Origin of the sequence: Pseudochryseolinea flava, assembly GCF_003286915.1 — a bacterium.
Taxonomy (GTDB): Bacteria; Bacteroidota; Bacteroidia; order Cytophagales; family Cyclobacteriaceae; genus Ohtaekwangia; species Ohtaekwangia flava.
The window spans coordinates 173,015-230,685 of sequence record NZ_QMFY01000003.1 but is presented as its reverse complement, the minus strand read 5'-3'; the positions used below and the strand labels follow the sequence as shown (position 1 = coordinate 230,685).

General features: G+C 43.5%; 55 protein-coding genes (2 of these 55 running past the window's edge). 30 read left to right on the top strand and 25 right to left on the bottom strand.

Annotation, left to right across the window (positions count from 1 at the left end; genetic code table 11):
* A protein-coding gene (locus tag DQQ10_RS08605) for a M48 family metallopeptidase (protein WP_112746445.1) crosses the window boundary here: on the top strand, positions 1-509 show its end. 724 nt of this gene lie to the left of the window's left edge; 509 of the gene's 1,233 nt are visible here — the last part of the coding sequence; the start codon falls outside the window, past its left edge; the stop codon is at positions 507-509.
* A gap of 4 nt (positions 510-513) precedes the next feature.
* Positions 514-2,436, top strand: a complete 1,923-nt coding sequence (locus tag DQQ10_RS08600; RefSeq protein WP_112746444.1) for a rhomboid family intramembrane serine protease — start codon at positions 514-516, stop codon at positions 2,434-2,436.
* A gap of 172 nt (positions 2,437-2,608) precedes the next feature.
* Here the strand turns inward: DQQ10_RS08600 and DQQ10_RS08595 are convergent, their stop codons facing one another.
* Positions 2,609-3,589, bottom strand: a complete 981-nt coding sequence (locus DQQ10_RS08595) for a pyruvate dehydrogenase complex E1 component subunit beta (protein ID WP_112746443.1) — start codon at positions 3,587-3,589, stop codon at positions 2,609-2,611.
* A gap of 304 nt (positions 3,590-3,893) precedes the next feature.
* Positions 3,894-5,669 carry a tetratricopeptide repeat protein gene (locus DQQ10_RS08590; protein ID WP_112746442.1) on the bottom strand — a complete coding sequence of 592 codons (1,776 nt, stop codon included), beginning with the start codon at positions 5,667-5,669 and terminating at the stop codon, positions 3,894-3,896.
* A gap of 192 nt (positions 5,670-5,861) precedes the next feature.
* Between DQQ10_RS08590 and DQQ10_RS08585 the strand changes: the two genes are divergently transcribed.
* Positions 5,862-6,089 carry a PspC domain-containing protein gene (locus DQQ10_RS08585; protein ID WP_112746441.1) on the top strand — a complete coding sequence of 76 codons (228 nt, stop codon included), beginning with the start codon at positions 5,862-5,864 and terminating at the stop codon, positions 6,087-6,089.
* Between the two features lie 7 nt (positions 6,090-6,096).
* Here the strand turns inward: DQQ10_RS08585 and DQQ10_RS08580 are convergent, their stop codons facing one another.
* The 5 genes from DQQ10_RS08580 to hisS all read right to left on the bottom strand — a co-directional run bounded on the left by DQQ10_RS08580 (position 6,097) and on the right by hisS (position 12,369).
* Entirely contained in the window at positions 6,097-7,122 is a 1,026-nt protein-coding gene (locus DQQ10_RS08580) for a glycosyltransferase family 2 protein (protein ID WP_112746440.1), read from the bottom strand.
* Positions 7,119-7,454 (bottom strand): YbaB/EbfC family nucleoid-associated protein, encoded by a 336-nt coding sequence (locus DQQ10_RS08575; protein WP_112746439.1) that lies wholly within the window; start codon positions 7,452-7,454, stop codon positions 7,119-7,121. The genes DQQ10_RS08580 and DQQ10_RS08575 overlap by 4 nt, the downstream gene beginning before the upstream one ends.
* A gap of 130 nt (positions 7,455-7,584) precedes the next feature.
* Positions 7,585-9,477, bottom strand: coding sequence for a T9SS type B sorting domain-containing protein (locus tag DQQ10_RS08570; protein WP_112746438.1), 1,893 nt, complete (start codon positions 9,475-9,477; stop codon positions 7,585-7,587).
* Positions 9,478-10,977 (bottom strand): histidine ammonia-lyase, encoded by a 1,500-nt coding sequence (gene hutH / locus DQQ10_RS08565; protein ID WP_112746437.1) that lies wholly within the window; start codon positions 10,975-10,977, stop codon positions 9,478-9,480.
* Positions 10,978-11,001: 24 nt separating this feature from the next.
* Positions 11,002-12,369, bottom strand: a complete 1,368-nt coding sequence (gene hisS, locus DQQ10_RS08560) for a histidine--tRNA ligase (RefSeq protein WP_112746436.1) — start codon at positions 12,367-12,369, stop codon at positions 11,002-11,004.
* Between the two features lie 213 nt (positions 12,370-12,582).
* Between hisS and DQQ10_RS27900 the strand changes: the two genes are divergently transcribed.
* Together DQQ10_RS27900 and DQQ10_RS08555 are read left to right on the top strand one after the other, a co-directional pair.
* A complete protein-coding gene (locus DQQ10_RS27900) occupies positions 12,583-12,744 on the top strand; it encodes a hypothetical protein (RefSeq protein ID WP_165823859.1) in 162 nt (53 codons plus the stop codon).
* A gap of 138 nt (positions 12,745-12,882) precedes the next feature.
* The gene (locus DQQ10_RS08555; protein ID WP_245970330.1) at positions 12,883-13,659 is read left to right on the top strand and encodes an exodeoxyribonuclease III; all 777 of its coding nucleotides are present in this window, start codon (positions 12,883-12,885) and stop codon (positions 13,657-13,659) included.
* A gap of 97 nt (positions 13,660-13,756) precedes the next feature.
* Here DQQ10_RS08555 and DQQ10_RS08550 read toward each other — a convergent pair whose 3' ends face one another.
* The 4 genes from DQQ10_RS08550 to DQQ10_RS08535 all read right to left on the bottom strand — a co-directional run bounded on the left by DQQ10_RS08550 (position 13,757) and on the right by DQQ10_RS08535 (position 19,063).
* The gene (locus DQQ10_RS08550) at positions 13,757-14,365 is read right to left on the bottom strand and encodes a hypothetical protein (RefSeq protein WP_112746435.1); all 609 of its coding nucleotides are present in this window, start codon (positions 14,363-14,365) and stop codon (positions 13,757-13,759) included.
* A gap of 199 nt (positions 14,366-14,564) precedes the next feature.
* A complete protein-coding gene (murA, locus tag DQQ10_RS08545) occupies positions 14,565-15,872 on the bottom strand; it encodes a UDP-N-acetylglucosamine 1-carboxyvinyltransferase (RefSeq protein WP_112746434.1) in 1,308 nt (435 codons plus the stop codon).
* 60 nt (positions 15,873-15,932) lie between these two features.
* A complete protein-coding gene (locus tag DQQ10_RS08540) occupies positions 15,933-16,625 on the bottom strand; it encodes a DUF4290 domain-containing protein (RefSeq protein ID WP_112746433.1) in 693 nt (230 codons plus the stop codon).
* Between the two features lie 176 nt (positions 16,626-16,801).
* Entirely contained in the window at positions 16,802-19,063 is a 2,262-nt protein-coding gene (locus DQQ10_RS08535) for an ATP-dependent helicase (RefSeq protein WP_112746432.1), read from the bottom strand.
* A 98-nt stretch (positions 19,064-19,161) separates the two neighbouring features.
* Here DQQ10_RS08535 and tcmP point away from each other — a divergent pair, with 98 nt between their 5' ends.
* From tcmP to DQQ10_RS08520, 3 genes are all read left to right on the top strand, one after another.
* Positions 19,162-19,989 (top strand): three-Cys-motif partner protein TcmP, encoded by an 828-nt coding sequence (gene tcmP, locus DQQ10_RS08530; protein ID WP_112746431.1) that lies wholly within the window; start codon positions 19,162-19,164, stop codon positions 19,987-19,989.
* Positions 19,990-20,015: 26 nt separating this feature from the next.
* Positions 20,016-20,606, top strand: coding sequence for a DUF3109 family protein (locus tag DQQ10_RS08525; protein ID WP_112746430.1), 591 nt, complete (start codon positions 20,016-20,018; stop codon positions 20,604-20,606).
* A gap of 117 nt (positions 20,607-20,723) precedes the next feature.
* Entirely contained in the window at positions 20,724-21,077 is a 354-nt protein-coding gene (locus DQQ10_RS08520; protein WP_112746429.1) for a four helix bundle protein, read from the top strand.
* Between the two features lie 56 nt (positions 21,078-21,133).
* Here the strand turns inward: DQQ10_RS08520 and accC are convergent, their stop codons facing one another.
* From accC to pdxA, 9 genes are all read right to left on the bottom strand, one after another.
* The gene (accC, locus tag DQQ10_RS08515; protein ID WP_112746428.1) at positions 21,134-22,483 is read right to left on the bottom strand and encodes an acetyl-CoA carboxylase biotin carboxylase subunit; all 1,350 of its coding nucleotides are present in this window, start codon (positions 22,481-22,483) and stop codon (positions 21,134-21,136) included.
* A gap of 82 nt (positions 22,484-22,565) precedes the next feature.
* Positions 22,566-23,054 carry an acetyl-CoA carboxylase biotin carboxyl carrier protein gene (gene accB, locus DQQ10_RS08510; RefSeq protein WP_112746638.1) on the bottom strand — a complete coding sequence of 163 codons (489 nt, stop codon included), beginning with the start codon at positions 23,052-23,054 and terminating at the stop codon, positions 22,566-22,568.
* A 101-nt stretch (positions 23,055-23,155) separates the two neighbouring features.
* Positions 23,156-23,722: an elongation factor P gene (gene efp / locus DQQ10_RS08505; RefSeq protein ID WP_112746427.1), complete on the bottom strand. Its 567-nt coding sequence runs from the start codon at positions 23,720-23,722 to the stop codon at positions 23,156-23,158.
* 132 nt (positions 23,723-23,854) lie between these two features.
* Positions 23,855-24,853: a beta-ketoacyl-ACP synthase III gene (locus DQQ10_RS08500; RefSeq protein WP_112746426.1), complete on the bottom strand. Its 999-nt coding sequence runs from the start codon at positions 24,851-24,853 to the stop codon at positions 23,855-23,857.
* The gene (locus DQQ10_RS08495; RefSeq protein WP_112746425.1) at positions 24,850-25,044 is read right to left on the bottom strand and encodes a hypothetical protein; all 195 of its coding nucleotides are present in this window, start codon (positions 25,042-25,044) and stop codon (positions 24,850-24,852) included. Before DQQ10_RS08495 ends, DQQ10_RS08500 begins: the two co-directional genes overlap by 4 nt.
* A 4-nt stretch (positions 25,045-25,048) precedes the next feature.
* Entirely contained in the window at positions 25,049-25,240 is a 192-nt protein-coding gene (gene rpmF / locus DQQ10_RS08490; RefSeq protein WP_112746424.1) for a 50S ribosomal protein L32, read from the bottom strand.
* Positions 25,241-25,253: 13 nt separating this feature from the next.
* Positions 25,254-25,778 carry a YceD family protein gene (locus tag DQQ10_RS08485; protein ID WP_245970329.1) on the bottom strand — a complete coding sequence of 175 codons (525 nt, stop codon included), beginning with the start codon at positions 25,776-25,778 and terminating at the stop codon, positions 25,254-25,256.
* 151 nt (positions 25,779-25,929) lie between these two features.
* Complete coding sequence (locus tag DQQ10_RS08480; RefSeq protein WP_133259582.1) at positions 25,930-26,352, bottom strand: TerB family tellurite resistance protein; 423 nt, start codon at positions 26,350-26,352, stop codon at positions 25,930-25,932.
* Positions 26,353-26,421: 69 nt separating this feature from the next.
* A complete protein-coding gene (gene pdxA / locus DQQ10_RS08475) occupies positions 26,422-27,441 on the bottom strand; it encodes a 4-hydroxythreonine-4-phosphate dehydrogenase PdxA (RefSeq protein ID WP_112746421.1) in 1,020 nt (339 codons plus the stop codon).
* Positions 27,442-27,598: 157 nt separating this feature from the next.
* Between pdxA and rsmA the strand changes: the two genes are divergently transcribed.
* From rsmA to DQQ10_RS08440, 7 genes are all read left to right on the top strand, one after another.
* Complete coding sequence (rsmA, locus tag DQQ10_RS08470; protein WP_112746420.1) at positions 27,599-28,405, top strand: 16S rRNA (adenine(1518)-N(6)/adenine(1519)-N(6))-dimethyltransferase RsmA; 807 nt, start codon at positions 27,599-27,601, stop codon at positions 28,403-28,405.
* The gene (gene mgtE / locus DQQ10_RS08465) at positions 28,389-29,744 is read left to right on the top strand and encodes a magnesium transporter (protein ID WP_112746419.1); all 1,356 of its coding nucleotides are present in this window, start codon (positions 28,389-28,391) and stop codon (positions 29,742-29,744) included. Before rsmA ends, mgtE begins: the two co-directional genes overlap by 17 nt.
* A 4-nt stretch (positions 29,745-29,748) precedes the next feature.
* Positions 29,749-30,684 carry an NAD(P)-dependent oxidoreductase gene (locus DQQ10_RS08460; protein WP_112746418.1) on the top strand — a complete coding sequence of 312 codons (936 nt, stop codon included), beginning with the start codon at positions 29,749-29,751 and terminating at the stop codon, positions 30,682-30,684.
* Between the two features lie 49 nt (positions 30,685-30,733).
* The gene (locus DQQ10_RS08455) at positions 30,734-31,579 is read left to right on the top strand and encodes a pentapeptide repeat-containing protein (protein ID WP_112746417.1); all 846 of its coding nucleotides are present in this window, start codon (positions 30,734-30,736) and stop codon (positions 31,577-31,579) included.
* 133 nt (positions 31,580-31,712) lie between these two features.
* A complete protein-coding gene (greA, locus tag DQQ10_RS08450; RefSeq protein ID WP_112746637.1) occupies positions 31,713-32,189 on the top strand; it encodes a transcription elongation factor GreA in 477 nt (158 codons plus the stop codon).
* A 21-nt stretch (positions 32,190-32,210) separates the two neighbouring features.
* Positions 32,211-32,609: an HIT family protein gene (locus DQQ10_RS08445; RefSeq protein WP_112746416.1), complete on the top strand. Its 399-nt coding sequence runs from the start codon at positions 32,211-32,213 to the stop codon at positions 32,607-32,609.
* A gap of 42 nt (positions 32,610-32,651) precedes the next feature.
* Positions 32,652-32,993, top strand: coding sequence for a hypothetical protein (locus tag DQQ10_RS08440; protein WP_112746415.1), 342 nt, complete (start codon positions 32,652-32,654; stop codon positions 32,991-32,993).
* Between the two features lie 45 nt (positions 32,994-33,038).
* Here DQQ10_RS08440 and DQQ10_RS08435 read toward each other — a convergent pair whose 3' ends face one another.
* From DQQ10_RS08435 to DQQ10_RS08425, 3 genes are all read right to left on the bottom strand, one after another.
* Entirely contained in the window at positions 33,039-34,097 is a 1,059-nt protein-coding gene (locus tag DQQ10_RS08435; protein ID WP_112746414.1) for an NAD(P)H-dependent glycerol-3-phosphate dehydrogenase, read from the bottom strand.
* On the bottom strand, positions 34,075-35,769 hold the full coding sequence (locus DQQ10_RS08430; protein WP_112746413.1) for a 1-acyl-sn-glycerol-3-phosphate acyltransferase: 1,695 nt from the start codon (positions 35,767-35,769) through the stop codon (positions 34,075-34,077). Before DQQ10_RS08430 ends, DQQ10_RS08435 begins: the two co-directional genes overlap by 23 nt.
* A gap of 72 nt (positions 35,770-35,841) precedes the next feature.
* Positions 35,842-36,081: a hypothetical protein gene (locus DQQ10_RS08425; protein ID WP_112746412.1), complete on the bottom strand. Its 240-nt coding sequence runs from the start codon at positions 36,079-36,081 to the stop codon at positions 35,842-35,844.
* 518 nt (positions 36,082-36,599) lie between these two features.
* Here DQQ10_RS08425 and DQQ10_RS08415 point away from each other — a divergent pair.
* Genes DQQ10_RS08415 through fabD form a run of 3 tightly spaced genes read left to right on the top strand, consistent with a single transcriptional unit; the run spans position 36,600 to position 40,877 of the window.
* The gene (locus DQQ10_RS08415; protein ID WP_165823858.1) at positions 36,600-39,557 is read left to right on the top strand and encodes a T9SS type B sorting domain-containing protein; all 2,958 of its coding nucleotides are present in this window, start codon (positions 36,600-36,602) and stop codon (positions 39,555-39,557) included.
* Entirely contained in the window at positions 39,547-39,954 is a 408-nt protein-coding gene (locus DQQ10_RS08410) for a thiol-disulfide oxidoreductase DCC family protein (RefSeq protein WP_112746409.1), read from the top strand. The genes DQQ10_RS08415 and DQQ10_RS08410 overlap by 11 nt, the downstream gene beginning before the upstream one ends.
* A 50-nt stretch (positions 39,955-40,004) precedes the next feature.
* Complete coding sequence (fabD, locus tag DQQ10_RS08405) at positions 40,005-40,877, top strand: ACP S-malonyltransferase (protein ID WP_112746408.1); 873 nt, start codon at positions 40,005-40,007, stop codon at positions 40,875-40,877.
* On the opposite strand, the gene folK is transcribed toward fabD, so the two are convergent.
* A complete protein-coding gene (gene folK, locus DQQ10_RS08400; protein ID WP_221409699.1) occupies positions 40,874-41,377 on the bottom strand; it encodes a 2-amino-4-hydroxy-6-hydroxymethyldihydropteridine diphosphokinase in 504 nt (167 codons plus the stop codon). The two genes, fabD and folK, sit on opposite strands and share 4 nt — an antisense overlap.
* Before the next feature lie 63 nt (positions 41,378-41,440).
* Between folK and sppA the strand changes: the two genes are divergently transcribed.
* The 6 genes from sppA to DQQ10_RS08370 all read left to right on the top strand — a co-directional run bounded on the left by sppA (position 41,441) and on the right by DQQ10_RS08370 (position 47,545).
* The gene (gene sppA / locus DQQ10_RS08395) at positions 41,441-43,198 is read left to right on the top strand and encodes a signal peptide peptidase SppA (RefSeq protein WP_112746407.1); all 1,758 of its coding nucleotides are present in this window, start codon (positions 41,441-41,443) and stop codon (positions 43,196-43,198) included.
* Between the two features lie 20 nt (positions 43,199-43,218).
* The gene (bioB, locus tag DQQ10_RS08390; RefSeq protein WP_112746406.1) at positions 43,219-44,205 is read left to right on the top strand and encodes a biotin synthase BioB; all 987 of its coding nucleotides are present in this window, start codon (positions 43,219-43,221) and stop codon (positions 44,203-44,205) included.
* A 108-nt stretch (positions 44,206-44,313) separates the two neighbouring features.
* Positions 44,314-44,841: a DUF3267 domain-containing protein gene (locus DQQ10_RS08385; protein ID WP_133259581.1), complete on the top strand. Its 528-nt coding sequence runs from the start codon at positions 44,314-44,316 to the stop codon at positions 44,839-44,841.
* 153 nt (positions 44,842-44,994) lie between these two features.
* On the top strand, positions 44,995-45,771 hold the full coding sequence (locus DQQ10_RS08380) for a toxin-antitoxin system YwqK family antitoxin (protein ID WP_165823857.1): 777 nt from the start codon (positions 44,995-44,997) through the stop codon (positions 45,769-45,771).
* A gap of 26 nt (positions 45,772-45,797) precedes the next feature.
* Positions 45,798-46,277: a hypothetical protein gene (locus DQQ10_RS08375; RefSeq protein WP_133259580.1), complete on the top strand. Its 480-nt coding sequence runs from the start codon at positions 45,798-45,800 to the stop codon at positions 46,275-46,277.
* Positions 46,278-46,912: 635 nt separating this feature from the next.
* The gene (locus DQQ10_RS08370; protein ID WP_165823856.1) at positions 46,913-47,545 is read left to right on the top strand and encodes a response regulator transcription factor; all 633 of its coding nucleotides are present in this window, start codon (positions 46,913-46,915) and stop codon (positions 47,543-47,545) included.
* On the opposite strand, the gene DQQ10_RS08365 is transcribed toward DQQ10_RS08370, so the two are convergent.
* Positions 47,542-48,219, bottom strand: coding sequence for a sensor histidine kinase (locus DQQ10_RS08365; protein ID WP_112746401.1), 678 nt, complete (start codon positions 48,217-48,219; stop codon positions 47,542-47,544). The two genes, DQQ10_RS08370 and DQQ10_RS08365, sit on opposite strands and share 4 nt — an antisense overlap.
* Before the next feature lie 220 nt (positions 48,220-48,439).
* Between DQQ10_RS08365 and DQQ10_RS08360 the strand changes: the two genes are divergently transcribed.
* The 6 genes from DQQ10_RS08360 to DQQ10_RS08335 all read left to right on the top strand — a co-directional run.
* Positions 48,440-49,945 carry a tetratricopeptide repeat protein gene (locus tag DQQ10_RS08360; RefSeq protein WP_112746400.1) on the top strand — a complete coding sequence of 502 codons (1,506 nt, stop codon included), beginning with the start codon at positions 48,440-48,442 and terminating at the stop codon, positions 49,943-49,945.
* Between the two features lie 6 nt (positions 49,946-49,951).
* The gene (locus DQQ10_RS08355) at positions 49,952-51,508 is read left to right on the top strand and encodes a tetratricopeptide repeat protein (RefSeq protein WP_112746399.1); all 1,557 of its coding nucleotides are present in this window, start codon (positions 49,952-49,954) and stop codon (positions 51,506-51,508) included.
* 94 nt (positions 51,509-51,602) lie between these two features.
* On the top strand, positions 51,603-53,168 hold the full coding sequence (locus DQQ10_RS08350; protein ID WP_112746398.1) for a tetratricopeptide repeat protein: 1,566 nt from the start codon (positions 51,603-51,605) through the stop codon (positions 53,166-53,168).
* A gap of 111 nt (positions 53,169-53,279) precedes the next feature.
* Positions 53,280-54,836: a tetratricopeptide repeat protein gene (locus DQQ10_RS08345; protein WP_112746397.1), complete on the top strand. Its 1,557-nt coding sequence runs from the start codon at positions 53,280-53,282 to the stop codon at positions 54,834-54,836.
* 69 nt (positions 54,837-54,905) lie between these two features.
* The gene (locus tag DQQ10_RS08340; RefSeq protein ID WP_112746396.1) at positions 54,906-56,414 is read left to right on the top strand and encodes a tetratricopeptide repeat protein; all 1,509 of its coding nucleotides are present in this window, start codon (positions 54,906-54,908) and stop codon (positions 56,412-56,414) included.
* Between the two features lie 113 nt (positions 56,415-56,527).
* On the top strand, positions 56,528-57,671 hold the 5' portion of the coding sequence (locus DQQ10_RS08335; RefSeq protein WP_165823855.1) for a tetratricopeptide repeat protein. It continues 386 nt past the right edge of the window; the window shows 1,144 of its 1,530 coding nt (coding positions 1-1,144); the start codon lies at positions 56,528-56,530; the stop codon falls past the right edge of the window.

Here is a 57,671-nt window from a genome sequence, read left to right as displayed (position 1 = left end):
CAAATGCTTACTTCTCTGGTATCGGCAGAAAAAAGAAAATTGTCTTATACGATACGCTAATCAATAATCATACGACTGAAGAACTCGTGGCTGTATTAGCACACGAAGTCGGTCACTTCAGGAAAAAACATATAGTCTGGACCTTTCTGTTGTCGATTATTCAAATCGTGTTTACGTTATTCATTCTGTCGTTGATGATTTTTAATCAAGATGTGTCACTTGCCCTTGGCGGAGAACAATTGTCGATTCCGTTGAACCTCATCGCATTTGCGGTTTTGTTTTCACCAATCTCAGGCATAACAAGTCTACTCATGAATATTTTTAGTAGAAAGAATGAGTATGAAGCTGACGCCTACGCCAAGGAGAATTATGCAGCCGCACCGCTAGTGCATGCGTTAAAGAAGTTGTCGGTTGATAACCTGAGTGATCTTTATCCGCACCCGCTGTATGTGTTTTTTCACTATTCACATCCGCCATTGTTGAAACGACTTCAAGCGATGGAAGCGTGAGGTTATGATGAATCGTTCACCTTTTGTTACCTGGTTATTAATCACCATTAATGTGATCGTCTTCTGCATTCTTGCATGGATGCAGCAAACGGTGATGTTTGATCGGGCGGCTGACCAGATTGCACTTCTGCATGCGGGCGCAAATTTCAATCCCTTTGTTGTTGATGGTGAGCCTTGGAGACTTGTCACATCAATGTTTCTTCATGGTAACATCTTTCATATCGCGATGAATATGGTCGCCCTTTTTATGATTGGACGATCGTTAGAAATGGATGACGGGCACGTCAATTTTATTTTGATTTACTTCATCACCGGTATTGCCGCGGGACTGGCTAGTGTCGAATTCAATTTATTCGCGAGAAGTGTAGGTGCGTCGGGCGCAATATTCGGTGTATTTGGTTATAGCGTAGTACGCGAGATTTTCTTACGTTACCGCGATCGTGATGCCCTCATTTCACTGACCATAAATTTCGTGGCGTTCGTCGCGCTGAATTATATCGTCGCTATTTTCTTCTCAAGCGGTCCCATGCAAATGATTCTCGATACCGCTGGACACATTGGTGGTTTAGCAAGTGGCGCGTTGGTTGCTTCCATTGTGTCGATTGTCAGGCTGCGTCGTTTCTCGCTGCTACTGACATTAATCTGTGTATCCGGCATTGTATTGATTCTGCCGAAGCATCAGCTAAACTACTACAATGTATTTCAAGCTGTCGTTGCCGCTGAAGATCGTCAAAATAAATTAGTCGGCGTGCGACTAACCGATGAACAGTACGCTGACAGTTTACGTCTGCTCATTGGCGATTGGCATGATGTTCAATCGGCGTTACAAGCACTATACTTTGTTGATGATGACCTTCAGCATGATACAACGATCGTGTCGCGCTATGCAAAACTCCGGGAGGATTTGGCGACATACCAAGTGCTTGAGATTGACAAAGAGTCCTATGTATATGAAGATAGTATCGAAATCGCGCGTCAGCATTTGGATAGCATTCCACCACTGCATTATTATTTGAGCTTTCAGTTGTCAAAGATTGAGCAACCTGTTATTGAGCAAGATTCATCATCAGCAATATCTCCGACCCATCCTGTTATTGTGTATTACGATAGTAACTGGCGTGAGACAGAGCCTTACAACGCCGTCTATTACCGACATGGGCAGCACGATGATCAAAATCGTTGGCAGGGGAAAGTACGTGATTACTACGGTGATGGGAGGATACAAATGAAGGGCGCATACATGAACAGTTTAGATCACGGCATCTTCATTTATTATTCTCACGATCAAAAGTATGAATCCGCAGGACGCTATGATCGCGATGAACTTGTTGGTAAATGGGAATACTACCATCCCAATGGAAAACTGCATCGCGAAATTGTGTACGCCAATCGGGTATTCATCAGAAACGTATATGACACAGCAGGAAACGTTCAAGTGAAAAATGGTTTTGGACGAGAGATCAGTTATTATCCAAACGGACAAATTGAAGAGGAGGGGGAGATTGCTGATGGGTGGAGGCAAGGCTTATGGAAAGGATATTATGCAGATGGACAACCTTTCTTTGAAGAGTATTATCGTGACAATAAATTAATGCAAGGGAAGTCCGTGGATAGAAAGGGCAATCGGTATGTGTATGATCACACGAGCTTTTTTCCTTATCCCGTCGAGGGTGTAGAACAATACAAACATTATTTGAGGAGTAATCTACGGAGGCCAACGTTGCGCCTGAAGGAGGGTGTGGTTCGCGTAAATTTTACGGTGAACTATGACGGGACGCTGAAAGATTTTGTGATCTCCAAAAGCCTTTGTGAGGAGTGCGATAAGGAAGCACTGCGTTTAGTGAGAGAAGGCCCGAAGTGGCGTCCCGCGTTGAACAGAGGATCGCAGAAGGTAACTTCGAAGACGTCGGTTGAGGTGGAGTTTTGAGAGGAAGAAGTAAGGAGTTCAGAAATCAGGATTCAGAAGTCAGAAATGAGGAGTAAGTAGTAAGAATTAAGGCAAATCTTGTGAATGAAAAAAGCCTCAAGGGTATTGAGGCTTTTGTATTTACAGTGAGAGAATTTACTTCTTACTTCTTACTTCTTGATTCTTACTCCCTTTAATCGCGATACATTACAGCTTTCACTGCCTTCACGGTTTTCTCAACGTTAGGTAAGATTGCTTGGATCAATGTAGGTGCGTACGGTAGTGGCACGTCGAAGCTGTTGACGCGGTATACAGGGGCATCAAGGTAATCGAATGCGTGACGCTGCACGTGGTAAGTGATTTCCGTTGCGATAGACGACAATGGCCAAGCTTCTTCAACAACCACAAGTCTGTTCGTCTTCTTTACAGATTCAACAACTGTTGCGTAGTCAATAGGTCTTACAGAGCGTAAGTCAACTACTTCAACAGAGATTCCTTCCTTCGCTAATTCTTCTGCCGCGGCCAATGCCACTTTCATAATCTTACCGAAAGAGACTATCGTCACATCCGTTCCTTGTCGTTTAACGTCAGCGACACCGATCGGAATAAGATATTCTTCAACAGGAACTTCGCCTTTATCGCCATACATCAACTCCGATTCCATGAAGATTACCGGGTCGTTATCGCGGATAGAAGTTTTTAACAGACCTTTTGCGTCGTATGGGTTAGAAGGTACCACGACTTTCAAACCAGGTGTATTAGCATACCAATTCTCAAAGTTTTGAGAGTGCTGCGCGCCTAATTGTCCGGCGTTACCAGTAGGACCGCGGAATACGATAGGGTTGCTGTATTGTCCGCCAGACATAGAAAGAATCTTTGCGGAAGCGTTGATTACCTGGTCGATAGCAACCAAGGAAAAGTTAAAAGTCATGAATTCAATGATCGGGCGGAGGCCGTTCATAGCAGCACCGACGCCGACACCTGCAAATCCAAGTTCTGCAATAGGAGTATCCAGGACGCGATCCGGGCCAAATTCATCGAGCATACCTTGGCTTACTTTGTAAGCACCGTTGTATTGAGCTACTTCTTCGCCCATCAGGATAATGCTCTGATCCCGTCTCATTTCTTCATTCATGGCCTCACGGAGGGCCTCTCTAAACTGGATTTCTCTCATAGTTATATTTGGAAAGCGCGTAAAAATAGCATCCAACAGGGGATTGGCCAAAAAAAACACACACATGTTTGGGAGGAATGGCTGGCTTGTGGGCCTTGGGTTTTGGGACTTGGGGCTTGGAGCTTGGGGCTTGGGACTTGGGACTTGGGGCTGGGGCCGTGGGGCTTGGGACTTGGGGCTTGGGACGTGGGGCTTGGGGCTTGGGGCTTGGGACTTCTAGCTACCGATAACCAATAACTAAAAAAGCCCATCCGGACAGGATGGGCTTTTTATTAGCTGTTAAAATCAATGAGAATAAAAAATATTATTTCAATGCATTTCTGAAAGGTTCAGTCGCTGCGTATTTCTCGAACTCGAGGTCGCTAAGCGCTGCTTCTTTCAATGATGGATCAACTTTAACTGCGTTGATGAGGTTTGAAACCACACCCTCAGCGTTGCTTTGACGAGCAGATGCAACCGCAGCACCGTAGTGCGCTACAGCGAGGTTAGCATTTTTGCTTATCGCATCGTTGAATGATGTCAATGCATTTGCGTAATCTTTGCTTAACAATTGTGCAAGACCTTTGTTGAACAAGTTATCAGCATTGTCAGTTGCGTTTGACTCAGAGCTAACCGCAGAAGCGTAGTCAGCTTTAACGATCTCAGCATATCCTTTCACACCGTTTGCACCAGCAGCATTGTCGCCAGTAAGACCAGCGCCAAGAGCTTTGCTCGCGTGGCTGTAAGCAGCGTATGCATTTCCTTTGATCGCTTGAACAGAAGCCAAGTTAGCGTGAACTTCTGGAGCTTCGTTCAATTTCACTGCGATGTCAAGTTGTGCTTGAGCTTTGTCAGCAAGTGCTGCAGCGTTTGATGCGTTTTCAATAGCTTGAGCGATGTAAACCGCGCCAAGGTTATTGTGCGCTACCCAGCTTGTACCTTTTTTAGTAGCAGCTTCGTAGATAGCAGCTTTCTCTTCTAATGAAGGTGTAAGCGTAGCAGCGTACAACAATTCTTCTGTAGAAAGTGTGTCAGCGCTAACAGAGTTCTGTGTGATTTGCTTTGCAAGTACTGCGATCTCTGCATCAGTTTTCTTGTCTTTTACAGTGAGGATCTCAGTCTTAGCAGTTCTCAACTTAGGATATACATCTTTGAAAACTTTCTTGTAAGTCTTAAGTTTCTTGAATTGTTTTTCAACATCTTCAAATGAACCACCAGCATTGATGATGTTCAAGTACTCAGCTTTCTCTTCAGAAGAAATACCTTCGTAAGCAGAAAGAGCGTTTTTGAATTCATTCCAGTCTTGGATTACAGGCTTCAAGATGAACTGAATAGAATCAGCTTTGCCTTTGTAATCGTACTTCTTCATTTGTGCGCGGTAGAACTTCTCGATAGCAGCAGCACGATCTGGAGAAAGTTTGCTGTTGATACGCTCAGCACCTTCAGGTGAGTGAGTACCAGTGATCGTTACCGTACGGGTAGCATTCTTAGAGGCGATGAAAGCGTCAAGTTGTTTACCTTTAGGGCTCTTGATTTCAGTTGTTCTGAGTACTGATCTTCCTTGTTCGAAGATGAAATCAGGGATAACTACCGGAACAAGTTCTTCTTGGTTGTTATAACCGTGGCCAGCATAAGCGGCGAAGTATACAGGTTTAACAAGTTTAGAAGTAGTGATTACTCCTTTAGCAATTGGCATTCTTGGAGAAGCCTTGCTTTTGCTGCCTTTAGACGCTACGCCTTCAACTTCTACGGTACCAGTTTTGTGAGCTGGTTGGTAAGGGAAGAAGAAGCTTTTTGTAACGCGAGGCTGTTCAGTGCTGGCATTTGGATAATCTTCTGCCTTGAACGTAATAGGCTCGAGGGCCAATTCGTTCTCTCCGTACTTGTAGAAAGTGTTCACCGTGTAAACGGTTCCCTTTTTCAACATTTTTACGGGGAGGGAGGCAGCTAGATCAAACGCTACCGTGTCTTTGTGAACTTCCAGCGGATTTGGTGTAACTGTAAGCTGTTGTTCTTTTGCCATTTTCACCATCTTGGGCAACGTACAGCCCGCGAGGGTCAATGCACCGAAGATCAAAAATGAGTAAACTACTTTTCTCATTGGATTTTGGTTTATTTGTTGAGTTTAACAGGTTGCAAAACTATACTTATGTGTATTTTTTTGCAATTATAGTCAAAAAATTAAGATCAGCATGGCTCCTTATAAAGGTCGTCGCACCTTATATTTGTAAGCCGGATTTTTGCTCGACAAATCAACTTTTTGACAAGTTGAAAGTTATAACGTGAAGACAGTATGAACCATTTGACCGATAAAATCCTGCAATTTTTTGAAAGCTACGCTTTTGGCGTGTGTACACACCTCGGCGAAAAGCTAGGTATTGCTACCTCTAGCATACGCCTCTTCTTCATCTATGCGTCGTTTTTGACGGTGGGATCCCCGGTAATCATTTACCTGTCCATCGCATTCGTCATGAACATGCGCAAGCATCTGAGGAAAAGAAAGCCCGTGTGGGACTACTAATTCGCGCTTAAAAATTGCCTGGCTCAAGTTGTGTAAAAGTCTTTTTCGCCCCCAGGTGATAAGTCTTTATCAGTAATCCTTTATAAATCGTTCGCCGGTCATAGCGCGGATATTTGTCACGGAGCGCCTTACGTTTTTCGAGGTTGACTGCCAAATGGCTCAAAAAGTAGCCCTGGGCCTCGATGATCGCCCATCCATTTTTGTGTTTACCTTTCAAGACAAACACCATGGCGGCAAGCCAATCCAACAAAAAACGCATCGGCAACTTCCAAATGATTTCTCCAGGATTCAAGTGCTTTAGCAGTAAGGCTAAGTTGTTTCTAAAGTTTAGGTAAGTCTTTCGCGGGCTGTCATACCCTAACGTGCCTGCACCAACGTGATACACGGTACTGGCGCCAACATAAAAGATCTTTTTTCCTGTACGGTGAATCTTCCAGCAAAGATCAATCTCTTCCATGTGAGCGAAAAAGTCTTCGTCTAATCCACCGAATTCATGGTAAACCTCAGCCCGAATCACCATACAAGCTCCGGTTGCCCAAAAAATACTACGGCTGTCATTGTATTGACCGTGATCTTCCTCCACGGTATCGAAGATTCGTCCTCTGCAAAAGGGGTATCCAAAAGCATCGATGAAACCACCGCCCGCGCCAGCATACTCAAAAAGATTTTGGTTATGGTAGGAGAGTATTTTGGGTTGCACTGCGGCGACGTTCGGGTCTGCATCCAATAGGTCAATCATTGGTTGAAGCCATCCCGGTGTTACTGCTACGTCAGAGTTCAGGAGGACATAGTAATCGGCGTCAACTTGCTTAAGAGACGCATTGTAGCCGCCACAGAAGCCGTAGTTTTTCGGTAAACAAATTGTTCTAACCTGGGGGAATTCTTGCTGAAGCATAGCCAACGATCCGTCCGTTGAGCCATTGTCAGCAACGATCACTTCTGCATTCGATGAGTATTGTGTAACGGAGGGAAGAAACTGTCGCATCAGCTTCTCACCATTGTAGTTCAAGATTACAACGGCGGTGCGACTCATCCCATGAAGTTGCTTAGGTCCATCCCGGGAATATTCGGGATCAGTCCGTCGGTGCTTTTACGAAGTTCTTCTTTGGCTACAATTTCGGCTTCCTCACTTGCTTTGTTCACGGCAGCAACGATCAAATCTTGTAAGATGATTTTATCTTCAACCTTCATTAACGTTGGGTCGATCTCTACCGAAATCAACTGCTTTTTACCGTTCACGGTAGCTTTAACCATTCCAGCTCCCGACTCCCCATGTGCTTTTACATTGACGAGGTTGTCTTGCGCTTCTTTTATGCGGGCCTGAACTTCCTTCATCTTGCCCATCATCTTCATCATGTCAAACATAGTGGTAGTATTTTTCTAATATCAAAGGTAGTGGTTCTGTAGAAAGTTTAAAGTTTAAAGTAGAAAGTAGAAAGTTTAAAGCTGGAATCACAGATATACTTACTTCTTACTCCTGACTCCTGTCTCCTGACTACCGATTTTTCCTCAGCAACACAATTGTTCCTGATCGCTCGAATGTACGCCCTGCGAAGTCCGTTAACTTGGCGGTGAAAACGTATGTTCCCTCCGGCATCATGTTCCCCTTGTAGGTGCCGTCCCATCCCGCTGAACTAAGCTCTGTCGTGTAGTACATTAACTCTCCCCAGCGATTGAAAATCTTGAATTCAAGGTGCTGGATGAATTGTCCGAAAACTTTAAAGGCTTTGTTCTCAGCAATTGGACTTTCTGGAACGAAGGCCGTTGGATAAAAAAGATTCGGAGCTTTAATCGTCTCCAGTAAGTTCGAAGATGAGACGATAACCGGGGGAACTGTGATCTCTCGGGGAATCGCGACGATTTCATAGACGTGAACTTGTTGTACCGCGTCATTCGGAACGGTGTGGGTAGTGCCCGATGTTGTTGTCAACAATGTTCCATCTTGATAAACTTCATACACGTCGACGCCTTGTGCCCACCCAACATAGTTTGTCCAATTCAAATCGATCGTATTATCAGCACGCAAAACATGCGACAGCACGATAGGACAAGCCGGATCACTTATGATACTGGTGTTGCCACAGAAGTCTTTGTATTGAATCGTGTAACAAGCCTCAGGTACATATGCATTGTCTGTAAAAGTGAGGGCCGCGACATTGGCGATGGGGCCAGTGTTTTGACCGACTGTTTTTCGAATGGTATAAGCGCTTGCGGTATAGCCAGAGGGTTGCTGCCAGTCTAGCGTTACTTGTGTTCCCTCGACGGCAGTTGAAATATTGGCGACCTTATCGGGTATGTTCGTTGAGGTCGCACGGATCGTTTTGGTAAGCGACGTACTGGTAGCTGCACCAAAATTGGCGGTGAGTTGATAGATATACGGCGTGTTGCAAACAACACTGTTGTCCATGTATGGTGATGAAGCCACAGGTATTGGGGTGTTGTCTTTATGTAACGTCAAACCGGTGGTTGATGCGCCGGTTGTCCAAGTCAATTCATTCACATTGTTAAGCGCAGTAGCATCGAAGTTGATGCTACACACCACATTCGAATTGCCCATCACAGCATTGTTGCACGGACTTATGATGTCGAGTCTTAAACAATAGTAATGATTGTCGGGTGATAGCGATCCGAGTGTTTCAATATTGGTTGGCGGGTCGTAAATTGTTTTATCGGGCGTAAACGTGGTTTCATTATCGGTTGCAATCATCAAGCGATATTGTATGGCCGGGTTTGCGTCGTGCGTAAGCTCAACGATGTTGGCGTCTGGAACTGAAACTGAGCGGATGGCAATAGGAGGGATTGTCGCGATCGGAACAGTTTTAGAGCTTTCATCGCAATTGTCGGCCATGTTATCATCAACACCACGTACGCGGATTACGGCGTCGGCAGGGTACGGCATCGGGAAATTATACACGAAAGGCGGATCGCCTTGATCGCGTGTTACCTCGGGGCCTGCGCCGGCAATTTTATAATGATCAAATTGCGCATCTGTAATATCCACTTGTACGCTTCCATTTTGACAAGCATATACGTTAAATGTGGGCGTTACGTTCGGGATGACCTCCATTAACAAATCGTCGTTGGTCGTGCTCGATGCCGTGACGATTTGAAGAATGAATCCTCCAGCATCAGCGCGCGTGAGCAAGTCGCCGTCGAAGAAGGGCTGCTTCGTGCCCAGTACGATCGATGGGTTGGTTGGATCCAAAAATAGCGCTGTACAATTTCCAGCGCCACAGGCAGGATGCTTTACTGTGAATTCAAAAGGTGCACATCCTTTGATTTGATCGACCTCCATCAGGTTGTTATTACCCATGTACGGTTGCGCATACGCTGCCGTCAGGAAGAAGCAATTTAAAAGGATGAGGATGATATGAAACCTTCGACGCATTTAATCGATACTCACGTTCTTCAGAAATGATTCGGCTTTTTTGATGTCTTCATGAAGCATCCTGTCTTCTTCTATAAACGACACATGTGTTCTGAAATTATGTACCCAATGTTCCAAAGCCGGCGATGTTTTCAGCGGACGCCTAAAAGTAAGTGCCTGGGCAGCCGTAAGTAACTCAATCGCTAATATTGAATAAAGATTATTCACGATACGATATGTTTTTGTCGCCGCATTCGCGCCCATGCTCACATGATCCTCTTGTCCATTCGAGGAAACTATAGAATCAACCGATGCAGGAGTGCAAAGTTGTTTATTTTGACTTACCAGCGATGCTGCTGTATACTGTGGAATCATTAATCCTGAATTAATACCCGGATTAGCGACAAGGTAATTGGGTAAATCGCGAGCGCCTGAAATAAGCTGATAGGTCCTTCTTTCGCTTATATTGCCAAGTTCAGCCAAAGCAATGGAAAGAAAATCCAAGCCTAAAGCGAGTGGTTGTCCATGAAAGTTTCCCGCAGAAATGATCATGTCTTCATCCGGAAATACATTGGGATTGTCGGTGACACTATTAACCTCGGTGAGGAATATTTTCGTCACGTATTCAATCGTGTCTGCACTCGCGCCATGCACTTGCGGAATACAGCGGAACGAGTAGGGATCTTGAACATGCTTCTTCTCTTGCGCGATCAACTCACTACCTGTCAAAAGAGATTTTACGGCGGCAGCAATATTTGTTTGTCCTGTGTGCGGACGAATCGCATGCACTTCAGGAAGAAACGGTTCTATTCTACCATCAAAGGCATCAAGCGAGAGCGCACTGATCATGGTAGACAATTTCAACAGTCGATGCGCGTGTACGATACTCCAAACACCGTAAGCACTCATGAACTGTGTGCCGTTCAAAAGTGCAAGTCCTTCTTTCGCAGCTAAATGAATTGGCTGCCACGAAAACTTTTCATTGATTGCATGCGCCGAAAAAGATGCACCGTCGTGAAAAACTTCACCAAGTCCGATAAGGGGTAAGCAAAGATGGGCGAGGGGTGCTAGATCTCCTGAAGCACCAAGCGATCCCATTTCAAAAATCTGTGGAAGCACATTATGATTGAACATCTGCGCGAGTCGCGTTACCGTATCGACTTGTACACCTGAATAGCCGTAGGCGAGTGATTGCACTTTTAGGAAAAGCATCCAACGTACAATTTCATGCGGTACTTCTGGGCCTGTTCCACATGCGTGTGACTTCACTAAATTCTCTTGCAGCTTTTCGAGTTGGTCGTGTGAAATATAGCGATTATACAATGAGCCAAATCCGGTGTTGATACCGTAAATAGGTTGCCGCGTAGTCGAAATTTTTTGATCGAGATAGGTTCTGCAGCGCGCGATTTTATCGAGCGTAGACGGCGGAAGCTCGATCGTGATGGCATCCGTTTGAATGCGAATTAAATCTTGCAGCGTTAGCGGGACATCGGCGATATAATGAACGGCGTGATGGCTCATGTATGGGTTAATGAGCGTTAAAGATCAATTTAATTTTTCAATTATCTGATCGATCGTAAGTTTTTCCTGTTCGCCCTTGTTCATGTCTTTGAAGGTGAGTTGCCCACTCTTCACCTCGTCTGATCCTAGCACAAGTGTAAATGGAACCATCTTCTTGTTCGCGTAGTCCAACTGTTTTTTAAGTTTGGTATGATCAGGATAAATTTCACACGCAATACCTGCGCCACGCAATTGATTCAGTATGCCCAAACCATAACGGAAACTTTCATCGTCGAAATGACAGATTAATATTTTCGAGGAGACTTGCGCGTTTTTTGGAAATAGGTTCAATTCTTCCATCGCGTCGAAAATGCGATCAACGCCAAAGGAGAATCCTACGCCTGATAATTTTTCTTTATCACCAAAAGCTTGTGTGAGGTTGTCGTAGCGACCACCACCGCTTACACTACCAATGGATACATTGTTGATTTTTACTTCGAAAATACATCCTGTGTAGTAGCTAAGGCCGCGAGCAAGCGCAACGTCAAATTCTACGTTGGTGTCATCGGAGCCATAACTTTCGAGGAGAATGAATACTTCTTTGAGGTCCATCAATCCTTTTTTTCCAGCGTCACTACTTTCGAACTTCGTAGTGAGTAACGCAGATTGACTTGCATTGGAGCGTTTTACATTGAGGATCGCAAATAGCTTATCGAGACTGCTATTGCTGAATCCTTTTTCAACGAGTTCCTTACGAACGCCTTCTTCACCGATCTTATCGAGCTTGTCGATGGCAACGAACAAAGATGTCTCTTTTCCTTGTGCTTCAATCAATTCGGCAAGACCTGCGAGTACACCTCGGTGATTGATTTTGATGGTATAGTCAGTGATGGCAAGACGTTGAAAAACATCTTTGATCATGAGGATGATTTCGGCTTCGCAGATGAGTGAGTCGGTGCCTACTACATCGGCATCGCATTGGTAAAACTCGCGATAGCGGGCCTTAGCAGGACGGTCACCGCGCCACACGGGCTGAATTTGATAGCGCTTAAACGGAAATGCAATCTCATGACGGTTCATTACAACGTATCGTGCAAAAGGTACCGTTAGATCGTAGCGTAGCCCTTTTTCGCAGATCTGGAAAGAAAGTTGCTTGGCGTTTGTAGACGTGAGTTTGTCTTTTGGAACATCTTTCAGAAAGTCGCCGGAATTAAGGATTTTAAACAATAACTGATCACCCTCCTCGCCATACTTTCCTGTTAGCGTAGACAGGTTCTCCATTGAGGGTGTTTCTAGCGGCATAAAGCCATACGTCTGAAATACCTTTCGTATCGTATCAAAAATGAACTGTCGCTTTGCCATCACGGCAGGACCAAAGTCGCGGGTACCTTTCGGTAGAGTAGGTTTTTCCATAATTCGCCGCAAAAGTAATTAAAAACGGTTACCGGATGCCGGTTTCCAGTCGCCAGTTTATTGATGAAAAAAGTATTCGATAATTAAATCAAATGACCGGAATCTGGCAACCGGAGTTGTATTTGAACCGCGAATCTCCCAAGAATTTCCAGCTTCTCTTTGTTTAATCCATTTTCAGGCTTATTTTTGCACTCCTTTTAAAAGAATTGAGCCATGGCAGTAACCAGACTTAAAAGAAAAAACCGCAAGGATAAGGCGGTAGCAGCGGTAAGACGTCAAACGCTTAAGATCCAGAATTTTAAGCCTGTCGTGAAAAACGTTGACATCGAAGCGATTAAAGAAGAATTCAAAGCTAAGGCTTCGAAGAAAGCTTAATCTCTAAAACTTCATATAAAAGCCCTATGATGATCACATAGGGCTTTTTTATTGCCTTTTTTGTACGCCTATCCCGTATCACTTTTTTGTTTCAACGTTTCCTGCTAATTCGCAAAGGTTAAATCAAACTCTGTTTCAATGTCAGCACTGCATTTTGTAAACTGGAACGTCAACGGTATTCGTGCCATTATTAAGAAAGAATTCATTGAGAATGTCCGTCAGATGAACCCGGATATCCTTTGTTTACAAGAAACAAAAGGTGGCTATGAAGAAGTACGTTCTGCATTGGAGCTTCTTCCCGAATATAAAACTCAGGTGAACTGCTCGAAAGCAAGAAAAGGATATTCTGGAACAGCGATACTCTCGAAAATTGAGCCGTTGAATATCACGTGCGATATGGGCTTCGAGGAACACGATCAGGAAGGTCGCGTGATGACGGCTGAATTTCCTACGTACTTCCTCGTTACTGTATACACGCCAAACTCTGGTGAAGGACTCGCACGCCTCGACTATCGTGAACGATGGGATAAAGAATTTACAGAATATCTCACCTGGTTGAATCGAAGAAAGCCTGTGATCGTATGTGGCGATTTAAACGTAGCGCATCAACCGATCGATATCGCGAATCCTAAATCGAACTACAACAAATCAGCCGGTTACACGCAACGGGAGATCGATGGATTTACCAGATTGTTGGAAGCTGGTTATGTCGATACCTTCAGACATTTTTATCCGCAAGAGGTGAAGTATAGTTATTGGAATTACGTAACCAATGCCCGCGCAAAGAATGTGGGATGGCGTATCGATTATTTCTTAGTGTCGCAGTCGCTACTACCGAAAGTGAAAGATGCCATGATCTACAATGAGTATCATGGTTCCGATCATTGTCCGGTGGGCTTATCAATCGAGATCTAATTACTTAAAAAGAGTGCATTGGCCTCAAGTCACAAGCTGCAAGCCTCTATTTTTGAACTTCTTGAAACTTGAGGCCTGTAGCTTGAGGCGTTTAGCATTAAAGTCCTATCCCGATCTTCACGCCGATCTTAGGCATAATGCCTTCATACCGTGGATTGAATATGCTCACGTCTTGGTGTTGGTCGATCTCACCATAAGGGTATTCATTTTCAGCAAATCGTACAGCGCCACCAACATAGATGTCGAGTACCAATGCTTCCCAAAGCGTTCGCTGCCACCCGAGTGTAAAGGCAGGCGCGATGGACGTTGTCTTCTGTTCGCGATAGTAATCGTTGGCATCTATTTCTTTTCCCTTGAAGTACTGCGCACGAACGCTTAGACTATAATAAATTCCGCGATAGAAACTGCGATCGCCTTTTTGGTGAAACTTCATAAAAGGAGCATAGCGCCGGAATCCCAGTTCAACATTGTATCCACGGGCTTCATCAAAATCTTCATCGCCGCTTTTAAAGCCTACGTCAAGGTTCAAACTTCGCTTGTAACTTTTGTCGAAGAGTTCAACACCCAATTCAAAATTCCGCTCGAAAAATTTCATTGGGGCCATTTTAACAGTAGCGCGGGGCATTGAAAAGGTAGGCTCAATTTGTTCTTGCGCCGCGACGAGGGTCGTCATAAGCAAGCCCATGATGATAATCGTATATTTCATTCGTATCATTTTAGAATAAAACACAGAAAATTAGATAGAAGTTGTATCTACAGCTACAACGTTTATGCCACGAATGGCAACATTTACGTGTTACCCGAGTGAGTTGCTGCCATAAATTTAGTTAGACCGCTGAAACGTTCGAGGTCACCACCTGTAGGCAATGACCTCGATTCAGATTTTACTATAACAAAACCGGTGTTTATCCTACACGCTCAATATCTGCACCGACAGCCTTCAAGCGCGCTTCAATGTTTTGGTAGCCACGATCGATCTGTTCGATGTTTGAAATCTCACTCGTTCCTTTAGCGGATAAGGCTGCGATTAGCAACGACACACCAGCTCTGATATCGGGTGATGACATTTTGATACCGCGAAGTGATTGCTTACGTTCAAGACCAATCACGGTAGCCCGATGTGGATCACAAAGAATAATCTGTGCGCCCATGTCGATTAGTTTATCAACGAAGAACAAACGGCTCTCGAACATTTTTTGATGGATGAGAACGGTCCCTTTCGCCTGTGTTGCCACGACGAGCACAATACTCAGCAAGTCTGGTGTGAATCCAGGCCAGGGGGCATCGGCAATTGTGAGAATAGATCCGTCGATAAACGTTTCAATCTCATAACGCTCTTGTGATGGGATATGAATATCGTCGCCACGAAACTCAAGTTTAATACCGAGTCGTTTGAAGATTTCAGGAATGATTCCCAACATATCGATGCGACAATTCTTAATCGTGATTTCCGATTGCGTCATTGCTGCGAGACCGATAAAACTTCCGATCTCGATCATGTCGGGTAACAAGGTGTGTTCCGTGCCACCAAGTTTTTCAACGCCTTCGATGGTGATCAGGTTGGAGCCAACACCGGTGATCTTAGCACCCATACGGTTCAACATCATACAAAGCTGCTGGAGATAAGGTTCGCAGGCCGCATTGTAGATGGTAGTCTTTCCTTTTGCCAAGACAGCAGCCATGATGATGTTTGCTGTTCCTGTAACCGATGCCTCATCGAGAAGCATGTAGCATCCGGTGAGCGATGTTGCATCGATGTGAAAAAGATGTTCGCTAGCATCGAAGTTAAACTTTGCGCCAAGCTTTTGAAAGCCCAAGAAGTGCGTGTCAAGTCGTCGACGTCCGATCTTATCACCGCCTGGTTTAGGCAAACTCGCCTTGCCAAAACGTGCAAGGATTGGCCCGAGTAGCATCACAGAGCCACGTAAAGCGGCCGCTTTTTTGCGATATTCTTCAGACTCGAGAAAAGCCATATTGATATTCGATGCCGTGAATCGATAAGACTCAGGACCAAGTTTTTCAACTTTACAACCAAGATCGCCAACCAATTCGATCAGTTTATTAACATCAACGATGTTGGGAAGATTGTGAATGGTAATGGGTTCTGATGAGAGCAGTACTGCACTAACAATTTGCAATGCCTCATTCTTTGCACCTTGCGGAATAATTTCGCCTTTCAGCTTCTTTCCGCCTTTAATCTTGAAAACGCTCATTTAAAAAATTGACGGTTGACAAATAACTGGAACAAAAACTCATGCCTTCAAACAACGCGATTATCCATCGCGACGACGACGGAAATTGTTTCCTTTGTTCTTGTTGAACGGACGGTGACCACCGCCTCCTCCTTGCTGACGACGCTGATGATTGTCGCCATTGCCTTGCGGGCGAGCCTTCTTACGCTCTTTGTATAATTTTTCGAATAGATTATCCTCTCGAACTTTGTCGATGGTCATCTTCAATGCGCCACCTGACATCAATTGGATATCTTTTAAGATCACAGAATCATCCAGCGTTTCTTTGTTCCAATTCCCGTAGAAAGTCTTCATCAACTTTCCGAGATAAATGATCGCCTCTTGACGCTCTTGTGGGTCTTCAAGCTTTAAGGCTTCCTTCACAAGCTTCTCGATGTTTTTTCCGTAGTGCTTGAAGCGTACATCGCTCTGTGGATATTCCATGCGATCAGGTTTCTTAAACAAGATGTCGCGCTCTGGAACTGGGAAAGGGTTGTTAACATCTAAATTAAAATCAGCAATGATGTAAAGATCGTCCCACAAACGTTGTGGATCGTCTCCTTGCTCTTTAATGGTGGGTGTTAACTGCTTGATAAGTTCAATCAAGGTATACGAAAGTTCAGTACGCTTCTCCTTGCTAGGCACGTTTCTGATGTATTCAATCAATTTCTGAACGTTACGTCCGTATTCTTTCAAAATGATGTGCGGACGGTCGGTGTTGTATTCTCCGATCATAGAGTAGTGAAATTAGCCATTAGAGTTTGAATCGCAGTTGAAGTTGATCTTTGGGATTGGGCTTTCAAGAAAAAGTGCTTCTTACCAATAAACTGACCAGTGATCAATGATTCTTAGTACGTTAATAGGCAAATCTAATCAAAAGACAACACCAAACAAAGCGGGATCGTGCGCCGTTACTGCACGATCCGAAGCTTAGCAAAACTTAAAAGGAGTGTCTTTTCGCCTGCCTCTTTAAATTCAATTTTAGCCTTACGGTCGGCGCCGCTGAAGTCCATCTTTACCACGGTTCCAAAACCAAATTTTGGATGCTCTACCTGCATGCCTTCCTGTAGACCAGACGTATCACTTGGCTTGAAGTCGGCCGGAGCCTTGTACGCAGTTGATGCCGCTGGTTTTTTTATCGGTGTAGAAGCCACTGTCTTTTTGATACCCGACACGAGTTTCTTCGCATAGTCCGTTGGCGGCGGCGAGGACTCCAGTCCCGAAAACTTCGAACTTACTTTCATGAAGCTCTGATCGATGTCGTCGATGAAGCGGCTCGGCTCACAATTTTTAAGGCGGCCAAAACGATATCGTGTCAGCGCGTAGGAGAGGAAGAGGCGTTTTTTAGCCCGCGTGATCGCCACGTAGAACAAACGACGTTCTTCTTCAAGATCCGCCCGACTACTCAACATCATCTGCGATGGGAAAAGATCTTCTTCCATCCCGACCATGTACACATATTGGAACTCCAATCCCTTTGCCATGTGAATGGTCATCAACGTTACCTTATCGGGATCCTTGTCCTTGTCTTCATCTTGACCGCCTACCAATGCCGCTTCTTGTAAGAACGCGTTTAAGGTCTTGTCTTCACGCTCAGGATCATCGACAAATTCTTTGATGGCGTTCAATAATTCCTGAACGTTCTCGTAACGACTCAATCCCTCGACCGTTTTGTCTTCGTACAGTTCTTTAAGAAGACCGGAGCCTTTTGCGATTTCGAACGATGCTTCATACGCATCTTTATTCTGGATCTCAACGGAAAACCGTTTGATCATTGATACAAAATCATCAATAGGACCTGCAGAACGGCCACCAACAAACGGCGTGGAGTTTTGCAAAATCTCCCAAATGGAAGTTCCGTGATCGTTTGCTGCGACTACAATTTTATCTACTGTAGAATCACCGATACCACGCTTCGGCAAGTTGATAATTCTCCGGAACGAAGCTTCATCTTGTTGATTGAGCGTGAATCGCAGGTAAGCCAAAAGATCTTTAATCTCTTTTCGCTGATAGAAGGAGAGACCTCCGATGATTTTATACTTGATATTGTTACGACGAAGCGACTCTTCAATGGCACGCGACTGACTGTTGGTTCGATATAATACAACGAAGTCACTGAACTTCAATTGGTGTTGCATCTTCTCTTGAAAGATAGATGTCGCCACGAGTCTTCCTTCTTCATTATCGGATACCGCTTTGATCAGTTCAATCAAACCACCATCTTCATTTGACGTCCAAACGTTTTTCGGTATCTGCGCTTTATTTCTCTTGATGACCGAGTTAGCGGCCTGTACAATGTTTTGTGTAGAGCGATAGTTCTGTTCCAGCTTGATTACCTTCAACTCGGGGTAGTCGCGCTCGAAGTTTAGAATGTTACTGATGTCTGCTCCACGGAACGCATAAATACTCTGTGCATCATCGCCCACTACGCAAATGTTTCGTGTCACGGAAACGAGCTTGCGAATGATGTAATATTGACAAAGGTTAGTATCCTGAAACTCATCTACCAATACATAACGAATTCGATGTTGATATTTGTTGAGCACTTCAAGATGCTCTTTGAAAAGTTTGTCGGTGTTGAAGAGTAGGTCGTCGAAGTCCATGGCGCCCGACTTAAAGCAACGTTGCGCATACACTTTGTAGATGCGTGCCATCTCAGGGCGAAGGTTTGCAGCGTCATCGGCCATCAGTTCCGGGTTACGCGCATAGTCTTCCCAGCTGATCAATCTGTTCTTTGCAGCTGAGATTCTGTTGTAGACTACGTTTTGTTTGTAAACGGTGTCATCCAATCCCATTTCTTTAACGATGGTTCTGATGAGCGATTTGGCATCATCCGTATCGTAGATCGTAAAGTTGTTGGGATAACCCAAGTGTTGGGCTTCTACACGGAGAATTTTGGAGAAAACCGAGTGAAAGGTACCCATCCATAAGTTTCGTGCATCATGACCGACAACGTGTTCGATCCGTTCACGCATTTCTTTGGATGCTTTATTGGTAAACGTCAAAGCCATGATGCTGAAAGGGTCCACGCCTTTGCGCATCAATTCGGCAATTCTGAACGTGAGTACGCGTGTCTTGCCCGACCCAGCGCCGGCAATCAACATACAAGGTCCATCGGTATTTACTACGCCTTCGCGTTGAGGCTCATTTAAGGTGTCTAAGTAGTCGCTCATATCAGGGCGCAAATTAACATTAAGGCGTATATCCTTTCAAAGGAATTTTACCTTGATTACTTTTGAAAAATTATCTCCTACTGAACCCGTAATAAGCCTTGCAAGTTCAATATAATTTCTCCGATGAGTTGACAGTCACAGCGTCTGAACCTTGGTTTAAAGTAAAGGTTCAAGCGAACACGCGTTACCTTGAGGCGTTTGTCGGTCAGGTCGCCGGCCGTGCTGATGAAATTATTTTTATCGACCTTTTCTCCGGAAACGGATTATATACTGTGGGCCACCAGAAAGAGATCTTTCCAGGCTCATCTTTTCAAGCGTTGCTGTCGGGATTGCCGATTACGCGTTACATTTTTTGCGAGCACGATCAGGAGCAAGTAAAGGCGCTAAAGGCTCGGGTCAGCAAGTTTTTTCCGCGTCACCCCGTCACCGTATTTGATCAACCGATTGAAACGCTTCCCGCGAAATTTACAGATATAGTTCCGCAGGGAAAACCGCGCAGAAAAGCAGCTGTGTTTTGCTTGATTGATCCATGTTCAATTGATATTCCATTTTCGACAATCGAGAAGTTCGGTCGTGCGGGATGGAATCTATTGATGCCGTTCACTTTTCCACTCAATGTTCGTATGAATCATGCTTTCTATCAGACGGAAGGTCGCGATAAGTTGCAAAGGTATGTGGGCGTATCTGGGGCGAACAAACTGTCATCCGTAGAAAACAACGGAAATTTTTATCAGCAGCTGGTTCAGATATATGAAAATAACATGTTGGTAATGGGCATGAACAGCGCCATTTCTGCCCAAAAAATAAAATCGCAGTGGATGGAGCTACCTGCGTACAGCATGGGATTCTTCTCTGCGCAAATTTCTGCGAAGGCAGTACAGCAAGAAGTGCAGGGAAGCGAATTCGCGCAGTTTGAGCTTTTTTAATCGTACCTTTGAAAAAATAATAATCCATGATCAAAGTAGGAGAGGTTCTTGTCTCTGACGACATCAAAGACAAAGAGTTTGTTTGCAACCTTGAGAAATGTAAGGGTGCTTGCTGTGTAGAAGGCGACTTTGGCGCGCCCCTCGAAGAAAGCGAACTCGCCATCTTGGAAGAAATCTATCCTACTGTCAAACCGTATCTCACGAAAGAAGGTATTGCCGCCATTGAAAAACAAGGCAAGCATACTACCGACGATGATGGAGAACTTTGTACGCCAATTATAGATGGTCGTGAGTGTGCGTATGCGATTTACGACAAACAAAACGTTTTGAAGTGTGGGATCGAACAAGCATACCTCGATGGAAAGATTTCCTGGAAGAAGCCGATCTCATGTCATTTGTATCCAATTCGGGTTACATCGAAGAAAAATTTTGAAGCACTCAATTACCACAAGTGGCACATTTGTTCACCAGCCTGTGCGTTGGGTAAAGAACTTCAAGTGCCTGTTTATAAATTCCTAAAGGATCCGCTGATCAGAAAATATGGCGAAGCGTGGTACGGCGAATTGGTGAGTACGATTGAGTCGATGCCGCCGAAGGAGAAGAAGACGAAACGTTGAGTTTGTTCACGGTTCACGGTTTGACGGTTCACGGATGACGGATGAAAAATTGTGGGGTGTTAGCGCCCTGTTGTGTATATCAAAAACGTTGTGTTAAAGTTTAAACCAATTTGTTTTATGGCATTCAATTTCGAAAGACTTGAAGTCTGGAAGCTTTCGGTTAATAATTCCGGAAGTATTTACGATTTAACAAAGGGATTTCCCAAGGAAGAAATTTATGGATTAACCTCGCAGATCAGGCGAGCAAGCGATTCAGTTAGTTTGAATATCGCAGAAGGTTCTACAGGCCAAACCAAAGTTGAATTCGGGAGATTTTTGGGGTATGCTGTAAGGTCTGGAATTGAAGTGATTGGATGTCTTTACCTGGCGCGGACGAAGGGTTTCATAGACGAAAATGTATTCAGTCTCTTTTATCAGCAGGTGGAAACAATGATTATCAAGATTCAATCACTGAGGAAAAGCTTGAGATAGGTTCACGATACACCATCCGCACTTTTGCTGTGAACGGTGAACCGTGAACCGTGAACTTATTTCAACTGCGAAAAATCAAATGATGTCTCGAGGAATTTCGTCGTGAATTTTCCAGAGCGGAAGATGGCGTTGTCCATCAACTTCAAGTGGAAAGGAATTGTGGTCTTCACACCTTCGATTACAAACTCACTTAAAGCACGTTTCATCCGCGTAATAACTTCTTCGCGAGATTGACCGCTCACAATAAGCTTAGCGATCATTGAATCGTAGTTTGGTGGAATTGTATAACCTGCATAGACGTGGCTGTCGACACGTACGCCGTGACCACCTGGTAAATGAAGGTTGAGGATTTTTCCTGGTGAAGGACGGAAGCCGTTCGCAGGATCCTCGGCGTTAATACGACACTCCATCGCGTAGAGATTTGGGAAATAGTTTGTTCCAGAAATCGGTACACCGGCAGCAACTTTGATTTGTTCTTTGATCAAATCGTAGTCTGTTACTTCTTCCGTGATAGGGTGCTCTACTTGGATACGCGTATTCATTTCCATGAAATAGAACTTGCCGTGTTTATCGACAAGGAACTCGATCGTTCCTGCACCTTCGTAGTTGATTGCCTTAGCACCTTTGATAGCAGCTTCACCCATTTTCTCTCGAAGCTCTTGGCTTACGATCGGAGATGGTGTTTCTTCTACCAACTTCTGGTGGCGACGTTGTACTGAGCAATCACGTTCGGAAAGATGGCATACTTTGCCGTATTGATCACCCATCACTTGTATTTCAATGTGACGTGGCTCTTCTACAAATTTCTCAAGATACAATCCGTCGTTTCCGAAAGATGCACCAGCTTCGCGTTTAGCATCATCCCAAGCTTTTTTGAATTCGCCTTCTTCGTTGATGATGCGCATACCTTTTCCACCACCACCGGCAGTAGCTTTCACAATTACAGGGTAACCAATCTCTCTGGCGAGCTCTAATCCTTGCTCAATAGAGTCGAGCAAACCATCAGAACCGGGAATGGTCGGTACACCCGCTTTTTTCATGGTATCCTTTGCTGTGGACTTATCGCCCATAGCGTTGATCATGGCAGGTGTAGGGCCGATGAATTTAATACCGTATTCGTGACAGATAGCAGAAAATTCAGCGCGTTCAGAAAGGAAGCCATAGCCAGGATGGATGGCATCCGCGTTTGTGATTTCTGCTGCTGAAATAATGCGCGGAATATTGAGATAAGAATCTTTGCTAGGGGCATCGCCAATACATACTGCTTCGTCAGCGAAACGTACGTGAAGACTTTCGCGATCGGCTGTCGAGTATACCGCGACAGTTTTGATATCCATCTCTTTGCAGGTACGGATAACACGCAAGGCGATTTCACCGCGGTTAGCAATCAATATTTTTTTAAACATAGTATTCGTTTAAATCAGAAAAACTGAACCTTCCGATGTGAGCGTATGCTGTAGTCGGAAGGTTTATGAAGATTAAAAAGTCTTAGTCAAGTTCTACCACGAAGAGCACTTGATCGTACTCCACAGGCGTTGCATTTTCAACTGGTGCTTTTACGATTGTTCCAGAGAATTCTGATTCGATCTCGTTGAACAACTTCATCGCTTCGATGATACACACAGTTTGTCCTTTAGAAATTTTATCGCCAACAGATACGAACGGAGGCGTATCCGGATTAGAAGAGCGGTAGAACGTTCCGATCATTGGTGACTTAATTTCTACAGTCTTTTTACCTGAAGAAACTTCAGCGGCAGCTTTTTCAACTTTAGCAGCTGGTGCATTTTGGGTAGCGGCTACAGGTTGTGCGGCAATCGCTTGCGTTGCTACCGGTGCAACTACGGGTGTTGATTTAAATACTTTCTGATCCGGTTCACGCTTCACGGAAAGTTTAAGCTCTTTTGTTTCGATGTTTACCTCATTCAGTCCAGACTTCGAGATAAAATCGATAAGGTCTCTGATTTCTGATGTTTTCATTTCAGATGGGTTAGTTGATCCGGAATCATTAAACTCCTTTGAAGGTTTTGCTTCCTTCTTCACTACAGATTTGGATGGGCGTGTTTTACTCATGATTCAGTTTATTCTTTTGCACGTTCGATGTATTCACCTGTACGTGCATCGATTTTAATTTTGTCACCAGTGTTTACGAAAAGTGGAACACGAACTTCAGCACCATTCTCAAGTGTTGCTGGTTTTAATGTACGTGTAGCAGTATCGCCTGCTAAGCCGGGCTCAGTATACTGAACTTCCATCACTACGTTGTTCGGAGGATCGGCAGTGATAGGATTATTACCATTTTCGAAAGCGATCAATAACGTTACACCTTCTTTGATGTAGTTAACAGACTCTCCCAAGAGTTTTTTGTCAACATAGACTTGATCGAAAGTCTCATTATCCATTACCACTAGACTGTCGCCATCAGAATACAGGTACTGGTATTCTTTTGTCTCAACACGAAGGATCTCGATTTCTTCACCTGGACGGAAACGGTTCTCGGCTACTTTACCATTGCGTACGTTACGCATTTTGATTTGGTAAAATGCACGAAGGTTACCCGGTGTCCGGTGCTGAATTTCTTCTACCTGCGCTATCTCTCCGTTGTAGCGAACGTAGTTTCCTTTACTGAGATCAGATACTGTTGCCATATAAAATCAAGTCATTAAGTTACAAATCAATATTTTAAATGCAAGTCTGCCGAGGTTCACTGTTTGACTGTTCACGGATGACGGTAAAAGCATTTACTGTGAACTGTGATCTGCTCAACCGTGAACTCAACGCTACTTGCTGTCGTATGCCCATTTGATGTACATCGCTCCCCAGGTGAAACCGCCACCGAAAGCGGCAAGTAAAAGGTTGTCGCCTTTCTTGAGTTGCTTTTCGTAATCCCAGAGTAGGAGGGGAATTGTGCCGGCCGTAGTATTTCCATAACGCTCGATATTCATCATCACTTTGTTTTCAGTGATACCAACACGTTGCGCAGTAGCATCGATGATGCGCTTATTCGCTTGGTGCGGTACGAGCCATGAAATGTTATCGGCGTTGAGGTTGTTTCGCTGTGCAATTTGTCCTGCAACATCGGCCATATTTGTAACGGCAAACTTGAATACTGCAGAACCCTCTTGGTACACAAAGTGCATGCGCTTGTCAATCGATTCATGAGATGCAGGGAAACGACTTCCGCCTGCTTTCATGTGTAGATACTGCTCACCCGCGCCATCACTTTTCAACACCGAGTCAATCACGCCAACATTTTCAGTTGTTGGTTCAAGGAGCACGCATCCGGCACCATCACCAAAAATGATGCAGGTGGTTCTGTCGGTGTAGTCCATGATAGCAGACATTTTATCGCCACCGATTACGACCACTTTTTTATACATACCCGATTGTACGAAGCTCGCGCCTGTTGCAAGGGCATAAATAAAACCTGAACATGCTGCGGCCATGTCGAAGCTAAAAGCATTGGTAGCGCCCACTGCTGTGGCTACGATGTTGGCAGTAGCCGGAAACGTCATGTCGGCTGTTACCGTAGCGAAGATCAAAAGATCAATTTCTTTAGGATCTGTTTTAGTTTTTGCCAGCATGTCTTTTACGGCAGCAATACCGAGAACAGACACGCCTTGATTTTCGCCTTTCAGAATTCGTCTTTCTTTGATACCGGTTCGCGAGGTAATCCACTCATCGCTGGTTTCGACCATGGTCTCCAATTCTTGATTGGTGAGAACATAGTCCGGAACATATCCGCCAACGCCGGTAATAGCTGCTCTAATTTGCGTCATACAAGATTATAGGGTTGAACCTTTTTTACGGCTACCTTTAAAAAGAAAAAGCCCGACTTAACATCGAGCATTGATTGAAAATTCATTCCTCCGTTACAGAGGCGTGCTTTCTTTGGTGCTATCATTCTGGTCATGGCTGCGAAAGTCATGTTCAGTGCGAACTGAAAATATCCAGGAATGATGTTTAGCATGCAATTAAGCCAGAACTTCTTTTTCCATCACAACTTTACCATTGAAGTAAAGTTTGCCTTCGTGCCAGAAAGCGCGGTGTGGCAAGTGATGTTCTCCGGTTGTTGGACACACAGTTAATTGTTTGGCAGAAGCCTTATAGTGTGTTCTTCTTTTATCTCTCCGGGTTTTCGAGGTTTTTCGCTTCGGATTTGGCATAGTCTAAAACAGTTTATTTTAATTTTTTCAAAATATTCCAACGAGGATCTATTTCTTCTTCTTTCTTTTCTTGATTCGGATCTTCCGAGGTGTAAACAATCTTGCCTTCCTCGTGCTCATCCTCATCTTCACTTTCCTGTTGAAATTTTGGATGTAATCTCTTCATGGGCAGCGCCAGCACAATAAATTCATACATGTATTGTCCTAACTCCAACACCGCCGTATCGCGATTGATCATGACAATCTCGTCGCTTAACTCTTGGTCTACATCTCCAAACTTAAAAACCACCTTATGGCGATCTTCAACCGGATGCTCGAATTCTTCCAAACTGCGGTCGCACGTTAAATGTGCGGTGCCCTTAATATCAAAATCAGCTTCAATGAACGTTTCATGCTTGTCGAGTATAACATTGGCCACAAAGCTTCCTTTCGAAAGTACTTCAGACCCAAACTGACGAAAAAACTTCTCTTCCAATTCGAATTCGAACTGATGTTCTTTGTTCGCCAGTGCGATGATATTTACACCGTAAGCCCCCACAATATCAAAATGCCCCGAATCGAGGCGTTTTAAAATTAGTCGGCAAATTTATGATAATTAATGAGATTTTGCACCTGATCAGCGCAGAATTTGCCCGTGAGAACACTATCATCTGTTAGGTTAGTCGATTGAAATAAGGCTCTAATGCCCTTTAAACAAACTCTTTGAGGACAATTTCACGGATTTCGGCGCGGGATTTTTTCTCGTAATTTTCTATGAAATAGTCAATTACGCTCTTCTTAAAGCCCAACTTGATCGCAATGTTCTTGCTAAAGATGATTTCACTCTCGAATACATTTTGGTCGATAAACACCAATTCCATGGTTGACATCAAGTAGTCAAATTTCTGGTCTGCCGACAATGCACCCAACGAGTCGATTGGCTCTGGGTTTCGGATTAACTCCATCACATCAGCTTCTGGAAATTTCCGTTCGCGCGCAATTTTGAAAATGAGCTCTCTCTCGATCTTGGCAAAGTGCTTATCTGCCTCCGCTAACTGTATAAGTATATTCAGTTGTTTCTTCGTAACAATATCCATTGCAACCGTTGCTTGAAAAAGGGAAAAGAATGGCAAATATAATGATTAAACATTTTCTCAGCCAGAACTCGGGTTGAACGGCAGAATTGACCTCCTTAACGAAGGTTATTTTTCTGTAGACTGTTCGGTCCGGTAGCGGAAAATCTCCATTGCCCTGTAAACGGCCTCCCGTGTCGAGGTCTCGTCAGCCTGATTTTTCCCAGCTAAGCCATAGCCAGTGCCATGATCCGGTGATGTTCTAACGATCGGAAGACCAGCTGTAAAATTAACGCCGTTTTCGAAAGCAATTGCTTTGAACGGTACGAGCCCCTGATCGTGATACATGGCGAGCACGCCATCGTATTTTGCATAACTACCTGTACCAAAAAATCCATCTGCCGGAAAAGGACCATAAACGAGCTTGCCTTTGTTTTTCTGCTCGGCAATCAAAGGCTTAATGATCTGTTCCTCCTCGGTGCCGAGTAATCCGTTGTCGCCAGCATGCGGATTTAATCCAAGAATAGCGATGCGTGGTTTAACAACGCCAAAGTCTTTCCGAAGCGAATGCTCCATCAACTTTAACTTCGATTCTATCTTCTCTTTCGTGATCGTACCGGCGATATCTTTTACGGCAATATGTTCTGTCACTAGCGCAACGCGAAGTTTGTCGCTAACCATAAACATCAAGCTGTCTTTTTCACCAAAGAAATCAGTTAAGAACTCAGTGTGTCCTTTGAAAGGGAACTCGTCACTATGGATAGTTTGCTTATCGATCGGTGCTGTTACCAGTGCGTCGAGCAATCCTTCTTTTAAATCTGTACTGGCTTGTTTGAGTGCAATAAGGGCAGCTTTTCCGGCGTCGCGTGACGCTTTACCCGGCGTGATCTCCATATTTTCCTCCCAGCAATTCACGACGTTCACACTCTTTGCCGCCAGTTGCCCCTTGGTGCGTACCTGCGTGTAATTGAATTCTTCGATGTTAAGCTGCTTCTTGTAGAATGAAATCGCTTTCGCTGATCCATAGATCACAGGCGTGATCAAGTTCAATATACGATTGTCGGCAAGCGTTTTAATAACGACTTCAGGACCTACTCCGTTTGGATCTCCTAGGGTAATGCCTATCCTTGGTTTATTCGGATGATTCATGCTTCATGGTTACAATACTCTGCGAGTTAACGAACACGGAAGTAAGATGCAAGCACTCTCCACGGATTGACTGAAAGTCCAAAGTGAGGCAGCCTTTTGAACGTCTTTCGTATTGTTCGATTTTCGGACTCCGGACTTTCAGACTACTTTTGCATTTATGCGCGTAGAAAAATCGGATAAAGTAAGGCCTAAGAAGTTCCTCGGACAACACTTTTTGCACGATCAGAGTATTGCAAAAAAAATTGTTGACGGACTACAATTGGCGGAGGGGAGTAATGAAGTCTTAGAAATAGGTCCAGGGATGGGGGTACTCACGAAATTTTTGGCGGAGGCGAATGATGTTGATTTGAAGTTGATTGAAATTGACCGTGAATCGGTAGTCTATTTAAAGCAACATTATCCTTTACTGCGCGAACGTATTATCGAGGGCGATTTTTTGAAGCTCGACCTCACCACCGTATTTGGTGGTCATTTTTCGGTGATCGGAAATTTTCCCTACAATATTTCTTCGCAGATTTTCTTTCGCGTACTCGATCATCGTCATCAGGTAGATCAAGTTGTATGCATGCTGCAGAAAGAAGTAGCAGACCGTATCGCAGCGAAGCATGGCAATAAAACGTATGGCATTTTAAGCGTGCTTCTCCAGGCATACTATCACATCGACATGCTTTTCAAAGTATCGCCAGGGGTATTTACGCCACCACCAAAAGTAATGTCGGCGGTGATACGATTGAGAAGAAATAACGTACAGTCACTTCCTTGCGATGAAATACTTTTTGTTCAGGTAGTGAAGCAAGGGTTCAATAACCGTCGCAAGACCTTGCGCAACGCACTAAAAAATCTAAATTTGGCTACCGTAGTCACATCGCTGCCGCTACTGGATAAACGTGCGGAGCAACTCAGCGTTGATGACTTCATTTTCCTTACCCAAAAAATAGAAGACAGTCGTGGAGCAATTGGTTGAATTTGAGTTGACGAAAGAATTCCGCGATCGCTTCCAGCAAGCCCTGGATGAACGTGACCAGAATTTCATTCAGCAGTCGCTCATCGATGTAAAGCCTGCGGATATCACGAGTCTCTTATATGAGTTCAACGCAGTAGAATCGAAGTATGTCATGGACTTGCTTCCCATTGAAGTGCAATCTGAAGTAATTCGAGATCTTGATCCTGATACGCGCAAGCGGAATATCAAAATATATCAATTGCCGGAGGTTGTGCAGTTGCTCAATCAACTTGCATCTGATGATGCGGCAGACATTTTACACGAGCTTCCCGTAAAAGATCGCGAGATCGTACTGGGCGGACTCGAGCAAGAATTACGCATTCAAGTAACCGAACTTTTACGTTACGAAGAGAATGTTGCAGGTGGGTTGATGGCGAAGGAATTGATTAAAGCGAGAATCAATTGGACTGTCGTTGAATGTGTGGAGGAAATTAGAAAGCAGGCCGAGAATGTGTCGAAGTTTTACCAAGTATACGTAGTTGATGCGACAGACATGCTTCTGGGTAAAGTTGCGTTACAAGATCTCATTATTTCAGATGCGAAGAAAATTGTAGCCGATATTTACGAGAAAGATATCGTCAGTGTTGAAACGTACATGGAAGATTGGGAGGTAGCCGAGGTGATGAAAAAATACGATCTCGAATCTGTTCCCGTCGTGAATGTACATGGACAACTTGTGGGGCGCATTACCATCGATGACGTTGTTGATGTGATCACGGAACAAGCCGATGAAGAACGTCAGATGATGGCGGGTATTACAGAGAACGTAGAAGAAGACGATAGCGTTTGGCGAAATACACGTGCGCGTCTTCCGTGGTTGTTGATCGGTATTGCGGGCGGGCTTATGAATGCAAAGTTCATGGGGCTTTTTGAAAATGAATTAGCACGTGTCACAGCGATTGCATTTTTTACACCGCTCATTCAAGCAACAGGCGGAAATGTAGGAATACAATCGTCGTCATTGATCGTACAGAGCTTAGCAAATCCCGACTTCGTCGATGATGGATTATGGAAGCGTTTGGTAAAAGTTTTTTTTGTAGCCATTCTTAATGGATTATTCCTCTCCGTGTTGGTTTTTGTGGCCAATGTATTTTTGTTCAAAGAGTATGAGCTTTCAACGGTGGTATCATTAGCGCTGTTCAGTGTTGTCGTGTTCGCTTCATTTATTGGCACGATCACGCCTTTGGTATTGAACCGTTATGGATTTAATCCCGCGTTAGCCGCAGGTCCATTCATTACAACCATAAACGACCTATTGGGATTAACCCTATATTTCTTCACCATTCATTTGATGCTTTAATGTCATGCGCTGTCTGATTGTCGATACAATGCACGAGAGTATATTCTCGCTACTACAAGAAATTCAATGGGAGTATGATTATCAACCAACAATAACGCGAGACGAGATAAAAACGATACACCGTGGCTACGATGGTTTGATCATTCGAAGTAAGACCCATGTTGATCGTGATCTTCTTGGTGAGAATCCAACGTTTAAGTTTATCGCCAGGGCAGGCGCTGGTATTGACAATCTTGATGTTTCTTATCTCCAAGAAAAACGAATTGCCATCCTGCATGCATCAGAAGGCAACCGTGATGCTGTAGCTGAGTATGCATTAGGCGCACTGCTTAGTGTGATGCGGCACATACCGCGTGCGAATGCCGAAGTGAGGGAGAAAGTTTGGCTGCGCGAAGAAAATAGGGGTGAGGAGATTATGGGAAAGACTGTGGGCATCATTGGTTATGGGAACATGGGCTCATCGTTTGCGCGGAGACTGTCAGGATTTGGATGTAATGTTTTGGCTTACGATAAGTACAAAACCGATTACGCAGATGCATTTTGCAAGGCCGCGTCGATGGACGATCTCTTTCGTGAAAGTGATGTTTTGAGTCTCCATATCCCGCTTACCGCTGAGACACGTGGGATGGTTAACACTTCATTTTTGAACCGATTTCAGAAATCTATCATATTGATCAACACAGCACGGGGTGAAATTTTACCGTTACATGAAATTGCATCGGCAGTAGAATCCAAGAAGGTGCGCGCAGCCGTGTTGGATGTGCTCGAAAATGAAAAACTACATACACTATCGGAACAACAGGCGCAAGCTTTTTATGTTCTCAAACAAAAATCTAATGTAATATTAACCCCACACATTGCTGGGTGGACGTTTGAGTCGCACGTAAAAATTAATGTAGCTTTGGTGGATAAAATCAAAGCTCTTTCGCTGGCGCTTTAATTTGAAAATGCTAATTTAAAGTAGTTTGTAGTTAACTGGATTTCACCTCATGGGCTTTTTCGACAAGCGTGCTAAAAAAATTGGAGAGGTTTTTAATTCTATTATAGAAAAACCTTTGCTCACATCGACGCTTGTGCTCATGCTTGTTACGGTCCTTGTGTTGGGACTAAGTTTCAAATATTACCTCCGCGATTTCGATACGTTTATTCAGCAAATTCTCGCGGAAGCTCACGGTATGATCTTCGATATTGCTGTGATTGGTATTCTTATATTCTGGCTTAATAAAAACGGAGAGACCCGTCAGCGCATTCGGACCTATAAAGATGAGATCGACGACTTTAGATTATGGGAATCAGAAGAAGCGGCCTTTCGTACGGTGGGTAATATTAAGCGTCTCAACCGACATAAAATTCATGAGATCAATTTGGTGAATTGTTATCTCCCAAGAACAAACTTGAACTATGTGAACTTAGCGGCGTCGAATATGAATTCTGCTAATATTTCACAATCGTCGTTGATCGAGTCAAACCTTGAGAACGCGCGACTTAATCAAACCAACTTTGAAAATTCTAATTTGAATCAAGCAAACTTGCAAAGTGCGTATGCGAGTGGTGCGAATTTTAAAGATGCATTCTTGATCAAAGCACAATTTGAGAATGCCTTTTTGATCAAAGCGAATTTTAGCAATGCATTTTTAATGGAGGCCAATCTGCAGAATTGTTATCTGATGGGTGCAGACTTTGAAAACGCGAGTCTTTACAAAGCAGATCTTCGTGGAGCGAAAGGATTGACCGTTGAACAACTGTCGAAAGTAAAGACCCTTTATCTAGCGAAATTCGACGATGAGATCCTCGAGCAAATTAGAACCGCGCTTCCGGAATTGGTCGGTGTTTGATCGGGTTCCGCGCTGGCTTGCGTGGAAAAAATAAATGATTACCTTTGCCATTAGCAACGGCTTCGGGAACGAGGCCGTTGTTCTTTTTTTTATTGCCCGAATAACATCGGCATCAAAACGAAACATTGAAAACATGAGTAAGAAAATTTCATACTACACGAAAGATGGGTTGGAAAAACTGAAAGGTGAATTGGCAGAGTTAAAGTCAAAAGGCCGTGCAGATATCGCTCGTCAAATTGCGGAGGCACGTGACAAAGGTGACCTTAGTGAGAACGCCGAGTATGATGCTGCGAAAGATGCGCAAGGTCATTTGGAAGCAAAGATCGCGCAGCTGGAAGACCTTGTGTCTAATGCTCGTTTATTAGATGAAACCAATATTGATACTTCGAAAGTCTCTATTCTTTCAAAGGTGACCATTAAGAACAAGAAGAATGGCGCTTCAGTAACGTATACACTCGTGTCTGAAGAAGAAGCTGATCTTAAAGCTGGCAAAATCTCGACTATGTCACCGATCGGTAAAGGTCTGCTTGGTAAAAAGAAGGGCGAGACCGCCATGATCAAAACACCGGCAGGTGAGATGGAATTCGAGATTGTAAATATTGGTCAATAGTTAATTTCAGATTCAATACCGATGGCTTCTATTTTTACACGCATCATAAACAGAGAAATTCCAGGCCATATTATCGCTGAAGACGATCACTATATCGCCTTTTTAGATATTACGCCTTTGGTGATGGGCCACACGCTTATCGTGCCTAAAAAAGAAGTCGATTATATTTTTGACCTGCAAGATGAGAAACTCGCAGGTCTAATGTTGTTTGCAAAACCTGTGGCGCATGCAATACAAGCGGCTATACCTTGTAAACGAATTGGTGTGTCGGTAATCGGTCTTGAAGTACCCCATACACATGTGCATTTGGTGCCTATGAATAGCGCGGATGATGTTAATTTTACCCGTGCAAAACTGCATCCCACCCAGGAACAATTAAAATTGGTAGCTGACCAGATTGTCGCTAAACTAAAAAAATAGAAACTCGTCCGGATTTCCTGACATTAACCTGTTCATCGTTGCATGAACGTTACCAACGATGTTACATTTACATTGTTGATCGTTGCCGGCATTACCGTAAACTTGCTAGAAGGTTTAAGACTTAACTTAATCGTTGTAATAAAAAAGTTGTGTTCAATGATGGATACTTGTCAACTCAAGCAAAAGCTCGATGAGCTTGAAGTGTCGTCTGATGCATATTCGCTGGATGGAACGCTTAGCCCTGATCGCATGATTCTCTTCTATGACTTTAAAGAATGGATTGTTCTATACGTCGACCAAGAAGGTGAGCGCAATAACGTGAAAACTTTTTCCTCGGAAAGTGAAGCGTGTGCGTACTTATATAATTACTATAAACTGCGATAGCGGTCGTTTATGTTTGTTCAAGGTTGACAGATCAATCGGAACGGACTATAGAAAATCGATGTCTACATTTAGCGGGTAGCGCATCAGGTAACTTAACGCGCGACTCATCGGCAAATCCTCGAAGAGTACGCGATACAAGGTATTCGTAATGGGAGCTCTCACCCCGTAATAGTCAGAACATTTTTTTGCAATCTTAATCGTGTTGATACCTTCCGCAACTTCATCAGTATTAGCAAGGATTTGATCGAGTTTCATGCCTTGTGCAAGGTTGTAGCCGACGGTGAAATTCCGACTCAACGAACTATTGCAAGTGGTTACCAAATCCCCAACACCGGCGATGCCAAGAAACGCAGTGGTATTACCGCCCAATGCACGACCGAGATAAACCATCTCCACCATCCCGCGACTAATCAAAAGGCCTTTCGCATTCTCCCCGTATCCTAAGCCTTTTAAGGCACCTGCGGCAATGGCGATGATGTTCTTCAAGACACCTGCGAGTTCAACGCCGGTCAAGTCGTTATTGCCGTAAACTTGGAAGCGATCGTTACGAAGTAATTTTTTACCTAAGCTGATCACCTCGTTAAAGTGACTGGCAACAACGGTCGCCGCGGGCTGTCCTGCAGCAAGTTCTTTCGAGAGATTCGGTCCTGCCAGGCAACCTACACGAACGACAACGCTCTCTTCCATGATCACCTCGCTGATCGTTTTAACATGATCACGGGTGAGTTTATCTACAGACTCGAGTGTCTGATCTGGTGGCAAAGTGATGTCAAAACCTTTTGTCCCATGAATCAAAATATGATAAGGGTGGAGGAACGGCGATAACTGTTTCATCATTGTGCGAAAATGCGCCGATGGAACGATTGGGAAAATCACCTCACATTGCTCCGCCACGCGACCAAGATCAGTGGTGGGTGTTATATTGGCGTGCATCGTATGGCCACGATTTTCTTTCGTTTCCAAAATGCGACGAATCACTTTTTCGTCACGGGCATACAGGAGTACATTCCGATGTTGCGCTACCAAATTGGCTACCGCACTACCGAAGTTTCCAGCACCGATTACGCCAACCGGCTTATCATCAGATAAACTTTTCAAGCTCATAGCCGACTAGCCTGTTGTGGTAGTAATACAATGTGTTAAAATCCTTCGTGATAATGTTGCCTTCTTTGTTCAACAACAATGGACGTTTCAAATGGAAAATGCCCACGTTCTCTAACCCGTGTCGAATTACCAAATCGATCTTGCCCTTCAGATGTGTAGCATAATAAACTTTGCCTTCATCTTTAAGTTGATAGATCTGCTTGCGAACGCGCTTACAAGTTGCACGGAATTCTTCATAATCCAACACCTGATCCTCCTCTGGTAAACGCAGCAATCCAAACAGGTCGAGCTTTGGATGTTTTTTCTGCCACATCTCAAAGGCGACAAATGCGACAAGGTGACTTGCAAAAACGCGGTTGATGCGATGATACTCGGCGACAATCTTTTGACTCAACATCCGTGTGTACTCGTCCTCACGTTGTTTGTCTATGGAGAGCTCGCCGCTACTCAGGAAATAATCTTTTGTGTCGATCACACGCCCTTGCGCATCCAAGCTATTTCCATCATCGTCAACATAATTTCCCATGATGTCCAGTCCGCGACCAATAGAGACCGAAATATTTGAACCTTTCGTAAAAAACTTGAATAGGAATTGCAGCAGCTGCCAGCTTCCGTATTTGTCTTGCTCCGGCAGATAACGGTCTTGCCCCTTCGCAGAGAGGTACTCGTCGATCAGGTCAGGTGCTTCCAGTACGAAGTGATAATTCAACGAAACAGGAACGATGAAAATTTTGCGCACCTCTTCGCCAGGTTTAGCGTCGAGGTACAGGTTGCGCTGCGCTTCGATTGTTGAATTGAGCAATCCCAACTTGAGCTGCTTTTCGATCATACCCGATCGTGAGCGTGTTCCACCTGGGAAGAATAGGCTATGCGCACCCTTTTGAATCGCTAAGGTGGAGTAGAGCTTGAGCGTCTCCAGGTATGGTACATTCTTCTTTCGACGATCTACTTTATACGCGCCAAGGCTGTTCATAAAGTAGGCGAAGATCTTGATGTTAAAAAGATTGAGCCCTGCGCCGTAGATAAATGCAGGCAATCCCAGGGAGTGGATGACCCATCCGATGAGTATGGAATCAAGATTACTGAAATGTGTAGGCACCATGATTACCGTGCCTTGTGAGGCCAGTTTTCGAAGGTGTTTCACCTTTCCGACGATGTGAATTTTATCGCGAAGCGTATAACGATTTCTAAAGATTGCACCGAACTTTTTTACACGTGCGCCATTCAGCAAACGACCGAACCAAAACTTAACAATCTCGCGGGTAAAGCGATAAGAAGTAGGTTTGAAATTTCCGGCAATTTCATTGGCATAGCGCGATACGATGCGAAGCAACAACTCATCGGCTTTCACTTGTGTTTCTTCTGGCGTTTTAGATGCCAGTGCAACCAGCTCTTCCTTGATGCCCGCCCAGAAACGCGGTTCATCTTCCGGGTCAACGCGCCAGCGGTTGCGTTTCATGCGTTGCTGTTCACGGTATACGGTAGCCTCGAGTTCGTCAATCACGTGTTTAGTGGTTGGACGAACCTCTTTGATCCGCTGAAAAGCTTTCATTGCTACTTCTTCAATGAACTCTTTGCGGTTCTTGCTCAACTGGTATACCGGCCAATCAGGAATGTCTTCCAAGATCGGCTTATACTTCTTGTTCTTATTTTTCTTTTCTACGACTTCCATCGGGGCTGCAAAATAATACAATTTCCAGCACAAGTTTAAGTTCTCGTGCCAGGTTGATCGATCGTATGGCTTTTACGTTCTGGAAACAGCCTGGTGGAGGCTTTTAGACATGTCGTCGAATCGGTTTAGGGCCTCTTGAACGAAGGCCTCATCCACCATCTGAATAACTTCCGACTCGCCCGTTACGTCAAATTGATTGATCTTAAAGGTTTGTTCAAGCATGCCATTCTCGATTTTAATCAAGTAACGGTTATTCCATGAAAAGATCGTGATCTTGCAAGCTGGATGAGGAATTTCACCGACGACACGCATGTGTTAAGGATTTGATATCGCGCAAAGATAGCCGTTCTGAATTACCGCTTATCTTCAACGTGCTGATTTAGCTGAGTTTTGACACTGTCAAGTTCCAGTTCGAGATTTTTGTACACCGTACTCTGATGTAGCTGATCAAATTTCATTTGGCGAATCAGTCTCTGGAGTTCAAGCTCACGTTTTTGTAATGAAGCTTTTAAGGCCTGGGAGTCAGGTTTCATGGTGACGGTAACTGCGGTTAGGATTTGGTGCCGCAAGATAGTTTACAATGTGGAATCAAAGCAGAAAAAAACAATCATTTTGATCAAATACATTCAACGCTTGCCGCTGTTGAATGGCATGCCTATTTAATCAGATCGTTAGACACAGCTTTACTAAAGAAAGTTGTATCTGATCGGAATAAAAATCTAAATCGTAGCGTTAGATAATTTTAACTTTCAGGTTGTTACGGAAGGTTATATATTGTACCCTTGATGTCGTTTCTTTGGTGTTGATTTGTAGGTCTTTACTTTATGCTTATGAAAGCGTCTCTTTACTTTCAAAAATTACTTCGCCAGTTAAGCCTTCTCTTGCTTTTCTTGTGCAGTTTACCGTTTGGCGTTTTCGCAACGCACATGCGCGCTGGTAATATCCTGCTAGAAAAGGTTATCCCAAATGATTGCAGTGACCGCCGATATAAGATTCGGATCATCGCCTACATCGATACGGAAAGCACTGTTCCCTTTGGCGGATCAACAAGCGATGTGCTGGCCATCTACGGAAGGTCGCATGAAGCCTTCATGATTCAGGTTCCTGAAATAAAAAGCACGAACGGTGACGGCACTCAGTTCTTCGAAATTATCGACGCCGATCGTCACATTGCGCGGGTCGAATTTGTTTACTTTCATGAGTTTCCGGGCAACGATGTCTATACGATCACTTTCACGGAGATCAATCGTAACGCGGGTATCTTGAACATGAGCCGCTCTGTCGATACACCTTTCTTTATTGAAACGAAAATTACCTTGGATAGCTATTTAGGATGTAGCACACCCGCGTTGATTGAAGTCCCTCCCGTGGATAGAGCATGCTCAGGGATCATGTGGACTCATACCCCAGGAGCGGTAGACTTGAAGGACAGCATTTCTTACGAACTCCAAATTCCAAAGTCAGGACCGCTAACGCTTGTTGGAAACTATGCATCACCTGAGCGGTCACAATTTTATTCTTCAATTGATTATAGCAAAGCCAATGAAAAACGTGACGGTTTCCCTACGTTCGTGATGGATCCACGTTCAGGTCTTATAACGTGGGATGCGCCTGGAAATACTGGGGAATACAATATTGCATTTCATATTATCGAATGGCGAAAGGTCGATAATGTATGGTATCGCATGGGATACGTCCGACGCGACATGCAAATCATCGTGGAAGATGGATGCGACCACAACCGTCCAGATTTAGAAGTGCCCCCCGATACGTGTGTGGTGGCCGGTACGCTTTTAAAAGAAACAATTTGGTATTGGGACCAATTTCTAGAACCACCAAAGCTGCCGGGCATTCTTAACCCCATTAACATCAAGGCATATTCACCAGTGTTTTTACGCGGTGCAACGACCATTCCGCATCACCAAAACGAAGACTATCTACCCGGTAAGGTGAAGCCCGGATATCCCATGGAATTTACTTGGCAAACGGAATGCGATGATGTACATGATCAACCTTTTTATGTCAACTTTAAAGTAACCGATCAAGGAGATCCTCAACTTGCTACTTTCAAAACGTGGAGGATTCGCGTTATAGGTCCCCCACCAAGATTCAATGATCGGACGCTGAATGTTTCGACCAGGACGGCTACGCTGAAATGGGATCCGTACGTTTGTCAAAACGCAGAAACCATGCAAGTGTGGCGTCGCGTCGACAGCGTGGGCTATACGGGAAGCGTTTGTGAAACTGGAATGCCGCCAGGGTTAGGGTACGAGTTAATTGGGACTGTTCCAATTAACCAATCAGCATATGTCGACAACAATAGCGGCAAAGGATTAGCGCCAGGCGCACAATATTGCTACCGTCTTGTCGCGATATTTCCCTCGTCATCAGGTGGAGGAGAAAGTATTGTTTCTTCTGACACCTGCTTGGCACCGTTCGTTACGAAGGACCCTATTATGACAAAAGTGTCGATCAGAAAAACTGATTTGGAAGACGGCATTATCGATGTGCAATGGCATAAACCACTGGATACTACAGTGCCACAGCCCTATAAATACGAAGTGTATCGAAGTGAAGGGTTTACCCGTGGAAACGATTCAACGTTGGTGGCTACTGTTGATGGGAGTATGAACGACGTAGAATCGATTACCGACAGTAATTTGAATACAGAAGAAAAAGTTTACAACTACTCGGTAACCTTATACAAAGATGGAAATCCAATAGGGTGGTCTCCAACGGCGTCAACAGTACGCTTGACCAATGAATCCGAACTTGGAAAAATTAATTTGTTCTGGTCCGCTACCGTGCCTTGGTCAAACTCAATTTCCGATGATGGTGCAGGCACCTATATGCACAAGATTTATCGCGGGGTAGAAGGTGCGACGGATGATGAGTTGGTAGAGATCGCCACGATTGATCCAACCGCTGCAGGTCTGTTCTTCTCTGATAATGGTCCGTTCGAGGCTAATAAAGACTACTGTTATCGCGTGGAAACTTTTGGTAGCTATGGTAATGATGATTTACCGACACCGCTTCCGAATTTCTCGCAGATGATTTGTACGGAGCCGGGTGACTCAATTCCACCGTGCGTTCCAGAGTTAACCGTCGAGCTGGCACCTTGCGAAGCTCTGATAGAAAGTGGCCAATTGTGTAATGCTAACAACGTCACGAATACAATCACTTGGGAAAAGCCAACAAGCGAAGATTGTGATGATATTCGTAAATATCATATTTGGGTTTCCAACACGAAAGGTGGGACCTACACCAAACGTTATACGGTGCCAGCCACGACAACAACATTCTCTGAAGATACACCAACATTCGCACGCTGTTACAGAATCCAAGCCGAGGATGATTCCAAAAACTTGAGCGAGCTCAGCAACGAAGTGTGTAACGACAACTGTCCGATGTATGTATTGCCAAACGTATTCACGCCGAATGGTGATGAATTGAATGATGTCTTCAGCGCATTCAATATCCGCAATTTGTGTAATGAAGATGATTGCAGTGATGTGCCTTTGAAACTTCGAAGAGACTGCGCGAGATTTGTGGAGGATGTCAAATTCACCGTATTTAACCGCTGGGGCCAACAAGTCTATACATATCAATCAGACACAGGCCCAGAGAATACGATCTATATCGACTGGGATGGAAAAGACAACTCGGGAAAGATGGTTGAACCGGGTGTATATTATTATGCAGCTGAGGTGAAATTTGTTACAGCAGATCCAGCGGCAAGTTTGAAGGTATATAAAAGCTGGGTGCAAGTTATTTATAATGCAAATTGATGATCATCCGGTAGTCTTGTTTGATGGTGTTTGCAATCTTTGCAACGGTGCAGTGCAATTCGTCATCAAGCGAGACCCCGATGGAATTTTTAAATTCGCCTCACTGCAATCAACGTATGCGAAAGAGCGCCTCGCTGAAGCTGGCGCGAACCCTGATCATCTTCATAGTGTAGCCGTACTATTGAAGGATAAAGTATATACGAAGAGTGATGCAGCCATCATGATCGCTAAGCATCTCCAAGGCCCTTGGCGTTTTTTTCGCTTGACACGCTTTGTTCCCCGTCCACTTCGAGATTTTGTGTACACACTTATCGCGAACAACCGGTACACATGGTTCGGTAAAAAAGATCAATGCATGATTCCTACACCAGCTACGAAGGCCCGTTTCCTCGCATAACGGAAACGCTCTTTTTTCATTACTTTTGCCGCCGATAAACAATTCACTTTATGAAAGCCTATGTATTTCCTGGCCAAGGAGCACAATTCACAGGAATGGGAAAAGACCTCTATGAGGCTAATCCCAAAACCAAAGCGTTGTTCGATTCGGCCAATCAGATCTTGGGATTTAATCTAACCGACATTATGTTCAATGGTTCTGTTGACGAACAAAAGCAAACCAAAGTAACGCAGCCCGCTATTTTTTTGCACTCGGTAGCGGTAGCGCTTTCTAGCGATAATTTTTCGCCCGATATGGTGGCGGGGCATTCGCTTGGAGAATTCTCTTCGCTTGTAGCCAATAAAACGCTCTCTTTTGAAGATGCCCTGCGTCTCGTTTCTAAACGCGCCCTGGCGATGCAAAAAGCCTGTGAAATTAATCCGTCAACAATGGCGGCCATTCTTGGTCTTGATGATAAAGTAGTTGAAGAGATCTGCGCATCAATCGATGAGGTCGTGGTTGCGGCAAACTACAATTGTCCAGGTCAATTGGTTATTTCTGGATCGATGAAAGGTATCGATATCGCTTGCGAAAAATTGAAAGCAGCAGGTGCCAAACGTGCATTGCCACTTCAGGTTGGCGGTGCATTTCACTCACCACTCATGGAGCCGGCGCGTGAAGAACTCGCTGCAGCAATTGAAGCCACGACTTTCAACAAACCAATTTGTCCAGTCTATCAAAACGTAAACGCACTGCCTTCAACAGACATCGCGGTCATTAAAGGAAACCTCATCGCACAACTTACCGCACCAGTACGCTGGACACAATCTGTTCAGAATATGGTGAAAGATGGCGCGACGCACTTCACAGAATGTGGACCAGGAAAAGTATTGCAAGGACTTGTGAAGAAGATTGCACCCGCAGCGGAAGTAGCCAGTCTCTAATCTTCAATAAATTTTGTAACAGCGAGTTGATCGGTACATGTGTCGAGCAGCTCGCTGATTTTTTTATGTGCTGTTGGATGCACATGATCGGCTGCGATTTCGGCAAAGGGAATGAGTACAAATTTGCGATTGGGAAGCTCAGGGTGTGGAATTACCAAATGTGCCGTTTTTAGTTCCACCTCGCGATAGAGGAGGATATCAATGTCGATGATACGCGCACCCCATTTACCCGTGCGAATTCTGCCCAAGCTTTTTTCAATACTATGCGTTTTTTCTAACAGCGCCCCGGGCGTGAGGTTTGTTTCAACTTCAATGACTTGATTCAAAAAATCAGGCTGGTCTGTAACACCCCAGGCAGCAGTGCTATAAATCGAAGAAGATCGCACGATCTTTCCTACTTGCTTCCGGATTTTCATGCACGCATCATGCAGGTTGGTAGACCGGTCACCCTGGTTAGAACCTAACGAAAGAAAAATCCCAGCTTTTTTGTAATTCTTCACCTTACAAACATACTTTTTTATTCGTATGGGTATTGCTTATTTTCGAACCTTAAATGCTATTATATGACTTTCGGTAAAAGCTTTTTTGCTTCTTTTCTGGCTTTTTTTGCGGCTATTTTCGTCCTGGGGGTAGTCTTCGTGTTTATGATTGTGGGGATTGTGGCCAGTTCTTCCAATAATCAAGTGGTGGTGCGCAAAAATTCTGTCCTTCATTTAAAACTCGATGCACAAATCACCGAGCTCGAAGTGAAAAATCCACTCGATGCTTTAACAGGTTCCGACGTTCCAAAAATTGGGTTATTAGAACTCAAAGAGGCTATCCGCCACGCCGAAACGGATGATAACATCAAAGGTATTTACCTGGATGTTTCTCATCCAATGGCAGGGTTCTCTACGATCGAAGAAATTCGTCAGTCACTTCTACATTTTCGCGAAAGCGGTAAATGGGTTGTCGCTTATAATGAAACCATGTCAGAAGGTGCGTATTATCTCGCTTCCGCTGCCGACAAAGTGTATCTCTATCCCGAAGGTGAGGTAGAGTTCAATGGCCTTTCTATCGAAATCGCTTTTTATAAACGATTGTTCGACAAACTTGAAATCAAACCTCAAGTTTTTCGCGTTGGAAAATTTAAAAGCGCCGTAGAGCCATTCTTCCTCGAACAGATGAGTGATGAAAACAGAACGCAGCTAACGGAACTATCGAATTCGCTCAATGACGTGATGCTGACAAAAATCGCGGAAGCAAGAAAGATCGATAAAGCACAACTTAAAAAGATCTCCGATGGTATGCTTGTACGCAATGCAGCACAAGCAAAAGAGTACGGACTTGTAGACGATCTTTTTTATAGCGATCAATTTTTGGAAGAACTAAAAACAAGATTAGACACTGATGCTAAAAAAGTGAATCTTGTTACCTATACAAAATATAAGAAAAGTTTCATGTCGACATCTACTAGCGAAAATAAGATCGCGGTGATTGTCGCCGATGGAACAATTATGCCTGGCAAATCAGATGGCAAACAACTGCTGATTGGCGGAGAAACTTTTGTAGAGCAAATTCGCAAAGCGCGTGAGGACGATGATGTAAAAGCTATTGTGATGCGTGTGAATTCTCCTGGCGGTGAGTTTCGCGCTTCCGATATGATCTGGCGTGAAGTACAACTTGCATCTCAGGTTAAACCAGTTATTGCGTCGATGTCAGATTATGCTGCGTCCGGTGGTTATTACATCGCGATGGCAGCGGATACAATTGTCGCGCAACCACATACGATCACAGGATCGATTGGTATCTTTGGGGTGATGTTTGATATGAGCGGATTTCTGAGCGATAAGATCGGTGTTACTTTCGATGAAGTAAAGACAGGCGAGTTTGGTGAAATGTATACCGTAACGCGACCGCTAACCGATGCAGAAAAGAACTTTTGGCAACGCAGTCTCGATGCACATTATGAAACCTTTACGTCGAAGGCTGCTGATGGTCGAGGTGTAACACAAGATTCAATCAAAGCCGTTGCATCTGGTCGTGTATGGACCGGTGAGCAAGCTTTACAACATAAACTTGTCGATGTACTTGGTGGCTTTGATGATGCTGTACAAATTGCAGCGGATAGAGCAGGCGTGAGCGACTACAAAGTGAGATTTTATCCTGAGCAAGAATTATCACCCTTAGAAGAGATCATCACCGCCATCGGCGAAGATCAAGAAGATGCTGCGGTCCGCGCAAAGCTAGGTGCCTACTACACGTGGTACTTACAATTCCAAAAAGTAAAAACATATCAAGGTGCGCAGGCGCGCATGCCATTCGAGATTCAAATTCATTAAGATTTTATTTATCAATATCAATGACACAAATCCGCAATAATTGGACACGTGAAGAGATCACCGCGATCTTTAACAAACCTGTTCTTGAACTGATGTACGAGGCTGCTACGGTGCATCGCGAATTTCACGATCCGCAAGAAGTTCAGGTGTGTACGCTGCTTTCGGTGAAAACTGGTGGCTGTCCTGAAGACTGTGCGTATTGTCCACAAGCTGCGCGCTATCACACCAATGTGAAGGTGCATAAGCTGTTGGATGTCCAGGAAGTAATCGGGAAGGCTGTTGAAGCCAAAGAAAGTGGAAGCACGCGTTTTTGCATGGGCGCTGCATGGAGAGAAGTTCGCGATAACCGCGATTTCGACAACGTACTAGAAATGGTGAAAGGTGTGAGCAGCTTGGGTATGGAAGTTTGTTGTACACTCGGGATGCTTACCGATGAGCAAGCACGAAAACTGAAAGACGCTGGCTTATATGCTTACAATCATAACCTCGATACAAGCGAAGAATTTTACGGCGATATAATCTCCACAAGAACGTACGATGATCGTTTAGAGACACTCGAAAGTGTTCGGAAAGCAAAGATCTCTGTTTGCTCTGGTGGTATCATCGGTATGGGCGAGAAAGAAGATGACCGCATCGGCATGTTGCTCACACTGTCAACGTTGCCTGAACACCCTGAGTCAGTGCCTGTAAACGCATTGGTACCCGTAGAAGGAACACCGTTGGAGGAGCAACCGAAAGTATCGGTGTGGGAGATGGTGCGCATGATTGCTACAGCAAGGATCATCATGCCAAAAGCGATGGTGAGACTTTCTGCAGGACGCGTTCGTATGAACCTCGAAGAGCAAGCGCTTTGTTTTATGGCTGGTGCAAACAGTATTTTTGCAGGCGATAAACTGTTAACAACACCGAATCCAGGATACATCAAAGATCAAGAGATGTTTCAACAGCTTCAACTGAAACCACGCGAAGCTTACAAGAAAGAAGTTAGTATTCACACGATACATTAGTCATGAAAGGCCAGCCAATCGCTGGCTTTTTTTCTTAAAACAATTAACTCAGCAACACCTAATTTGAAACGTGAAGTTGTCATTAATCCGCTGAAAATTAATCTTTACATGGCACTACTGTTCGTTCCAACAGTAGCAGTTATGGGCATGCTATTTTATTTGTGCTGGCACAATCAATTTTCGCTGGCAAATGTAAGATTGTACATGCAAGAAAATGTAGATTGGCTGAAAGCCATGATGCCTTGGATCATTCTCGGTTCACTGTTGGGCGGAATTATAGCACATGAACTACTCCATGGATTAACGTGGGCTCGGTTTACATCCAATGGCATAAATTCAATTCGCTTTGGCTTCATCTGGAAAGCCTTAACGCCTTATTGCCATTGCACAGAAGCACTACCGATCAAAGCCTATCGCCTAGGCGTTGCCATGCCAGGAATAGCATTAGGAATTCTACCGCTAGTAGTCGCATTTTTAGCAGGACACGTCGGCCTATTTCTGTTCGGCATCATGTTTACTATTGCTGCAGGAGGAGACTTCGCTATTTTATATTTAATTCGACAAGAAAAATCGAATATGATGGTGTTGGATCATCCACATAAAATTGGTTGCATTATTTTCTCGCCAGCACAATGATGCGAGGATAATTCAATACAATGATTTGATCATTCACCGATCTATTGATTTACATCGTAAAATCTGTAAATTATATCATCGACGACGGAATTTAATATCTGACGTCGTTAGTCAGTACAATCTACCCAATTTCGAAATATGACACGGCGCGCAATGTTCACGAAAATTAGTTGCTGCTGCATTTTGATTTTCATCAGCAGCTGCGACTCGCCCACGAAAACATATTTTGATAACGGTCGACTAAAATCGGTCTATTCAACAATCGACGGAAAAATTGAAGGTGAATACATTGCTTATCATCCCAATGGTAAAATGAAAGAAAGCCGGGCATATAGTCGCGGGGAATTGACAGGACCCTATCGCCGATTTAACGATGGTGGTATCATGACCTCCGAAATATATTATGTAAGAGGATTAAAAAATGGACAATCGACAACATACTTTGACAATGGAAAGCGATTTTCAGTGACGCAATATCTCGGAGGTCATAAAGTAGGTGAAGAATTGCTCTTCAATCAGGACGAAAAATGTGTAGCTCGTCACGTTTTTGACAGCGCTGGAAATTTGATCTATCAACAAACGTTGTGGCCTCAGAAACAATCCCGTGCTTTTCCGATCATACATGTTAAGTCGACAGTGGTGGCGATTGGACAGTATTGCCAAGTTGGTGTGGGTTTCGGTCTACCATTGAAAGGTATTGTAGATTTTAAGGTTGAAGCTTTAGATAGTTTGTTAGTTCCGTTTGTTCGCGTTCATGCCGACACATTGCGGGATCGGTACAAACTACGACTTCATTTTGTTCAACCCGGAATACACAAGATCAGGTTAACATTACGTCATGATGCTGTTGTCGGCGACACCTTATCAGTTGACGGAATCAGCGAAGAATTTGAGGTGCAGATTAGTGAAGAACGTGCCACTGAAATATGAACACGAAAACCGAAAACCCATATCTTATGAAGCATACTTATTACACCTTCTTTTTTGCAATGTTGATTTGCAACGCCTGTAGTGTAGGCGTTAAGAAAGATCTTGGAACAGGATTATTCCACACGGTCAGCGGATTTTCGGTCGACGAAGTATTATTGGTCGGACCGGATAACCAGACGAAATCAGATAACGTTGTGAATTTTAATTCGACCGTAGCGATTGTCGCGCAAGGACTTCGTGGGTATGAACTGAAAGAAGGAAAAGCGTTTCCTGGACTGATGTTGCAGGTGACAGACGGTAGCGGGACAGCGGTGATTAATGAGGCTGATCTATTTGCTAACACAGAGGGTTATTCGCCTGAGGATGCATCGATCATTCGTGGAACTGTAACTGTGGGGGCGCCGATGAAAGCAGGAGAGACGTATCATGTGAAGATGCGCATCTGGGATAAAAACAAAATCGAAACAGAGCTCACGGCAGAAATTGATATTAAGGTGAAGGAATAAGATGATGCGCATTTAGAAACTATCGCATTCCTATCTCTGCTATTTACCAATCATGTCATTCGACTTTGGGGATCAGTTACGGGCCTAAGGTGAAGGATATTTTTTCGTGATTTGAGACTAGAACATCCTTCCAAAATTTGTCAGGAAAACCAGACAACGCATGTGCGACTTTACGGACGATATTTGCGTTAAGTTGAATCACCGAACATTTGATGATTACAATGGAACCCCAATGATGATGCAGCGCCAGGGAAAACAAAAGAGGATGACCCCTTAAGAGCAGCAAGTGTCGCTTCATGCGGTGCTCATTAAACCTCTTTCGAATCCCTTGGCGGCATCTGTTTAACATTAACGATGGCAATGTTTGTTTGGCATTGTTTGCTGAAAACGTCATCGTTGAAGGTAAAACGGGGCAAACTTTCTAGAGGAATAATTGCAGCTAACAGAAGTTTGTTACTCCCCGTTTTCGCGTACGCCTTCTCGCGAACTTTGTACGCCCTCACACAACGATGAATCGAAAGTAGTAGGTCGTTGTGTTTTATGCATCACATCCCATTAGAATGTCAGGAAAACCGAATAGTCTCTCGGTAAGGAATTCCATTTTTATTTTCGTAATTAGACGTATACAAATACAAATGGGTACTGTAAACATTCTTCTCGTCGACGATGAAGCGCTTTTGCGTGAAGGCCTAAGGAGTCTTCTCAAAACAGAAACGTTCGTTCGCAATATTTATGAAGCTGGCAATGCCGAGGAATTTAAAAAGGCCGTTGAAACACTTCATATCGATATCATTCTCCTCGATATCCGCCTCGGTGGAAGTAGCGGCTTAGAGTTACTCTCCGCGATCAATAAAAAGAATATCAACGTCAAAGTAATTGCAGTAACCGGTCTTGAAGGCGTAGAGCTTGTAATCAATCTTCTTAAAGCTGGTGTGCAAGGCGTTGTTTTTAAACTCGATGGCTATGGCGAAATCTTGAAATCCATCAGAGCGATTATGGATGCAAACAGTTACTTCTCCGACAAGATCGTTCGCATCATCCAAAATAATGCAAGTCGTTGGGATAATGTTCCGCCTGTTACGCTAAGCAATCTAGAGAGTGAAATGCTGAAGTGTATCGCGCATGGTCTCACAACAAAAGCGATTGCAGGTGAAATGAAGATGACAGAACCAACGGCCGAGACCTACCGCATCAGGTTAATAAAAAAGCTAGGCGTAACGAATACAGCTGCGTTGCTGGCGTATGCCTATAGAAACGGCATTCTTTAAAACGGATATTTCACGGTAGCCAGTAATCCTCTCTGCCCATGCTGATATTGAATAGTGCCGTTAATAACCTGAGCACGCATACGAAGGGTGTTGTGCTTTTTTCGAAGGCGTTCGATAAATTCATCTAGCTTATGGAATCCAGTGCCATCATCTTCCACTTCAATGATAAGGGCATCAGACTGCCATGTAAGGCGAACCCAAATATGCCAGGCCACAGAATGCTTGAACGCGTTGTTGATCAACTCTTGAACAATACGGTAAAGATGAATTTCAATCGACGGGGGAATATCACGCGTTTCACCTTGACCGGAAAAATGAATGAGGTCAGTTCCGCCACGCGACATATTTTGACAGAGAATATTGATCGTGTCTTGAAAAGATTCGCCTTCCATTTTCGCAGGCAGCAATTGACGCGAGATCTTTCTCACAGCGTCTACAACCTCTTGAAATTCACCACGCATCTTAAGCACGATATTTTCAATTTCATCAGGATGTTGCAGCGAACGTTCCATGCGATCGATGTACAACCTGAATATAGAAAGCTTTTGAATGAGGTCGTCATGAATTTCAGCGCCCATTTCGGTAGTGATCTGTTCGCAAGCTTCCGAGGCTTGCTTCGCGATTTCCGCGTCGAAACGTTCACGCGACGAGAATACAAAAAAGGGAGCGCGCATAGGTTAAATCGGTTAAGTGTATTGAGTGAATTTTCAGTGAACAAGATCTTTAAAATAGAGAATTGTATTTATTGAGTCAAGATTTGTGCATGATAGGTTCTTGATTTAGTTGCTAATAATGGTTTCGCAAAACGAAATTGTTGTGCAAATGCATGATGATGTCGTGCTGGTAACTTTTCAGAAGGATAAATTAATATCGTAAGAAATTTCGGGACTGAAGATGAGAATATTTGTGTTTTTGATGGTTTGCTTTTCTGTACTGAGTTGCTCTCCAAAAGGTCAAGCTCAGAATAGTAAAATCGATTCGTTGAAGTCAATTTATGCTGAATCAAAAAAACAGCGAGCTGAGATAGATTATAACCTCGCTTATGAATATGTTGATTTTGATTTAGGAAAAGCATTGATCCATTCTTCGAGGGCAAAGCACTTTTATCAATCTGCGCATGATACCATAAATTTAATTCGGTCGGGTGTGCTAGAGGCGCTTGTGCTAAGAAGAATGGAACGAATGGATTCGTCTCTTTCGATAATAAATAGCGTAGTACCTCTTGCTCGGAGATTGGAGCAATGGGTAGAATTATGTAAACTCCTTCGAGGCAAATCGCTCATATTCCTTTATCGAGATAATCATGAATTAGCATTAAAATACAGTTTCGAAGCATTGGAAATAGCTGAGAACATCAGTGACACATCGCAACAGTGTGTGCTGTTAAATAATATTGGTCTGAGTTTTTTTCGGCTAGGTGCAGTTGACCGCGCTATCCAGTATTACGAAAAAGCGCTTTCACTTTATCCGAAGCCCAATGAGATAACTTTACTTACTAACGCGAGTCATGCTTACTCGCAAAAAGGGAATTTCGAAGTGTCACTTCGACTTGTGAAATTAGCTAAATCTATTTCAGAATCTTCGTTCGAAGTGTTGGAGGCATTTGGGACCCACTATCACCATAAAAGATCTTTGGATAGCGCGGCCTACTATTATCTACGAGCCTATCATGTTTCAGAGACATCAGGTAGAACTAGAAACCAAGCTGTGCTTGCAATGCTATTGGCAGACATAAATATGGATTTAGAGAATATAGATTTGGCGAGACACTACTTGTCGCTTGCGGACACAGCGTTATCACATGAATCCTTTAATGCGGAACGACTTTATATGTATAGAAGATACATTCGTTTGTTTAAAACCATTCGTGATAATAGAATGGTAGAGCGTTTTCAACGGCGTTACATTGATTTACGTGACAGTCTGACGAATGGCGATGCATTAGATAAAGTAATCCAGGAAGAGATCGAATTTAATCAGCGGAAGAATTTGTCTAAGATAAAAAATCAGTCTAGTGTAATAGAAGCCAAGGAGGTCATGATAATGAATAGAAATCGCTTGATCTCATTCCTAATTCTGACCTTCGTTCTCTTAATCATAATAATTTATCTCCTTAGACGCCAATTCTTATTCAAAAGGCGGATTAATATTTTACTCGATAGACAGGTGAGGGACAGAACGATGGAAATAGAAAGAGTTTATAATCTGCAAAGGGCTAACCTGGTTGAACTGCGAGAGCAAAATGTGAGACAAACAAAGTCTGATAGAGAATTCGTGTCCAGGATAGAGGGTGTAGCACAGTTAGCCGATCGATCAGAAACTGTGGCGGAATGCAGGGAATATGTAAGGGTAATGAAAAATATAGTCAATCAACATCATAAAATTCCAGATAAGGAATAACCGCCTATGAACGCAAAAGTAATTGCATGTGCGCTACTGCTTACGGTAAATCTGTCTATCGCGCAAACTAAGTTGATCGACTCCCTTCGTAGTGAGCTAAATAAAACACCGGAGAAAGATCGGTATGCGTTGTATATTGATTTAGGTTATAAACTATCTTCTATCGATCCAGTCGTGGCGAAGGATTTTGCACGAAAGGCTTACGAGCTAGCACATCTTAATTACGATAGCGTAGCGATTATTAATTCAAGAATGTTAATTGGACTTCTTTTAAAAATTGAAGATCCTGATTCGTCTTTGGTTATCGGAATCAAAACGTTGGCGATGGCGGAAAAGTGTCAAATGAATCGTCAGGTCTATATCGCGATGAATCGAAATGGAATAATTTATTTATTTCTAGGTAAATATGATCGAGCATTAGACTGTTTTTTGAAAGCACTGGATTTGCCGTACGTGAAGTCTAATCGTCGGGCCCAAAAAATGTTGTGGAATAATTTAGGGCTGCTGTACTATAAGATTCGGTATTATGAGAAAGCGCTATCGGCTTATGGTGAAAGCTTGAAGCATGCTGATTCCATCGCTGAGCCCGGGCTCGTAGCTGAAACTCTTTTAAATATGAGTTTATGCGAAAGTAGTTTGAAGAATTTTCAGAAAAGCAATGGCCTTATCGATAGAGGTTTTAAGATTTGTCCGAATGACTGTCTTGATGTAGAAGGCATATATTATTTTCATTCCTTAACGGTATTCCATTTCTTACAAGGTAACTATGATTCAGCTCTCCACTTTACTAACCGCGCATATGAACTTGCGTCTAGATATCATGATAGAAGAATGCAAGCGTCATCCCTGGAACTGAAAGCCACAGCCTATTTGAAGTTGGGCCAGGTGCACCTTGCTGAAACAACAATATTGGAGTCGGAATCAATATTGTCGGGGTCTGAATTACACGCGGAGATTCGCGATATATATGCGGCCTTGGCTAAGATCGCTGAACGGAAGGGTGACTATAAGACGATGGCAATGGCGTTGAAGAAATACACAGAAGAATTGGATATTACTGAGGCTACAGCGAGTAGAGTCAATATCATGAAGCTTGAGGTTGACCTCAAAGAACGCGAGCATCGTGAACAACTCCTTGTTCAGGAAATGTACTTGAAAGCAAAGGAGGAGATAATTTCCACACAACGGCTCTTGATTATCGCGGTGATCGTAATTTGTATTCTTTTTTCTATTCTGCTAGTAGTGTTCATCAAACGGCATCGGAAGAAGACCCAGCACAATAAACTGTTAGACAAAAATTTACAACTGCGGACGAATGAACTACATGATGAAATGCGTAGCGCCTTTAAAGCTCAGTTGTTCCAGCGCGAATTGGTTGATAAAATGTTAGTTGATATAGATCACCAAATGACATCGATGAAAGCGCTTCTTAAATTTATCTCCAGTGATGAAACGCAGAGGGATGCATGCATCAAAAAGTCGGAAACGCTGTTTCTCAAAATTGAGACTTGCATGAGGAAGATAAAGACTGTGATTTCTGATGGCGCTGAAATTCACAAGTAACAAAAGTAGGCTGAAGCTGTTATTGGATCTTCATTGATGTTGAGCGTTAAGAACGCGTTAGAGAAAATACAATTAATTGATAAAGTAGTAATTCATGAACTTCATCAGGAATGTTATAGCGCTTGTATGCGTGCTTGTGCTTAGCGTAAATCTGTCCTTCGCGCAGACTAAAGTGATTGATTCACTTCGTAATGAGATAAATAAAACACCAGAGAAGGATCGGGGTTCTTTGTATCTTGACTTAAGTTATGAGCTTATGGAGCTCGACCCTATTGGAGCCAAGGAATTCACCCGGAAGGCTTATGAGTTATCACTTGCCAATTATGATAGCGTGTTGCTTATAAGATCAAGGATGCGAATTGCATATCTTATCAGGTATGAAGATTCTGATTCCTCTTTGGTTATGGGGATCAAAACGTTAGCGATGGCTGAGAAGTGTCCCATGGATCATGCAGTCTTTGTAACAATGAATCGTATTGCCGTAAACTATATATATCGTGGCAAATATGATCGGGCGTTGCACTTTTTACTGAAAGGACTTGAGTTACCTTATGCGAAAGGGAATCGTTGGGCGATGAAAGCGTTATGGAATAACTTGGGGCTTGTTTATTATAAGATTAAATATTTTGAAAAGGCGTTGTTTGCCTACAATGAGGGACTGGGGTATTCTGACCTTTCTGAACAAGACTTCGCTGCTAACACTTTTTTTAATATGAGTTTGTGTGAAAGTCATCAGAAAAATTTCCGCAACAGTCGAGACCATATAATGAAAGGTCGGAAAATCTGCCCTGGTGATTGCACAAGCAGTGAAGGTGTGCACTACTATTTTTCTTTGTCCACCTATCATTTTTTGAAAGGTAACTATGATTCGGTGTTGATCTTTACAGATCGAAGTCATGGTCTCGCGTTAAAGCACCAGGATGTTAGAATGCAAGTATCATCCCTTGAGATGAAAGCGAAGTCTTATTTGAAATTAAATCGAATCGATCTGGCTGAACACACAATATCGCAGGCAAGATCACTGGTCACGGGGTCGAATTTACATAGCGAGATTAAAGATGTGTATGCAGTTCTTGCGAGCGTTGCCGAACGAAAGCGGGATTATAAAATGATGGCTGCAGCGCTAAAGAAGTATGTCGAGGAGTTGGATAGTACTGACGCTGCGCAAAATCGAGTAAACCTAATGAAATTAGAGGTTGAATCGAAAGAACGCGAGCATCGCGAGGAAATCAGAATTCAAGAGATGTACTTGAAAGCAAAGGAGGACATAATATCCACGCAACGTCTTTTGATTATCGCGGTGTTCGTAATTTGTGTTCTTTTTTCGATTCTGCTAGTAGTGTTCATCAAACGGCATCGGCAGAAGACCCAGCACAATAAACTGTTAGACAAAAATTTACAACTGCGGACGAATGAACTGCATGATGAAATGCGTAGCGCCTTTAAAGCTCAATTGTTCCAGCGGGAATTGGTTGATAAAATGTTAGTTGATATAGGCCACCAAATGACATCGATGAAAGCGCTTCTTAAATTTATCTCAAGCGATGAAACGCAAAGGGATGCATGCATCAAAAAGTCGGAAACGCTGTTTGATAAAATTGAGACTAGCATGAGGAAGATAAAGACTGTGATTTCGGATGGTGCTGAAATTCACAAGTAACAAAATTGGGTTGTGGGATTTCAAAGGTTTGCAGGTCTTATTCGATGGTCATTGATGTTGACCGTTAAGAGCGAGTTAGAGAAATACAATTAATTGATAAAGTGGTAATTCATGAACTTCATCAGGAATGTTAAAGCGCTTGTATACGTGCTGGTGCTTATGGCAAATCTGTCCTTCGCACAGACTAAAGTGATTGATTCACTTCGTAATGAACTGCATAATACACCAGAAAAAGATCGCTGGCCATTATATGTTGACCTAGGTTATGAGTTACTAACGATTGCTCCGGTAGAAGCAAAGAAATTTGCGCTTAAGTCTTATGAACTGTCGTTAGCAAATCACGACAGCGTGTCTCTTATAGGTTCGCGGACTTTGATCGCGGTTCTCTTGAGAGACGAAGATTCTGATTCATCGTTAGTGATGGGATTGAGAACACTTGCGATGGCGGAAAAATGCCAGCTGAACCGTGTTGTGTACCAGTCTATGAATCGCATTGCCCTCAATTATTTATTTCGTGGTAAATACGATTTAGCGTTGCATTTTTTATTAAAGGCGATTGATTTGCCCTACGCTAAGGGGAATCGTCGCGCCAATAAGATATTGTGGAATAATTTAGGGCTTCTTTATTATAAGATCCGGTATTATGAGAAAGCGATATCGGCCTATGGGGAAAGCTTGAACTACGCTGATTCCATCGCGGAGCCAGGTTTGGTAGCTGAAACTCTTTTCAATATGAGCTTATGCGAGAGTAGTCTCGGGAATTTTCAGAAGAGTAAAGCCTGTATAGCTAGGGCATTAAAGGTTTGTCCAAATGAGTGTAATGATGGGGAAGGCGTGCAATATTATTCTTCCTTGGCTACCTTCCAATTCTGGCAAGGTAACTATGATTCCGTTATTTACTTTACCAATTGCGCCTACAACCTCGCATTTAAATATCGTGATAGGAGAATGCAAGCGTCATCCTTAGAAATGAAGGCGAAAGCCTACCTGAAGATGGATAGTGTCCACTTAGCCGAAACAACGATATTGAAGGCGAAATCAATAGTGTTAGGGTCGGAATTACACGCGGAGATTCGCGATGTACATGCGGTGTTGGCTAAGATCGCTGAACGGAAGGGTGACTATAAAACGATGGCAATGGCGTTAAAGAAATACACGGAAGAATTGGATAGTACTGAGGCATCAGCGAGCAGAATCAATATCATGAAGCTTGAGGTTGACCTCAAAGAGCGTGAGCATCGTGAACAACTCGTCGTTCAGGAGATGTATGCGAAAACAAAAGAAGACGTCATTTCGGCGCAACGCCTTTTGATCATTGCATCAGGAGTAATTTGTTGCCTTTTTGCGGTCATCTTAGTGATATTGTTTAAGCGACACATGCAAAAGACCAATCAAAATAAATTACTAGATAAAAATCTGCAGCTACGAACACATGAGCTCCAGCATAAAGTGAGCAGCTCTATTAAAGTGCAGTCTTTTCAGAAAGAAGTGATTGATAAAATGTTGTTGGATATAGATCATCAACTGAGGTCGATGAAGATACTTTTGAAGTATATAGCTAGCGATGAAACACAAAAAAATGTATGTGTCAAAAAGTCGCAGGTGCTATTTGAGAGAATTGACACAAGTATTAGGAAAATAAAGTCGGTCGTTGTCGAGCGATATTAGTTTAGGAGATGGCGAAAAAGTTTGTGTCGGAACGTAGTCAATAACATTCGGAGTCGAACCTAGAATACTATGAATAAATGCTGTTTAATCTTTTTGTTGATGGTGGTTAACATCATCACGTATGCACAAAATTCGAAGATCGATTCGTTGACAACGTTATTGGCTCAAACTAGGGTGGATTCTGCGAGAAAGCAAATTTATCGCGAGCTATGCTATGAAAATTTTGAACTTGATGATCGTAGAATGGCTGACTATGCGGATACTCTGATAAAACTTGCTGTTAAATCGAATGATACTCGAAATCTGGTCGTTGGTAATAGAATTTTAGCTATTGCGTTAAGGAGGTTGGGAAACATTGATTCGGCGATTGTTATAAGTAATAAGATCATAAAGATCGCGCAGCAAATGAATGCAGAAAGAGAGGTGTTGAAAATACTCAATGGCCTATTGTTGAGTTACAGGGACTGCGGACAATATGATCTTGCTTTAAGGTATGGGTTGGAGACACACTCGAAGGCCGCAGCAACTGACTCGTCCTTCATCGTAGTAGTAACAAACAATATCGGGCTTATATATTATAAGCTCGAGAATTATTCGAAAGCCATTTCTTATTTCAAGAGATCACTTAGAAGAGATATGTCCAAGGACAAATTTCTTGGCGGTTACATTAATCTCGGGTTATGCTATAGCAAGGTTGGAAAGTTTGATTCGGCTTGGAACTGTTTGAGCTATGTAAAGAAACATGTTCACCTGCTTCCACCGGCCCACCGTGTTCACCTCAAGTTCAGTATCGCCCAGTATTACTTTTCAAAAAAAATGTACGATAGCGCGGAAGTTGAGCTAAACAATACATTGGCTCTAGCTTCTACCTATGACTTCGTCGAATGTAGAATTATTTCGATTTTACGCTTGGCTGAAATTTATTTAGATCGACATGATTATCAAATGGCGTTGACCCATTTGCGCAATGGAATTTCGATAACAGAAAAAACTTCTTTTAAGGGTGAACTATTAGATTTTTATGGTCTCTTGGGAGATACATATGCATCGTTAGGTGACTATCATAATGCAACTGTTTATATGAGACGGTACATTTCTCTAAAAGACTCTATCTACAGTAGAGCCAGGGAGAATAATATTTCGCAAATTGAGATTGACTTTGTAGAGAAAGAAAAGAACGCGGCGTTGGCAAGACAAGAATTGATTATCTCTGGTAATAGGTCGTCATTGAAAAAAAGAGGGGTAGTGCTTGCAATGTCAATCGGTTTTTGCTTGATCTTAATTTTGTTGGCGTATCGATTATACAAATTGTATAAAACAAAGCGTTTGGCTAATGAAGGCTTGCACGAGAAGATTCGGAGCAGGGCCAAGGACTTGGAAACACTATACATCCAATCAGCGCAAGTTAGGCGATATGATAATTTGGTGATGGAAAAGCAGCTCCAGAAAATTTCTTATGGTATGCGAAGTATCGAGGCGCTATGTGAATTGGCTCTTCGCGATGGCAATCGAAAGGAGTCATACCTAAACGAAATGTTAAGTATCACACGATCGTGTCAGAATTTGAAAGGTAAATAGTTGGGGTTGACTAATTCCAATATGACCTTGAACAGCATTTGCCCCCAGTAGTCACTTCAATAACAACAGATGACAGGTACTCCTAGATATTATATAAACCTTAAATGATAGGTATGCAAGGACTTGGAATAGCCCGGCGGTTTTTTTTTGTTGTATTGGCATTGGTAACTGTACATTCTTTAAACGCCCAGCAACTGAAAGTAGATTCGCTAATAACAGAGGTAAACAATAGATCAGGTAACGGTAAGGCTAAGCCCCTTATTGAACTTGGAATATTGTTGGCTGCAACGGATACCGATTCTTCTTTACAGTGCTTCAGGAACGCTTATAGAATTGCGAGAAGGCATGGCGATACTGTGAATCTGGTAAGGTCGGGACGGCTGTTGGCCGAAGTGTTACGTCGTTCATACCAACTTGACAGCGGTCTTTACTATCTCGACATCATTCTTCCCATAGCACAACGAAATTCTCTGCTAAGAGATCTTAAATATGCGTACAACAGTCAGGCAATAATCTACTCACAGCAGTCGCGATTCGACGATGCTTTGAACGCAAATTTTTTATCGCTAAGGTTGCGAGAGGCAGAAAGGGACCACTTTGAAATAAGTACATCCTTAAATAATATTGGACTGCTATATCATCGCCTTCACAATTTTGAATATGCACTTCGATTTTTCTTGAGGGCTCTTGCTGTAAAAAAAAGTATCCCAACAACGGTCGATCTTGATCAATTGTTGATGAACATCGGACTATGCTTCGAAGAACGTGGTGATCATATCGCCGCGATCAAATACACAAGGGAAGGGATCGGAGCCTGCGGCGTCAATTGCGCTCCGGCAAAATTGATGATCGCGTATTACAATATAAGTTTGATACATTTTAATACCCGAGATTTAGATGTTGCGGAAGATACAATACATTCTGCTCTAGAAATTGCTAAATCAAATGGACTTTTAGAGAGCGAATTGCACGCTGAAAATTTGCTGTTATTGGGTCGTATATCTGATTTGAAAAATAAAATCGATGTAGCAATGAGATACTTTGATGCTGCGCAGGCAGTAGCTACGTCGAACGGGTACAATACAACGCTGCTGGACATCTATGGTGCCAAAGCAAAGCTCTATGAAAAGACACATCAATATGAGCAAATGTCTTTCTATCAAAAGAAGTACATCATCACTCGCGACAGCATCATAGGTTACAGGATGATGACCAATCTTATTAGGATCGAGAACGACTATATCACCCAGACCAAGA

What these genes read in the sequence shown, in the direction of transcription:
- pdxA (WP_112746421.1), bottom strand. Translation starts at nt 27,441, where the DNA reads ATGAATCATCCGAATAAACCAAGGATAGGCATTACCCTAGGAGATCCA.
- DQQ10_RS08440 (WP_112746415.1), top strand. Translation starts at nt 32,652, where the DNA reads ATGAACGTTACCAACGATGTTACATTTACATTGTTGATCGTTGCCGGC.
- DQQ10_RS08340 (WP_112746396.1), top strand. Translation starts at nt 54,906, where the DNA reads ATGAATAAATGCTGTTTAATCTTTTTGTTGATGGTGGTTAACATCATC.
- DQQ10_RS08430 (WP_112746413.1), bottom strand. Translation starts at nt 35,769, where the DNA reads ATGGAAGTCGTAGAAAAGAAAAATAAGAACAAGAAGTATAAGCCGATC.
- DQQ10_RS08585 (WP_112746441.1), top strand. Translation starts at nt 5,862, where the DNA reads ATGAACCATTTGACCGATAAAATCCTGCAATTTTTTGAAAGCTACGCT.
- DQQ10_RS08550 (WP_112746435.1), bottom strand. Translation starts at nt 14,365, where the DNA reads ATGAAATATACGATTATCATCATGGGCTTGCTTATGACGACCCTCGTC.
- DQQ10_RS08355 (WP_112746399.1), top strand. Translation starts at nt 49,952, where the DNA reads ATGAACGCAAAAGTAATTGCATGTGCGCTACTGCTTACGGTAAATCTG.
- DQQ10_RS08600 (WP_112746444.1), top strand. Translation starts at nt 514, where the DNA reads ATGATGAATCGTTCACCTTTTGTTACCTGGTTATTAATCACCATTAAT.
- DQQ10_RS08415 (WP_165823858.1), top strand. Translation starts at nt 36,600, where the DNA reads ATGAAAGCGTCTCTTTACTTTCAAAAATTACTTCGCCAGTTAAGCCTT.
- greA (WP_112746637.1), top strand. Translation starts at nt 31,713, where the DNA reads ATGAGTAAGAAAATTTCATACTACACGAAAGATGGGTTGGAAAAACTG.
- DQQ10_RS08350 (WP_112746398.1), top strand. Translation starts at nt 51,603, where the DNA reads ATGAACTTCATCAGGAATGTTATAGCGCTTGTATGCGTGCTTGTGCTT.
- DQQ10_RS08455 (WP_112746417.1), top strand. Translation starts at nt 30,734, where the DNA reads ATGGGCTTTTTCGACAAGCGTGCTAAAAAAATTGGAGAGGTTTTTAAT.
- DQQ10_RS08385 (WP_133259581.1), top strand. Translation starts at nt 44,314, where the DNA reads ATGGCACTACTGTTCGTTCCAACAGTAGCAGTTATGGGCATGCTATTT.
- hutH (WP_112746437.1), bottom strand. Translation starts at nt 10,977, where the DNA reads ATGAGCCATCACGCCGTTCATTATATCGCCGATGTCCCGCTAACGCTG.
- DQQ10_RS08520 (WP_112746429.1), top strand. Translation starts at nt 20,724, where the DNA reads ATGGCATTCAATTTCGAAAGACTTGAAGTCTGGAAGCTTTCGGTTAAT.
- DQQ10_RS08425 (WP_112746412.1), bottom strand. Translation starts at nt 36,081, where the DNA reads ATGCGTGTCGTCGGTGAAATTCCTCATCCAGCTTGCAAGATCACGATC.
- DQQ10_RS08370 (WP_165823856.1), top strand. Translation starts at nt 46,913, where the DNA reads ATGGGTACTGTAAACATTCTTCTCGTCGACGATGAAGCGCTTTTGCGT.
- DQQ10_RS08380 (WP_165823857.1), top strand. Translation starts at nt 44,995, where the DNA reads ATGTTCACGAAAATTAGTTGCTGCTGCATTTTGATTTTCATCAGCAGC.
- efp (WP_112746427.1), bottom strand. Translation starts at nt 23,722, where the DNA reads ATGGCAACAGTATCTGATCTCAGTAAAGGAAACTACGTTCGCTACAAC.
- DQQ10_RS08360 (WP_112746400.1), top strand. Translation starts at nt 48,440, where the DNA reads ATGAGAATATTTGTGTTTTTGATGGTTTGCTTTTCTGTACTGAGTTGC.
- accC (WP_112746428.1), bottom strand. Translation starts at nt 22,483, where the DNA reads ATGTTTAAAAAAATATTGATTGCTAACCGCGGTGAAATCGCCTTGCGT.
- DQQ10_RS08375 (WP_133259580.1), top strand. Translation starts at nt 45,798, where the DNA reads ATGAAGCATACTTATTACACCTTCTTTTTTGCAATGTTGATTTGCAAC.
- rsmA (WP_112746420.1), top strand. Translation starts at nt 27,599, where the DNA reads ATGCGCGTAGAAAAATCGGATAAAGTAAGGCCTAAGAAGTTCCTCGGA.
- DQQ10_RS08410 (WP_112746409.1), top strand. Translation starts at nt 39,547, where the DNA reads ATGCAAATTGATGATCATCCGGTAGTCTTGTTTGATGGTGTTTGCAAT.
- DQQ10_RS08445 (WP_112746416.1), top strand. Translation starts at nt 32,211, where the DNA reads ATGGCTTCTATTTTTACACGCATCATAAACAGAGAAATTCCAGGCCAT.
- DQQ10_RS08590 (WP_112746442.1), bottom strand. Translation starts at nt 5,669, where the DNA reads ATGAGAAAAGTAGTTTACTCATTTTTGATCTTCGGTGCATTGACCCTC.
- accB (WP_112746638.1), bottom strand. Translation starts at nt 23,054, where the DNA reads ATGAAAACATCAGAAATCAGAGACCTTATCGATTTTATCTCGAAGTCT.
- bioB (WP_112746406.1), top strand. Translation starts at nt 43,219, where the DNA reads ATGACACAAATCCGCAATAATTGGACACGTGAAGAGATCACCGCGATC.
- DQQ10_RS08555 (WP_245970330.1), top strand. Translation starts at nt 12,883, where the DNA reads ATGTCAGCACTGCATTTTGTAAACTGGAACGTCAACGGTATTCGTGCC.
- DQQ10_RS08345 (WP_112746397.1), top strand. Translation starts at nt 53,280, where the DNA reads ATGAACTTCATCAGGAATGTTAAAGCGCTTGTATACGTGCTGGTGCTT.
- murA (WP_112746434.1), bottom strand. Translation starts at nt 15,872, where the DNA reads ATGAGCGTTTTCAAGATTAAAGGCGGAAAGAAGCTGAAAGGCGAAATT.
- DQQ10_RS08495 (WP_112746425.1), bottom strand. Translation starts at nt 25,044, where the DNA reads ATGCTAAACATCATTCCTGGATATTTTCAGTTCGCACTGAACATGACT.
- DQQ10_RS08570 (WP_112746438.1), bottom strand. Translation starts at nt 9,477, where the DNA reads ATGCGTCGAAGGTTTCATATCATCCTCATCCTTTTAAATTGCTTCTTC.
- DQQ10_RS08365 (WP_112746401.1), bottom strand. Translation starts at nt 48,219, where the DNA reads ATGCGCGCTCCCTTTTTTGTATTCTCGTCGCGTGAACGTTTCGACGCG.
- sppA (WP_112746407.1), top strand. Translation starts at nt 41,441, where the DNA reads ATGACTTTCGGTAAAAGCTTTTTTGCTTCTTTTCTGGCTTTTTTTGCG.
- DQQ10_RS08595 (WP_112746443.1), bottom strand. Translation starts at nt 3,589, where the DNA reads ATGAGAGAAATCCAGTTTAGAGAGGCCCTCCGTGAGGCCATGAATGAA.
- DQQ10_RS08500 (WP_112746426.1), bottom strand. Translation starts at nt 24,853, where the DNA reads ATGACGCAAATTAGAGCAGCTATTACCGGCGTTGGCGGATATGTTCCG.
- rpmF (WP_112746424.1), bottom strand. Translation starts at nt 25,240, where the DNA reads ATGCCAAATCCGAAGCGAAAAACCTCGAAAACCCGGAGAGATAAAAGA.
- DQQ10_RS27900 (WP_165823859.1), top strand. Translation starts at nt 12,583, where the DNA reads ATGGCAGTAACCAGACTTAAAAGAAAAAACCGCAAGGATAAGGCGGTA.
- DQQ10_RS08460 (WP_112746418.1), top strand. Translation starts at nt 29,749, where the DNA reads ATGCGCTGTCTGATTGTCGATACAATGCACGAGAGTATATTCTCGCTA.
- DQQ10_RS08435 (WP_112746414.1), bottom strand. Translation starts at nt 34,097, where the DNA reads ATGAGCTTGAAAAGTTTATCTGATGATAAGCCGGTTGGCGTAATCGGT.
- hisS (WP_112746436.1), bottom strand. Translation starts at nt 12,369, where the DNA reads ATGGAAAAACCTACTCTACCGAAAGGTACCCGCGACTTTGGTCCTGCC.
- DQQ10_RS08525 (WP_112746430.1), top strand. Translation starts at nt 20,016, where the DNA reads ATGATCAAAGTAGGAGAGGTTCTTGTCTCTGACGACATCAAAGACAAA.
- DQQ10_RS08535 (WP_112746432.1), bottom strand. Translation starts at nt 19,063, where the DNA reads ATGAGCGACTACTTAGACACCTTAAATGAGCCTCAACGCGAAGGCGTA.
- DQQ10_RS08580 (WP_112746440.1), bottom strand. Translation starts at nt 7,122, where the DNA reads ATGAGTCGCACCGCCGTTGTAATCTTGAACTACAATGGTGAGAAGCTG.
- DQQ10_RS08575 (WP_112746439.1), bottom strand. Translation starts at nt 7,454, where the DNA reads ATGTTTGACATGATGAAGATGATGGGCAAGATGAAGGAAGTTCAGGCC.
- fabD (WP_112746408.1), top strand. Translation starts at nt 40,005, where the DNA reads ATGAAAGCCTATGTATTTCCTGGCCAAGGAGCACAATTCACAGGAATG.
- DQQ10_RS08540 (WP_112746433.1), bottom strand. Translation starts at nt 16,625, where the DNA reads ATGATCGGAGAATACAACACCGACCGTCCGCACATCATTTTGAAAGAA.